Source organism: Aeromonas sp. ASNIH1 (assembly GCF_002934285.1).
GTDB classification, from domain to species: domain Bacteria; phylum Pseudomonadota; class Gammaproteobacteria; order Enterobacterales; family Aeromonadaceae; genus Aeromonas; species Aeromonas caviae.
On sequence record NZ_CP026228.1, the window covers coordinates 4,912,705 to 4,969,846 of the forward strand.

Genomic DNA, 57,142 nt, shown 5'->3' on the forward strand with positions numbered 1-57,142 from the left:
CTTGCAGTGATTTGAGCTCACTTGCTGGCAGGAAAAAATTCAACCCGCTGGAGTCAGGTTGGCTGTGAAAACCTAACTGGTTGTTGATGGCGTTGTCCGTGTCGCCAATAAAGGATCGCAAGAATTCGACTAAGCGCATTTAGTGGCCTTTATGATGCTCTTCATAAGCGGTTAATTCCGCGGCTGCTACGGATGTGAGGTGCCAGCCATATTGGCTGTTTTGCCAGCAGAGCGTACCAAGGGGCCCATAAAGCTGTTGATTGATCTCTTGAACTGTCATGCCCAAGACGTTGGCGCCATGACGAGCTCTGTCACCGGCATTGCTGGCAAAATATTGCAGTACCTTAAGCTCTAGCGGTTTGAGCTGGCTAACCCGGGGGCAGAGTTCGGAGAGCGAAGGCTCCGCAACAGTGTTAGCGCTGGTTATTTCATCCGAATGGGGTGTTGCTGGAGTGGGTTTGTTCTTGTATTTGAACCTGCCATTCAGCTTTGAAAGCTGCTCAGCTGATAACTTGTTCACTGCACGTGACGCATTCGCTGGGAGCTGCTGGGGTTCTTCATAAAGCTTGGCCTGATGGGATGCCTCCCTGACTTGATCTACTGGTGATGGACTGAGACTAGTTAGAGCTGACTGGTGAGTTATCGTGTCGACAAATGACTTGGCTGTCGGCTGGCTGGGAGTTGGCACCGGTGTCCGTTTGGGATTGACTGCAGGGATGCCAAAGCGGCGAAGCTGGTATTGGTAGTCCTGGCGGCTCAGTAGTTGCTCCATATCCAGACCGATGCCGTTGTCTGCCAAGAAGGTGAAGACCTTGTGCTGCCAAGTGTGTGGTGTGTGGACGATGCTGGCGAGAGGAAGATTGCCATATCGTTTTTGGTAGCCAGCAGGAATGGTGGATGTCAGTGCGGCGTGGCTGAATATCCGTTTCTCATAAGTGGTCAGTATGTCACTTGGGGGCGCCAAATAGACCCAAATTTTGAAACTGTGGGAACCTTCAATCAGGTAGAAATCGCCACAGTCCAGATAGATCACCGCTTTATCGCTCATAGCCCCATCCATGGGAGCGAAGCTGGTTTTTACTTCCTTACCCAAAATCCCTTTAACGATTTGCTGGGCCCGGTTACCGAGTAGCAGACGGGTATTACGGATCAGTTTGAGTTTGAACAAGCCCTCCAGAAACAGCTTTCTGGCGGGAAACATCCGCTGTAATTCGTCGTTATGACTCTGGATCCCATATTGCTCAACGGCCTGCAAAAAGAGGCGAAGATCCTCTTTGGATAGCCAGCCTCTGACCTTTTGAATCCGTGCCTCGCCCAGTGGTTGCCACCATTGACGGTAATTTGTGGCGGCGCTGGATATGCGGGGATCGCCTGCCAGGTTGAGGATGAAGGTTTGCCAGACATCGCTGGGCTCCTGGCCTGTACGGTCGATCAGGATCTCCAGCGCGGCATGGCCGATACAGCGGTCCCCCTCAAAGGGAGCCTTGCTGACCGAGGGTTTAAGTAGCTCATCCATCACAGGTGACCATTCGTCCAGTGACAAAGTGCGCAAGGTCTCGAGATAGAAGTGAGCACGACAGATATCGCCGTAACGGCCATCATCCAGGCCTTGCAGGCCCAGTTCGCTAAATGTCACACCAAGCTCGCGTCCTGCTTGTAGCGTCTGCTCTGCAAGTTGACGAGGGCCGTCCAATCCAAGAAGTTTGTGTCCTTCTTGTTTTAGGCTGATGAGCGGGTTCGGCCGCAGGGTGGCAATACGAGGTTCTGGCAGTTGCTCCAGTTGTGACAGCAGTGCCAGCTCCAGCATGGCACGAAATCCATCATGTTGGTCTAACAGGTCGAATTGACGAAAGTAGAGCTGCACCAACTGCTGGAGTGTGATGCGGGTCAGCCTGGGTTGTTGGGCATGCAACAGCGCGGAGAGGAGTTGGGGGCTGAGCAGTCGCTCGGCATACCGGTCGCCACTAAGCCAAAACCAGCTAAGGGCTCGTGCAGTGAGTCGGCGCTTCAGTAGTCCAGGTAATGCCTCAAACCGGCCTGAGATGGCCATGTTGCGCAGTGAGGTGAGCATCTGGCTGAAGGCGTCGTTGTGCCCTGCAGCCCCCTCCATCTTGGAAGCCTTCGTCTGGAGTTCGGCCCAGGCGTTTACCGTGGGTAGGCCCCAAGAGGTTTCCATGGATTTGGCCTCGGGCAACTTCATTGCTGAAGTTCCTCCTGCAGCCGTTCCTTCACTTGTTCGTACTGTGCGCTGTCTGGTCTGCGGATGGTAAAACGAATGTCGATGCGACGATTACGCTTAAAATCTGTCTCCGTCACTTGATTAGACACCGCTGGCCGTGTTTCTCCATAGCCACTGACCGAAAAGAGGGGATGGCCATCTCTATTTTTCAGCCGGGATAGTTGTTCATCACCGATGAGTGATTTTTCCCAAAACTGCCAGAGGGAAATGGCGCGGAAGGTTGACAGCCCCCAGTTACCCTTGCCCATAAAGCCCTGCAGGGGACGGTTGTCGGTATGTCCTTCGATGAAGATGGTATCTAGGAACTCCACTCGATTGTCACGAGAGATTACCATGTTAAGCACTTCGCCTATTTCCCTGGCCCGAGATTGATAGGTCGGACTTATATCAAAGGCGCCAGTTTCAAAGCCGAGCAGTTCGTTGGGAATGCTCAAGACGGTGTGATTCTGGCTGACCTCTACCTTGATGCCGCGCTTGCGCAGGGTCTCTACTGCTTCGTCAAGAATTGTGCGGCGTACTTGCTCGGCTTGTTTTAGCGCGACAATCTCTTCTTCAAACTTGGCTTGTTTATGCTCCAGTTCTTTTTGGATCTCCATCAGCTGCAGGATCAGGATCACCGAGGCCATAATAAAGATGACGAGCAGGGCGGACATGATGTCGGAAAAGGACATCCAGTAGGGGTTTTCTTCGTCAACGTTGGTGGTTTGAGCTTTACGAAATTGCATCAGCGTTGCTCCAGCTCATCCAGCACACTGCTCATGGCTTCGGCCGTGTGATACATCTTGGTGGCATATTCCAGAGAAACCTTGTTCCACTGATCCATACGCTCATGAACCTGGGCGCTGACTTCGCTGGCGTATTTTTGCAGCCACTGTTCAGCCTGTTTTTCGATGGCTTCAACTTGGGAACGCAACGTCTCGCCTAAGGCATTGAATTCGGTTCTCACCCCTGTCAGGAATTGTTGCTGCGTTTGCTTCATCTCAACAAAGCCATGGCGAGCCTCACTGGCAGCCTGTTCGAACCGCTCCGCTCCCTGCAGCAGGCCATCTTGCAATCTGGCCAGCATTTCGGCTTGTTGCTTGAGTTGATCAGTAAGTGCAGCATTTTGGCTACCGGCTTGCTCGATTTGTTGTGTCACTTGTTCCAAGCGCTGCCCCAGTAGATCGGCGGCAGAACGGACATTGGTGGAGAGCAGGCCTAGCTGATTGGCACTGCTGTCCATATGCTTGCTGCTCTGGGCTGCGGAATCGGTCACTTGCTGCAAGCGAGTCAGCAATTGCTGGTGCTGTTCCGCCATTTGGCGGCTTTGTTGTTGACCGGCTTGCACTGAGTCGGCTAAGGCGGTCAACAACGCTTGCTGCTGTTGTGTTACGTCAGTCAGCTGCTGTTGGAATTTATCCTGACGAATCTGTTCGCGAACATCCGCCTGAGCACCTTGTTGACTTACGTTATCCAGCAGTTTGCCAACGGCATCCTGCAATGTGTTCTGTTGTTGCTGTACGGCCGAGGTCATAGCCTCGATTTGCTGTTGGCTCGCGGTGCCCAGACTGCCCAGCATTTTTTGTTGCTGCTCCAGTAACGTGGTTTGCTGTTGCTCATGTTGCTGGGCCAAGTCACCCATCATCTTACCAAATCGACTCTCCAACTGGCCTTGTCGTTCGTCTGCCGAATTGGCCAGTTGTTGCAACTGCTCCTGGAAACGTTTGGACTGCTCATCCTGAGCATCCAGGCTGCTAGTCTGTTGAGAGCTTAATTTACTAAAAAGCTGTTCAAGACGTTCGCCCATGCTGCTGACGGCGATATTGACATCCGCGGCCACTTTTTCGAGCTGTTCACCCTGTACTCTGCCTGCCGAGCTCATACCCTCCATAAAGCTGCTTACCAGGTTTTCCATCACCTGGCTTGATTGTTGATTAGTGGAATGAACTAGGGTTTGGATGGCCGGCCCCATGATATTATTAAGTGTGTCAGTGAGGGCATTTTGCATAGCTTCGCTCATGCCATTGATGCTTTCTTGCAGTCGGTCTCCGATCCGCTCGTGCAGCTCCTGCAGTGCTTCTTTACTTTCTTTGCTGTACTCGGCGATATGCACCAGAGATTGTTCCGCAGGGAGTCTTGGATAGAGGAAATCAATCCTGTTTTGCAGGTCTTGGATATCGTTCAGCGCTTTGCGTTCAAACAGCTTTTCACACAGATTGAGCAGGAGACTGAAAGCAACCCCCCAGACCGAGGTCATAAATGCAACTGCTGCGCCAGAGATGAGCTTATTGATACCACTCTTGAGGGTCTCGATTTCTGCCGTATTGCCCACTAGCCCCTCTAGACCAATGGTTAATCCAACAAAGGTTCCGAGCACCCCGATCGCCACTAAAAAGCTGGGGGTCGCTGCTAGTAAACGGCTGGCGGTTAGGCCCGTTGCCAAGGTTTTTGCATTGAAAAAATGCTCCGCGTCAATGCTGTTGAAAAGTTGTTTCTTGTCAGAAGATAAGACAAGGCTTTCATCAAATTCCTGCCAGAGATGACCAATATTGTTGGCATTCAGCTTTTGAGCCCTCTGAAGTATTTCACGGCGAGAGTAAGCCAATGTTTCTCTACTTTGCCCATCCAACAAAGATCTCAATGCTTTGTTTCTTTCAATGAAATTGAGGTAGTGCTTAATCAAAAAAAACAGGGATAGTAAAAAGATGAAGCATGTGAATGACCAGAACCACGCACTGATCCCATTGGTAGTGCCATTCAGCATCTGGCTAAAGTCAGGCCATAGGTGTTTAAGTAAATCCCACATGTCTAATCCCAAATGTTCAACTGATTCTTGAAAAAAACCGGCAGTCTTTAACCTAGTGTTTTGACCAGGTCGAGATAACGAATGAACAAAAACAAAGTAATCCGCTCAACAGATGAGCCGCGTCAATCTGGTTTTGCCGGCACCATACCACAAACTTACCTAACTACTTTTCCCTAATACCCCCACCGGTTAAATGCCAGCGGCATCTTGTTGAGCTTCTCGCGATGCTCGCGCCAGTTGGGCAGATGGGTATCCATCAGTGTGATAAATCGCTGGTTATGTTTGCGTTCTAACAGATGCACCAGTTCATGAACCACAATAAATTCCAGGCATTCAGGGGGCTTCTTGACTAGTTCGAGGTTAATCCAGATGCGGGCCGTATCCGTTTTGCAGCTCCCCCACATGGTCTTCATCCGTTTGATACCGACAAACGAAGGGGTGACGTTGAGCAAGGCCTGCCACTTGGCAATCAATATCGGCAACCGGTGGCGCAGCAATTGGCGATACCAGCCCAGTAACAAGGCTTCTCGCTTCGCGGCGTCATAATGAGCGGGAACCCGCATCCGGATCCACCCCCCTTGTAGCTTGACGCTGTGCGCTCCCTCAACCGGGATCACCTCCAATCGATAGCCCCGTCCCCAAAGGTAGTGCGTCTCGCCGCTGCACATCTGGCGCTCGCTCTGACGTGGCTGCGCCTGAAAGTGGGCCTGTTGCTGCCGGATCCACGGCAAGCGTCTGACCACGGCCATTCTGATGGCCGTCTGTGACAGCGACGCCGGGGCCGAGACGCGCACGCGACCATCAGGGGGCAGCACATTGATGTGCAGGTTCTTGATCCCCTTATGCTGCAACTCCAGCGTGAGCTCACCAATGGTGATCAGGGGCATCAGTGGTACTCCTGCTGCGCTTTCACCAGCTCCATCACCTCGGCAACGGTCACATCGTATCCCTTGGTTTCTTCGGCAATGGCAAACGCGATCTCCCGCTCCTTGAAGCGATCGCCATACCAATCGGCCTTCTTGGTATAACGCACGGCGGTATCAATCCTGGCCACCAGCAGCTCATCCTTGCCCAGATTGTCATAGAGTGCCCGTTTGGCTGCCGTGTCTATGCTCTCTGGGTAGGCGCTCTGGCTATGGCTCTGTGGATATTTCACCTGCTTGGCCAGCTCGCGGACCTTTTCCAGATACTCCTGATAGGAGATGGCCTGCTGGCGGCGCAGATCGATCAGCTCATCGAGCAGCATCGACATCCTCTCGTAGTATTTGGGGTTGACCGGGTTCTCATCGACGATGGTCCGGCGCACGTTGTTTTCAATCGCCTCGGCCATCGACTTCTGATTGTCGCGCATCTCCTTGGGCAACCCATCCAGCGCCTCGGGGCCGCGCTGGATAATGAGCTCCAGCAGCCCCAGCTCCTCAAAGTCCATCAGCGTCTCGCTGGGGTCGGCATCCACCCACAGATCCAGCATCTGGCGCATGCCCGGCTCGAACTGCTTCATATCCACCAGATCACCACTGGCCAGCTTGATCTCATCCCGGACCTTGGCGAAGTGTTCGACCTCCTGCTTGATCGAGGCGGCCTGCGAGGCGCTGTAACCCGCCTCCTCCAGCTCACCCGCCAGATTGGTAAAGGCGCGGATCAACTTGGCCACCAACTGATAGAGGGTCAGCCGCAATGCCTCTTTCTCGCTCAACGTCTCTTCATCGGCTCCCGGCTCACAACAGAAATAATGCTGATAATCGAGTTGCGACTTGGGCGCCTTCACCGGCTCACACAAGGCACGGACGGCTTCCAGAGCGTTATCCAGATCCTCTTTGGCCTGGGCCAGTCGATCCTTGAGCAGCCCGGCCACATCCTCTTTGTCATAACCCGCGAAGGCCTCGGCCGTATAGTCGTTGACCGTCTTCTCCAGCGACTTGAACAGGTCTTTGTAATCGATGATGTAGCCGTACTCCTTGTCGTCACCATCCAGCCGATTCACCCGACAGATGGCTTGGAACAGGTTGTGATCAGCCATCTTCTTGTCGATATAGAGGTAGGTGGCAGAGGGGGCATCAAAACCGGTCAGCAGCTTATCCACGACAATGAGCAGCCGCATCTGGCCCGGCTCTTTGATAAAACGCTGCTTGACCAGTTTTTCAAACTCTTCGACCCGCTTAGCCGCCTCATCCTCCGGCTGCTCGAAATAGTCGGCCAGCATCTTGCGATAGATGTTGTACTTGGCCAGCTTCTCCGTCAGCCCCTCGCCCGTCTCCTCGCCCTTGATCTCGCTGGCATTGGGTTGGTAACTGGTGACGATGGCGCACTTGCCAGCAAAACCGGCCTGGCTGAACATCTCGTAACTTTTGCACGCTTGATAGACGCTGGCGCAGACCAGCATGGCATTGCCACGACCATCGGCCAGCCGGGGCTTGCGCTCGAAGTCGAGCAGAATATCGGCCACTATCTGCTCCAGCCGCGAACGACTGGAGAGCAGCTTCTGCATTGAGGCCCACTTCTGTTTAAGCTGCTGCTTGCCCAGCCGCGAGAGATCCTTGGTCTTGGTATCGAACCACTCATCCACTTTTTTCTGAGATTTGACCCGCTGATCGATATCCCGCGCCTCGTAGCGCAGATCCAGCACCACGCCATCACTCACCGCCTCGTTGAACTTGTAGGTGTGAATGTAAGGGCCGAATATTTCGATGGATTTTTTCTTGTCCAACTTCATCAGCGGCGTGCCGGTAAAACCGATAAACAGCGCCTCCGGCAACAGGCTCTTCATAGCCCCATGCAACTTGCCAGACTGGGTGCGGTGACACTCATCGACAAACACAAACAGCTGCCCCTTGGGGCTGAAGTCCGAGGGCAAACTGCGGCGCATATCAGCAATAAAGTCATCCGAGCTGCCATCATCTTCGTCATCCGACTCGCCTTCAGGCGTGCGACCGAACTTGTGTACCAGCGAGCAGATAAGCCAAGGGTTATGGGCATGCAGACGGGTCACCAGATCGGCACCGCTTTTGGTGCGCAGGATCTCCTCTTCCACCCCACTGAATACCTTCTCGATCTGCTCATCGAGTTCAGTGCGGTCGGTGATGATAAGCACACGGCTGTCGGTCACATTTTCGCGGATCCACTTGGCCAGCCAGACCATGGTCAGGCTCTTGCCGCTGCCTTGGGTGTGCCAGATGATGCCGCCATCCCGGCGGCGGATATAAGCCTTGGCGGCACGGATGCCGAAATACTGGTTATGGCGGCAGGTTTTCTTGGTGCCCGCATCAAACACGATAAAGTCGTGGATCAGCTCCAGAAAGCGCGCCTTACTGCACAACTGCGTCAGATGCTGGTCCAGCAGATTGGCACCCGGCAGATCGACATGGTCGGAATGGATTGGATCGGCTGGCTCTTTCCACTCCAGATAGTATTTCTCGTGGGTTTCGATAGTGCCGTAGCGCACCCCTTGGGTGTCGTTGCCCGCCATCACCAACTGCATGGTGGTGAAGAAGTTACGGATAAAATCCTTCTTCTGGTTATCCAGGTTCTGGTGGATACCTTCAGAGACAGAGACAGTGGATCGCTTGAGTTCAATGACGCCAAGGGCAATGCCGTTGACATAGAGCACCAGATCCGGCCGTTTCTTATGCTCGCCTTTGACCGTCACCTCTTCGGCTATGGCAAAGTCGTTGGCCTGCGGATTGGCCCAGTCGATCAACCAGACAGTCTGGTTCTGCTCGCCTGCCCCGACTTTTTCTTTCACGCCATAACGAAGCAGGCGATAGACCTCCTTGTTGGCATCATAGAGGAGGCGCCCTTCGCCCAGGCTCGCCGCCCGATCCAGTTGCCTGAGAACCTTAGGGATCAGCGCCGCGTCCACTCCACGCCCCACCAGCCAAGCGGTCAGCAGCTCCGGCTCGACATTGCGGTTGTTCTCCCGTGTATGCCAATCCCCCAGATAGCGATAGCCCAGCTCCGCTTGAAATAACTTGATGACGCGGTTCTGGGTTGCCCGCTCCCGTTGGCCGACTGAAATCATGCTCTCTATCCCTGTTATTCTCTCAAGCCGCCGCGACAACCGCGCAGCCGCTGCTATTCGTTATACCCACTTCGTTACACCAATCCCTGCTGCAAACGGGTCAAGGCGATCTGCAGACTGCGATCATCAAACAGCCGCGCCTTGCGCTCACCCCACGGGGTTCCCGCTGGCCAGCGATGCAACCCCTCTCGCAGCGCGCTCAGCGTCGGCGCACAGCCCTCTTCGGCTATCAACCAATCGACCGTGGCCAATAACTCCATGCCATAGGGCGACTCAAAACCATCGATTAACGCGGTCGTCTGCTCCAGTATCGGTAAAAATGCTTTGGCCTCGGTCTGGAGATAAACGGCAAGCTCTTGTTTTTTCGCCTCATTAAACCAGATGACATCAAACGGCTTGCTATCCGGGATGCGCTTGTCGGACTGCAGATAACTGCCGTCCATCGCATTGAGCAGATGGGTCAGATTGTTGGCATAAGGGCCATAACGATGGGCCTTAAACTGCAACTGCAACGGATCCCCCAGCGGGTTGCGGCCAATGACCCGCGCCAGAAACCAGGCTAGTTTCTGGATCTCCAGCAAGCTGCACTCCATCCCTAAAAACCAGTAGCGACGTACCAGTTCAGCAATCAGGGCCCGAGCCGGAGTCAGCTCCGCCACCCCGCCGCGCTTGGCCACATTTTGGTATTGGCGACTGGGCTCATAGAGCAGGATATCGATATCCAGATCGCCCAGTGCCGTTTCGATCGCCTGTTTGACCTCAGGCCAAGGCAGACCACCGTTGCCAGCCCCCAGCGGCGGAATGGCAATCGAAGAGACCTGCTGCGCCTGTAACCAGGCCCGCAGATCCTGCAAACCCTCCTGGATCCACGCCATCTGTGCCGGATTGCGCCAGTGCTGCTTGGTCGGAAAGTTGACGATCCAGCGCGGCCCCAGCAGCTCACCCGTCTGGGTAATAAACATCTTGCCGGTGACGACATCACCCTGTTTGCACGCCTCGGCATAGGCGCGCATATTGGCCGGGAACCGCTCCTTGAACATCAAGGCGATCCCCTTGCCCATGACACCGACGGTGTTGACGGTATTCACCAGCGCTTCCACCGGAGCATCCAGCAGATTGCCTGTTGTATATCGAATCATCTGAAATACCACCCATCACGGACATAGACGGGGCGCGCGACCCCCACACGATTCATGCATTGTTCCACGCGGTTCTTTATCTCTTCGTTGTAACACACCACACCCAGCAACGCCTCGATGGGGCAATGTTGATGGAGCAAGGCCTCGGCCTGATAGCGTTCCAGCTTGCTCAAATCGTCCGCATCACGCTTGAAATCACGGCACTGCAACAGTGGCCAGTCAATCCGCCCCAGATCGCCAAGATCGGCATAGAAATTGGCCCACTGGTAATAGGCATGGCTATCGGTAAACACAAACGGTAGCCCCAGTTCAGCCATGCGATGCAGGCTGGAAACCAGGATCAGGATTTCATCATTGTCACGCCAGGGAACACCGCGCCCTGAGTGAATATTGCTGAGCATGGGCGAATGACCCCATCCGCATACAAAAATCGGGTGGCCGCTGTGCACGCCATCAAACAACTCACAATAAAAGTATCTCTTTATTTTCAGATAGATAAACATCTATCGCGCCAATTAACAACCACCCCAGTCAAACAACGGTCAAGCAACGCTCAAGCAAATCTGCGGCCGGGTGGGCTCGGTGGCCAGACTCGCGGCAGAGGCTAACTCTTATACACAACTCCCATCCCTTTAATGAGATATCTAGGGAAGCTGAGGCTCCCTCCCCTTTTTTCAAGGGGAGGGTTGGGGTGGGGTTTGCTTTTTAGCTTGTGAAACATCAAAAGCCACCCCCTCCCAACCTCCCCCTTTGCAGGGGGAGGAGCTGTTCGAAGCTTTTCGGCATTTATCTCACCAATCGACCAGAGAGGTGTATAAGAGACAGCGGCAGAGGTGGTCATCTGGTTGGGCTGCACTCATGCCCCCGTCTATGCCCCCACCGCCAGCGGCAGGCGAATTTTGCCGGTCAGCAGTTGCTGCATCATGCCTTGCTTCAGGGCGCGGGCCTTCTCCAGCTTTTGGGTTAACGCCTGCAGCTCGTTATCCATATCGGATAAAATAGTGGCGATGGCGGTTTGTTCTTCAATCGATGGGAAAATGGATTTTGTTGACTCCATTTTCTCCTTTGTGACATGCAACATTGTGCCGCCACTCGAAGAACTATTCTTTAACCTCTCAGTCATATCACCCAGCAAATAGAACAAGAATGCTTTATTATTGCCACTCTTACATTCAATTTTCCAAATGTGATAATGATAAATAGCCTTGCTTCCTTTCCATATTACGGGTCCAAATGTTGCCGACCACATAAATAGAAGGTCTCCAAAATCGCAATACTGCCTTTCTGGAAGTTGCAAATTTGAATAATAATATTCATCTCCCCTCCCAGTCAGATTTTGCAATCTAATGACGGGTACTCCGGACGATTCCCATTCGTGTAAAGCGTAAGCTCGACCATTAATAAATTGGCTCGCATCTCCAAGTGACACAACCTCCCAATCCTCCGGGATTTCTCCCAGTTCGCTGGGTTTATAGCCTTTGGGGGTGCCATCGGGGCGCAGGGCGAAGGCGGGTAGGCGGGTGCGGCCGGTCAGCAGTTGCTGCATGGTGGCGCTCTTGATGGCCTGCTTCTTGGCGATCAGCTGCTCCAGCGCATCGATCAGCGCATCGCTATCCGACAGCACATTGGCAATGGCGGTTTGTTCTTGTAACGTTGGCAAAGCAGTCTTAATCATTCTGACAGCATCAAGGTTCATTCCTGCTTTTGCCCCTTGATCAGTTGAACCTTTGAATAATTTTTGTATTTGATGAGATGATAAATAATAGGCTATAAACTTCGAATTAATCTTGGCATGATTAAAACGAATCAATGCAATATGTTGGTTAATAAAGGCAGGCTTATCTAAAGATGAATCTATATAGGAGCAAATCCCTATATCTGCTGTGATTGAAACAAGAACATCTCCTTCTTCGAGAGATGTACGTTTTCCTTCTGATGAAGCAGCATCAATCATTACATAACAAATATCTTTCAAGTCTAAATATATAGACTCTCTAGACATGTTCGTGATCCTGACGAAAACATCACCATGCTTTGAGTAAAATTTAGCCCACCCTCTGGAACCACTTGTAATATATGGTTCAAGGTCACCAAGCCGATAAAAACTCCAATCCTCGGGAATAACCCCCACCTCGGTCTGCTTATAGCCCGCCGGGATCGCCTTGCCTGCTGTCTCCTGCATCATCTGCTCTGCCATTATGCCCACTCCAACCCCATGCTCTTCAAATGGGCGGCCACCTTGGCCTCCAGAGCGGCGACCTGCTGGGTCAGTTGTGGCAGGGTGGCGCTGTAGCGCTCCTCCAACTCTTTGACGCGGTTGGCCAGTTGCTGGGTGATGCGCTCAATCTCCGCCTCGATGGCCGCTTGCAAGCTGGCGCGCCACTTATCCTCCACCAGCAGTTGCTTGATCTCACTCTCTGTCAGCTTGGGGTAACGGGCAACCACCGTCCGATCCAGCGCCTCTTGTGCTTCTTTTACCGCCTTTTTAGCACTGCTTTCGGCTTCGAACAGCTTGATGGCGGTTTTTAGCGCCGATTTTTCATCGGCATCGCTGGCCTGCTTGAGCCGCGCCTTCAGGCTGGCGGCGTTGATCTTGCCTGCGTCGTTGGCGGCGTCACTCAGCAGCCCCTCCTCGCCGCCCTGCTCTTCCAGATAGCTTTCCAAGGCTTGGCTTGCCTCATCCGCGGCGGCCTGCAGGGCGTCGATGTCAGCCTGCTCATCGCTAAAGAAGCGGGCCACCAGCAAGGCTGGCGGCAGCAGCTCGGCCTTGTATTTGCTCTTGCCCAGCACCAGATCCGGCGTCTCTTTAAGCTTTTCGCCCTTGTCGACTTTAAGCTCGCGCAGCACCTTGCCCGCCGCCCAGCCATCCTGGCAGAGCACATAGACATCGTCCTGCATCACGGCGTGCCAGTAGTCCAGCAGCAGCTGGTAGATATCGTAGTTATCCAGCAGCGGCAGCGGCGCATAGGCGGCGAGCAGCGATTCGCTGATCTCCTCAATCAATGCCTTGGGCGATTCGCCCGGCTTTATCTCCGGCAGGTGGCACTCGGTAAACCAGCGCGAGAAGGGTTCGAGTGAAGCAGATGCAAAACGGACAAACTCGGGGTGCGCCAGTATGGTGCCCTTGACCTTGGCGGCATCCACCAACCCATGGCTATAACCGGCATGGGCCGGAGCAAACAGATCGGCCCGCAGGGTCGGGAACACCTGCCAGTAAGCGCCCAGGGCGTCGATATCCCGATTGGGAATGCCGCCTTTAAGGTGGGCGGCCAGATCGTGCAGATCTTCGGCCTCGCTGGCATCGATATAGCGCGGAATATTCAGGTTGTAGTCGTTGGCGGCGATCTCGGAGAGCGGCACGGCGCGGCTGTAACGGGGAATTACCTGCTCACGGGTAAAGGTATCGACGATCTTGTGGATGTCCTGCTCGCGCAGCCGGTTCTTGTTGCCATCTTTGATAAAGCCTTTACTGGCATCGATCATAAACAGGCTCTGACTGGTATAGCCGTTGGCCTGGATGGCGCGCTGGTGCGCCGTCTCCTTGTCGATGACGATGATGCAGGCCGGAATGCCGGTGCCGTAGAAGAGGTTGGCAGGCAGGCCGATAATGCCCTTGATAAAGCCTTGTTTGAGCAGATTCTCGCGGATGCGCGCCTCGGCATTGCCGCGAAACAGCACGCCGTGGGGCAGGATCACCGCCCCCTTGCCACGGCTGTTGAGGCTCTTGATGATGTGCAGCAAGAAGGCGTAATCGCCATTTTTCTCCGGCGGTATGCCCCAGACAAAGCGGCCAAACTCATCGTGCTCGGCATCCAGACCGCTGGTCCAGTTCTTGTTGGAAAACGGCGGGTTGGCCACGGCAAAGTCGAAGCTCTTGAGCTGGTTGTTGCCCTCCTTCCACTGGGGCGCGGCCAGGGTATTGCCCTTCCAGATCTTGGCGGTCGGATTGTCGTGCAGGATCATGTTCATGCGCGCCAGGGCGCTGGTGGCGTTATCCATCTCCTGACCGTAGATGGTGAGCCCCTTGGGGCCAGCCTCGTCACTGGCCTTGAGCAGCAAAGAGCCGGAGCCACAGGTGGGGTCGTAGACGGTGGCATTTTGCGGTGTCTGGCGGCTGATGCCGATCACCTTGGCTAGAATGCGCGACACCTCGGCCGGGGTATAGAACTGCCCCTTGGACTTACCCGACTCGGTGGCAAAGTGGCGCATCAGGTATTCGTAGGCATCACCTAGCAGATCATCACCCTCGGTGCGGTTGGCGGAGAGATCCAGCCCCTCAAAGATGCCGATCAGCTTGGTCAGGCGGTCGATCATCTCCTTGCCCTTGCCCAGCTTGTCTTCATCATTGAAATCGGCGATGTCGATCACGCCCTTGAGATCATTGGCTTCGGCCAGCGCCGAGATGGTGAGGTTGATCGCCTCGCCGATATTCTTGTCGCCCTTGCGCGCCACCATGTCGTCAAAGCTGGCCCCTTGCGGCACCTCAATCATGGCGTAGGGGTTGCCCTTGGCCTTGTCGGAAACGTACTTCACAAACAGCAGGGTCAGCACATAGTCCTTGTACTGGGAGGCGTCCATGCCACCGCGCAGTTCATCGCAACTGGCCCACAGGGAGGAGTAGAGTTCGTTTTTCTTGATAGCCATGGAAAGGGTTCCAATAAGAGTCAGTTTGCGCCAAGGGCGCATGGAAAACGAAAAGAGGCGATTGTTTGCACCCATACGGGTGAGCACGCCAGAGATTGCCAACGAGTTTACCCACTTGACCCCGTGGCAACCATGGTGGATATCACATCAGTGACGGATAGGCAGATCGTTTGCTGCAAAAGCCATCATTTGCCTTCCAGCAAGGCCGGCGGTGTGCTCTCGCCACGGCATTTGAGTTGCCCCAGCGCGTTGGTTCGACAGACGGTGCCATCAGATGCACGCAACTGACCAAGTGCATCTTCACGCCATGTCACCCGTTCACCGGTTTTGGCATTGCTGCCGCGAATATTGCCCAGCGCGTCTTGCCGATAGGTAGTGCCATCGCTCCTCTTAAGATTGCCGAGCGCGTCCTTACGCCAGGTCGTTCCGGTTCCCGAGTCTTTGATGTTGCCAAGCGCATCCTCACGTAAGGTGCCCTGCTTGCCATCGTCACATTGATAGCGGGTATGGCCCAATGCATCTTTTCGATAGGTGCAGTCGGCTGCAAACACGACTTGCGGCGTTAGGCTCAGCAGCAGTGCGGCCAGCGACCACTGGCGTGTCGCTAACCAAAAGCCGGGTTGGTGACTCATTGCATCTCTCCTCTGACGTGAACTCGATTGACTATACCGGGCCAGCCGCTCAGCCTCGATACTGAGGTTTTTAACATGTCGTGTTTTCAGGCGGATGCGTGATGGCAAGACGTCCACTGAGGCGCGTTCAGTCCAGCTTGAGAGAATTAACCTCGTTGGTATTTACCCACTTGCTCAAGAAAGTAGCTGCCCAGCTCACCCTTATGCTGGCTTGCTTCGCTTTCTGCGCTGGCCAAGTGACCGTTGCGCTCTTTCCATACGGCATATGCGGCAGCCTTCTCGACCTCGACCCGTTCTTGCTGCTCTTTCGGTAGGGCACACAGATTGTGACTCATACTGACCTCTTTGTTATTTGTTGGCGCCATGGTACGCCATCAGTGGCATGCGGGACTTGCGCTGGTTCAAAGGTGGCGCGCTATAATGCCTGTATATAAACACAGGCGTTATTACCATGAAGCTGTTAACCCCAGACCCATCACCCGCCGAGGTGACCATCCCGCTGTTCTTGCACCGCGCCTCTTGCGGCTTTCCCAGCCCAGCCAGCGACTATCTGGAAGGGAAGTTGGACCTCAACACCCACTGCGTGTCGCACCCTGCAGCAACCTTCTATCTGCGTGCCGAGGGGGAGAGCATGACCGGGGTCGGCATCTTTCCCGGTGACTTGCTGGTGGTCGATAAGAGCCTCACCCCTCGCCATGGTGATGTGGTGATTGCACTACTCGATGGCGGCTTCACGGTAAAGACCTTGCAGCTCAAGCCGAGGTTGCGGCTGCTGCCAGCCAATCCGGCGTTCGCGCCTATCGACCCTTGTATGAGCCTCTCCCTGGAGTTGTTCGGAGTGGTCACCCATGTGATTGGCAATCTGAGACAGCGTGATGGCTATAGCGCTCGTTGATGTAAACAACTTCTACGCCAGCTGTGAGCGGCTGTTTCGCCCTGAGCTGCGTGGCCGCCCGATCGTTGTGCTCTCCAACAACGATGGATGCGTGGTGTCGCGCAGCCCCGAAGCCAAGGCGATGGGTATCAAGATGGCCGGGCCCTACTTCAAGATCCGCGAGCAGTTCGAGGCGCATGGCGGTGTGGCATTCAGCTCCAACTACGCGCTCTATGGCGATATGTCTGGCCGGGTCATGAGCACGTTGGAGACCATGGCCCCCGAGCTGGAGGTCTACTCCATCGATGAAGCATTCCTGTCACTGTCGGAGTCGTTTGCCGGTGACCTGACAGCCTATGGGCAACAGATCCGGCAGCGAGTGTGGCAGTGGACCGGCCTAACGGTAGGGGTAGGGATCGGCCCCACCAAGACCCTCGCCAAGCTGGCCAACTATGCAGCCAAGAAATGGCCTGCCACTGGCGGCGTCGTGGACTTGCGTGACGAGCTGCGCCGTGCCCGGCTGATGGCCATCACTCCTGTGGATGAGGTGTGGGGCATAGGGCGGCGCTTGGGGGCTAAGTTGGTGGCACAAGGCATCAACACCGTGGCTGACCTGGTGGCTAGCGATGCCAAAGGGTTACGCGCCCAATACGGCGTGGTGGTCGAGCGGATCGTACAGGAGCTGCGTGGCTTGCCTTGCGCAGAGCTGACCGTTGAACCGGTGGCGAAGCAGCAGATCCTCTCGAGCCGTTCTTTTGGTGAGCGCGTGACTGACCGTGGAGAAATGGCCCAAGCGTTGTCAGGCTTTATGGCTCGCGCAGCCGAGAAGCTGCGGGCCGAGGGGATGTGTTGCCAGCGGGTGCACCTGTTCGTGCGAACCAGCCCCTTTGACGAACGAGCCCCTTACTACAGTGAGCAGGCTGGCGTCCGGCTGGTCTGCCCTAGCGATGATACCCGGTTGCTGCTGCAGCAAGTGAACGTGCTGCTACCGCAGATTTGGCGCGACGGTTACCGCTATCAGAAGGGGGGCGTCATGCTGAGTGAGTTCACCCCCAAGGGGCAGCAACAGGCCGATCTGTTTGCCCCGTCCTCCGCTCAATCGGATGCGCTGATGGCCGTGATGGACCAGATCAAAGCCAAGGGATTGGGGCGCGTAGGCTTTGCCAGCCAGGGCACTGGGTCGCCTGAGTGGATGATGCGACAAGCGCACCTGAGCCCCTGTTACACCACCCGCTGGGAGGACCTGCCGGTGGCGAGGTAGTCCTGAGTCTGTTAGTTGCGGGGCTAGATGGTTGACGCGTCAGGATCCAATACCTCCCAATGTCCGCTCTTACGCGGCCCAACAAAGCGCAATCGCCCGTCTTTGACAAGCAAGGCCACAGCTCTCTCCACTGTACTGGTCGACTTGCCAATCCGCTCTGCAACTTGCTTGAGAGTTATGGTCGGCTCAGCCGCCAGTTCCGCCAAGATGGCCTGGGGTGTTTTGACCCGCTTTTCTACCTGCGTTTCCACCCTCATTTCTACCCGCATTTTCTTCTGATGAGGTGATACTGCTGCTGGTTGAACCGCAATCGCCTGGGCCAGCGCATCGCGCAGCGCTTCCAATAAAAAGAGGATGAACTCGGTACAATCACTGCGACTGTCAGCCTGACTTAGCTGCTGATAGTAGTGATCTTGCCGAGCGTTGATCACCGTCTCCACTGGTAAGAAGGCCATGACAGGCTGCCAGCGACTCAATATCACCATCTGCCATAAACGTCCATCCGACCATTTCCATCCGCAAAAGGATGAATAAACTCCAACTCATAATGCAAGGCACAGGAAGCGATCAGCGGATGAGCCTCGGTCTCAGCCAGCCAGGTCAAAAGGTGTTCCATCAGACGAGGGCCCTGGTTCGCAGGGGGGGCATATGCACTAACTGCTCGCCTCGATAGATACCTACACCACCGCTACGCCAGTGACCTGCATCATCACAGAGTCCACGCATCAGGAGTCAATGAGCACCAAGTAAATCTTCCACTGAAGCCGGATCCCAATCAGAAATTGCCTCATAGGCAGCAAGCACAATGAGATTCATTTGATGAACTATTGCCGTTTACCAAAGTTACCTTGAATCACGTTACCCACGACTTCGGTTTGAACGACCGACTCTGGCCGCACGATATGTTGGTGAACATACTCCCCCCAACGCAAAAACAGCGCTCGTAACTTCTCTGGATTACGCAGCGCCCCAGCCTGATAGGTACGTAACAGCTTGTCGCTGATTTGATGGTTGAGCATGTGCTCGATCTCTAGCGGCCCAGCACCCAGCTCGATACCACAGCAGTTAGCAACGCTGCGGCGAAGGTCATGCACACTGAAGGATTCAAATTCACCCATCTTGCGCTTTTGTAACCGATCAAGCGCACGCATCAACGCATCGCCAGTGATGGAGTGACCGAGCTTTGTGTTCGATTCGAAGACATAGGGGCTGACTAGCGAACAAACCATTCTTTGCTCTTCAATGATGGTCTGAGCCAATGGTGACAACGTGACAACATGGGGACGCCCGCTCTTGGTTTCGGGGATCGTCCAGCGATCGCCATCCAGATGCGCCCATTGCATCGATATCACTTCACCGCGCCTAACAGCAGTCAGGATAATCATCTTGATAGCATTGGCAACACTACCAGAAAGCACCGTACTGGCGGCAATACCGCGCCCTCCGCTCGCCAGAGCACCACCGCCTGTCACGCCCTCCTCCAGGGCCAACCACAAGGCTCGTAACTCTCCAACTGGCAGCCAGCGCTCTCTCGGTGGATTAGGGGTTGCATTATAAATTTTAGGCTTAAGCGCCAGCGTTGGGCTTATCTCCACCAACTGCCGCCGCATGGCCTCCTCCATCACTTGGTTCATGATCCCCATCGCTTTACGCAAACCTTCGAGACTCACTCTCTGGAGTTTCTGGTAATGACGATGTAAGACCGCCATGGAGATATCGCAGACACGCTGCTTACCAAGATCTTTTTCCAAATGAGCTTGGTAGATACGACGATAATCGGATGCCGTTCTTGGACTGATCTCGGTCTGGACGCCATTGCGGCGTTTGACCGTGGATTTGTGGGTTAGCCATTGTTTGAACAACTCATCCAACGTGAGCATTTGCTCGTTCTTCTTTTTGGCGTCTGCCACTACTTGGCGAGGGTCGATGCCCTGTTTGACCAGAAGTGAAGCTTGAGCGTGTGCCTCTCTGGCTTGCGCTAATCCCATTGACGGGTAACTGCCGAGCGTCATCTTGTGCTGTTTCTGTGCAATGTAGAAGCGATACAACCAGCTTTTTGACGCAGCTCCGGCTCTCGCCTCCAAACTGAGCCCCTTATTGCCACCACTGGAGACCGTCATCACCACCCTGAGCTTTCCTTCGGGAGGGGTCAGGGCACTACACTCTCTATCAGTCTTGATCATGCCATTCTCGCGTACTTGCTCGCGTACTTAAAAAGCATTGTATAGAGGTAGACACCATTGGACAACGCTGGATACAGCAAACCAATAAAAACACATAATATCAAACGCTTAATAAACAACTCTGGACTTAATTCGACAGTGTTGGACGCCAAATTATGGGCTTCGTAATGCGAAGGTCGTAGGTTCGACTCCTATTACCGGCACCAGACAGACGAAGGGTTGGCCTCAGTGCGAGGCCAACCCTTCGTGCCTTTTGTCCCGGGTCTCGGGCCAAGACGCCGGTGTAACTGCGCCAGAACACCCTCCCCTTCCAGGACACCACCATCCGCGACGGTCCTGTTCATCTTTCAGAGCCTGACGCACCAACCTGGCCCCACCATCAGAGAGGGCAGCCAGGCAGCCACGCCCCGGCTGCACCTGGGTGAGCATCGTTATCCCGGGGCCCCTCAGCGCTGGGCATAGATCTGGTCGAACACCCCGCCCTCCTTGAAGTGAGTGCGCTGGATCACAGGCCACTCGCCGAAGGTCTTCACCACGTCGAGGAAGGTGGCGTTCGGGAAACGGTCTGCAAACTCGGCGAGGATCGCCGGGTTGCGCGGGCGTAGATAGTTGCTGGCAGCAATGCGTTGGCCTTCGTCGGACCAGAGATAGGCCAGATAGGCTTCGGCCTCCTTGCGGGTACCCTGCTTGTCGACCACCTTGTCCACCACTGACACCGGCAGTTCGGCCACGGCAGTGACGCTCGGATAGACCACCTCGAAGCTGCCACGACCGAACTCCCGGGCAATCATCTCGGCTTCGTTCTCGAAGGTGACCAGCACGTCGCCTATCCGGTTCTGGATGAAGGTGGTGGTGGCGGCGCGGCCGCCGGTGTCGAGCACGGGAACCTGCTTGAACAGCTTCCCGACAAATGCCCTGGCCGCATCTTCATCGCCCCCCTGCTCCAGCACATACCCCCAGGCAGACAGGTAGGTGTAGCGGCCGTTCCCCGAGGTCTTGGGGTTGGGCACGATGACCTGTACCCCCTCCTTGAGCAGATCAGGCCAATCCTTCAACCCCTTGGGGTTGCCCTTTCGCACGATGAACACGGTGGCCGAGGTGAAGGGGGCGCTGTGATCCGGCAGGCGATCCGCCCACCCCTTGGGCACCAGGCCCCCATGCTCGGCGAGGGCGTTGATGTCGGTGGCCATGTTCATGGTGATGACATCGGCGGGCAGGCCGTCGATGACGGCGCGCGCCTGCTTGCTCGATCCGCCGTGGGACATGTTGATCTGCAGTGGCTCCCCGCCTTCTGCCTGCCAGTGCTTCAGGAAGGCTCCGTTGTACTCCTTGTAAAAATCGCGCATCACGTCATAGGAGGCGTTGAGCAGGGTGGCCGCCTGGGCCAGCGGGGCGAGAGCCAGTCCTGCAACAAGCAGGGTGGCGGGCACGAGTCGTTTCATTTCACATCCTTGGAATGAGGGGCGAGTGACTGACTATAAGAGTCGACCATTTATTCTTTGAAAGAATAATTACGGCACAGCTTATGCGATAAATGGCATCGCCTGGGTCCGTCGCAACGGATGACGGCGATGAGGTGGTCACCTCCAGGCGGGTCATGATGGTTGCCGAGGGCGGCGCCCATGAACGTGGGGCTCCTTCTGCCCGCTCCCTGCCCCGGACAGGGAGCGCCGTTGTCACCTGCCTCAATTTGGCTTCTCGACATGACAGATAAAAAACGGGGCGAACCTAATGGTTCGCCCCTGATGCTTTTTACGTCAACCCCGAGGGGTCAACCCTGTTTGTCTGATGCCGGCTCTGCGTCCTTCGGCGCCTGCCAGCCGCCACCGACGGCCTTGTAGAGGGCGACCTGGTTACTCAGCTGGGCGAGCCGGGTGCTGATGAGCCCCTGCTTGGCGCTGAACAGGGAGCGCTGGGCATCGAGGCGGGTCAGGTAGCTGTCCACCCCTTGCTCGTAACGCACCTCCGCCAGCCTGAAGTAGGTCTGATTGGCATCCACCAGCGCCTGTTGCGCCTGCAGTTGCTGCGCGTAGTCCGCCTGGGCACCGAGGGTGTCCGCGACCTCCTTGAAGGCGGTCTGGATGCTCTTCTCGTAGCTGGCCACCGCCTGCCTGGTCCCCACCTCGGCCACGTCCAGATCCGCAACGCGCTTGCCGCCATCGAAGATGGGCAGATTGATCTGGGGCATGAAGGTCCAGGTGCCGGTGCCGCCGTCAAACAGACCGCTCAACTGGTTGCTGGCGGTGCCCGCCGTCGCGGTGAGCGAGATGGTCGGGAAGAAGGCTGCGCGGGCCGCTCCGATATTGGCGTTGGCCGCCTTCAGGTTGTGCTCCGCCGCCAGGATGTCCGGGCGTTGCTGCAACAGGCTGGAGGGAGCCCCCACCGGGATCGGCGCCAGTTTCACCTCGGCCAGGGTGGCCGGTTGTGCCGCCAGCACCGGAATATCGGTGCCAAGCAGCAGGGCCAGACCATTTCTGTCCTGCTTCACCAGACGCTGGTATTGCGCCTGGCTGACCTTGGCGTTTTCCAGTGCCGTGCGCCCCTGGGCCAGCTCCATCTCGGAGGCGGCGCCCAGGCGGTATTTGTGCTCGGTCAGGGCATAGCTCTCCTGCTCGGTGGCGAGGGTCGCCTGGCTCAGGGCCAGCAACTCCTGATCCGCCAGCAGGGTGAAGTAGGCATTGGCCACCGAGGCCACCAGCGCAATCTGGGTGCTGCGCTGGGTGTCGATTTGCGCCAGATAGGTCTCAAGGGCCTGATCTTTCAGGCTCTGGATCCGGCCAAACAGATCCAGCTCATAGGCGGTGATGCCGATGTTGGCGCCGTACTGGCTGCTGATGGTGCCCTGCCCCGTACTACTGAGATCATCGGATCCCTGCTGGCGGGTACCGCTGCCACTGGCGGCCAGGGTCGGCAACTGGGCCGCCCGCTGGATACGGTATTTCGCCTCGTAGGCCTCGACGTTGAGGGCTGCCAGGCGCAGATCCCGGTTGCTCTCAAGAGCGGTGCCGATCAGCGTCTGAAGGGCCGGGTCCTGGAACTGCTGGCGCCAGGGGGCAAGTTCCCCCTTGGCGGCCAGGTCAGCTTGCCAGGAGGCGCCTTGGGGCAGCTCGGGGCGCTGGTAGTCGGGGGCCATGGAGCAGCCCCCCATCATCAGGGTCACGCCCAGGGCGATCAGGGTCTTAGTCATGGTTGATCTCCTTGGTGTGGACACTCTCTTCCCCGGCATGCTTGCGTTCGGTGAAATAGCGCATCACCAGCACAAAGAACAGCGGCACGAAGAAGATGGCGAGCACGGTGGCACTGATCATCCCCCCCATAACGCCGGTCCCGATGGCGTTTCGGCTGCTGGCGCCCGCCCCGGTGCTGATCACCAGGGGCAGTACCCCCAGGATGAAGGCGAGCGAGGTCATCAGGATGGGGCGCAGGCGCTGACGCGAGGCCTCCACCACCGCATCCCCGAGCCTCATCCCCTTGTCGTGCAGCTCCTTGGCGAACTCGACGATGAGGATGGCGTTCTTGGCCGACAGCCCGATCGTGGTGAGCAGGCCTACCTGGAAGTAGACGTCATTCTCAAGCCCGCGCAGGGTCGCGGCCAAAATGGCCCCCAGCACCCCGAGCGGCACCACCAGCATGACCGAGAACGGAATGCTCCAGCTCTCGTAGAGGGCCGCCAGACAGAGGAAGACCACCAGGAGCGAGATGGCGTACAGGGCCGGCGCCTGGGAGCCTGCCTGACGCTCCTGGAAGGAGAGGCCGGTCCACTCGATGCCGATCCCTTCCGGCAACTGTTTCACCATCTCCTCGATGGCCGCCATGGCATCACCCGTACTCTTGCCCGGGGCCGCCTCACCGACGATCTCCATGGCGGAGACACCGTTGTAGCGCTCAAGACGGGGCGAGCCGAAGCTCCACTCCGTGCTGGCAAAGGCGGAGAAGGGCACCATCTGGCCCGCGCTATTGCGCACGTACCACAGCTTCAGATCTTCCGGGTTCATCCGGAAAGGGGCATCTGCCTGCAGATAGACCTTCTTGACCCGGCCTCTGTCGACGAAGTCGTTCACATAGGAGGAGCCCCAGGCAGCCGACAGGGTGTTGTTGATGTCGGTGATGGAGAGCCCCTGGGCCAGCGCCTTCTCGTAATCGATCTTGATGTCGAGCTGGGGCGTGTCTTCCATCCCGTTCGGGCGTACCCGCACCAGGTTGGGATCCTGCGCCGCCATGCCGAGCAACTGGTTGCGCGCCTGCATCAGCTTCTCGTGACCCAGACCGCCGCGGTCTTGCAGGAAGAAGTCGAAGCCGGTGGCCGTGCCGAGTTCCGGAATGGGGGGCAGGTTGAAGGCGAAGACCTGGGCTTCCTTGATGCTGAACAGGAACCCCATGGCGCGGCCGATGATGGCATTGGCGCTGCGATCTTCTCCCTTGCGCTCGCTCCAGTCCTTGAGCTTGATGAAGGCCATGCCGCTGTTCTGACCGCTACCGGCGAAGCTGAAGCCCGCCACCGTCAGCACGGAGTCCACGTTCTCCTTCTCGTTCTCGAGGAAGTAGTCGCGCATCTCCCCGAGCACCACCTCGGTCCGCTCCTTGGTCGCCCCCACCGGGAGCTGCACCATGGACATGATGACCCCCTGATCCTCTTCCGGCAGGAAGGAGGTGGGCATGCGCATGAAGAGCACCGCCAGCACCGCCAGCATGGCCAGATAGATGATGCCGTAGCGGGTGCCCTGCTTGATCACCTTGCGCACGCCGTTCTGGTAACGGTTGGCGTTGGTGTCGAAGAAGCGGTTGAACCAGCCGAAGAAACCGCGCTGGGCGCCGAATTCACCGTGCTTCATGGGTTTGAGCAGGGTGGCGCACAGGGCCGGGGTCAGGATCAGGGCCACCAGCACCGAGAGCACCATGGCCGAGACGATGGTGAGGGAGAACTGGCGATAGATGGCACCGGTAGAGCCACCGAAGAAAGCCATGGGCACGAACACCGCCGACAGCACCAGAGCGATGCCCACCAGGGCGCCGGTGATCTGGGTCATGGACTTGCGGGTCGCCTCGAGGGGGGAGAGATCCTCCTCGCTCATCAGACGCTCCACGTTCTCCACCACCACGATGGCGTCATCCACCAAGAGGCCAATGGCGAGCACCAGACCGAACATGGTCAGGGTGTTGATGGAGAAGCCGAAGGCCGCCATCACCCCGAAGGTGCCGAGCAGGACCACGGGCACCGCGATGGTCGGAATCAGGGTTGCCCGGAAGTTCTGCAAGAACAGATACATGACGCAGAAGACCAGGAAGATCGCCTCGATCAGGGTCTGCACCACCTCCTCGATGGAGATCTTCACGAACGGCGTGGTGTCGTAGGGATAGACGATCTCCATGTTGGCCGGGAAGTACTCGGAGAGTTCACCCAGCTTGGTCCGCACGTGCTCGGCGGTGTCCAGGGCGTTGGCACCGGTCGCCAGCTTGATGGCGACGGCGGCGGTGGCCTGGCCGTTGTAGAGCGCGGTCGCGTCGTAGTTTTCACCGGCAAGTTCGACCCGGGCCACGTCCTTGAGCTGGACCTTGGATCCGTCCTGGTTCACCCGCAGCAGGATGTTGTTGAACTCCTCCACGGTGGAGAGCCGGGTCTGGCCCATGATGGTGGCGGTAAATTGCTGATCGCTCACCGCAGGGGTCCCCCCCAGCTTGCCGAAGGCAACCTGGGCGTTCTGGGCCTTGATGGCGGCCTGAATGTCGGCCGGGGTCATCTGCACCCGGTTGAGCTTGTGGGGATCGAGCCAGACGCGCATGGAGTACTGGCTGCCGAACAAGGTGATGTCACCGACCCCATCCAGACGGCTCAGGGGCTCCTTGATGTTGGCTACCACATAGTCCGCCAGGTCATCGTTGGTCATGGCGCCATCGGTGGAGATGAAGGCGGCCACCATCAGGAAGCTGCTGGAGGTCTTCTGGACCCGCACGCCCTGTTGCTGCACCTCTTGGGGCAGGAGCGACATGGCCTGTTGCAGCTTGTTTTGCACCTGCACCTGGGCGATGTCGGGATCCGTGCCCGGCTTGAAGGTGAGGGTCACGCTGACGTTCCCTGACGAGTCGGATTGCGCCGACATGTAGAGCAGGTGATCCAGCCCGGTCATGTTCTGCTCGATGATCTGGGTCACCGAGTCTTCCACCGTCTTGGCGGAGGCCCCCGGGTAGCTGGCGGAGATGCCAACCGCCGGCGGGGCGATGGTCGGGTACTGGGCCACCGGCAGGCCGATGATGGCCATGGCCCCGGCCAGCATGATCACCAAGGCGATCACCCAGGCGAAAATGGGTCTATCTATGAAAAAACGTGCCATGAGGCGACTACTCCATCCTACTGCTTGGTTGCCGGGGTCTGTTGTGCGCTGTTACCGGCACGTTCAGTGGGCGCCACCACGACCCCGGGTTTGACTTTCTGCAGACCGGCGACGATCACCTTCTCGCCAGCCTTGAGACCGGACTCCACCACCCAGCTGTCGCCGGACATGCGGCCGACCTGCACTTCACGCAGTTCCACCTTGTTGTCCGCCGTCACCACCATGACGGTGGCACCGCCCTTGGGGGTACGGGTCACGGCAGTCTGGGGCACCAGCAGGCCTTGCGGGCGCTCGCCCTCCTGCAAGGTGGCGCGCATGAACATGCCGGGCAGCAGCAGTTGATCCGGGTTGGGCACGATCACCCGCAGGGTCACCATGCCGGTCGCCTCGTCCACGGTCACGTCGGAGAACTGGAGGGCTCCTTTCTCGCCATACTGGCTGCCATCTTCCAGCTGGAAGCTGACACCGGCCCCGTCCTTCTCCCCCTGGGTCAGCTTGCCCTCGGCCACCAGGCGCTTGAGGCGCAGCAGGTCGGCGGTGGACTGGCGCACGTCCACGTACATGGGATCGAGCTGGGAGATGGAGGTGAGGCTGTCCGCCTGCTGGGCGGTGACCAGGGCACCCTCGGTCACCGCCGACTTGCCGATGCGGCCGCTGATGGGGGCCGTGATGCGGGTGTAGGCCAGGTTGATGTTGGCGGTCTGCAATGCGGCCTTGGCGGCCCCGATCTCGGCCAGCTGCTGTTTCCAGGCCGCGTCGGCGTCGTCATACTCCTGGCTGCTGATGGCTTTCACCTTCACCAGCTCGGCGTAGCGCTGGGCCTTGAGGCGGGCGCTGCGCTCGTTGGCCTCGGCCTTGGCGAGGTTGGCCTTGGCGGAAGCCACTTCGGCCTGATAGACGGCGGGATCAATCTGATAGAGCAGCTGACCGGCCTTGACGTCGCTCCCCTCGGTGAACAGGCGCTTGAGGATGATGCCGTTCACCTGGGGACGCACCTCGGCCACCCGCAGGGGGGCGGTGCGGCCGGTGAGCTCGGACAACAGTTGCAGGGGGGCCGTATGGAGGGTGACCACGTCCACGGCGGCGGGAGGCATCTCCCCCATGGCCTGCTGGGCCCCGTCCTTGTCACCACAGCCAGCCAGCAGGCTGCTTGCCAGCAAGGCAAGGCCGACCGAACGTGCGAGAATATGTTTATGCATCAAGTCTCTGAACCTCAGTTTCAATCAAAAAGAAGTGACAAAACCACAGGGTTTATAAGGCCCCTGTTGGTAAAACGGCGAAGATGAGGCAATATACATACATTCATGAATGTATGTAAGAAACTTTTTTCACTTTTAAACAGGACCGGAGTCAATGGCCAGACGCACCAAAGAAGAGGCGCAGCAAACCCGCTGCAACATCATGAGCACGGCCCTGGATCTCTTCTGCCAACAGGGGCTGGCACGCACCAGCCTGACCGATATCGCCAAGGCGACGGACCTCACCCGGGGCGCCATCTACTGGCACTTCAAGAATAAAGAAGAGCTGTTCGTCACCCTGTGGGAGGAGCTGTGTGCCCCCCTCTCCCACCAGCTCGATGCCTGCGTCGACGAGGCGGAGCCGGATCCCCTGGGCAAGCTGCGCAGCTTTCTCAAAGAGGTGATGCTCAAGATCAGCACCGAGCCCGCCCACCAGCAGATGTTCACCATCATGTTCAATCTGGAATCCATGGAGGGAGAGGCCGCCGTCATGCGCGAGCACATGCACCTGCAATCCATGAATTTCTTCCGGGATCTGGAGATCACCCTGGCCAATGCCGTGCGTCGCGGCCAACTGCCCGAGGGGCTGGATCTGCGCCGCGCCGCCACCCTGCTCCACTGCACCCTGGACGGCTACATCATCAACTGGCTGCACTTCCCGGATCGCATCGATCTGATTGAGGAGTCGGACTTTCTCCTCGATACCCTGTTCACCCTCATCGCGAGCCCCACCCTTCGCCGCCACCCCTGAGTCTGCAAGACGCGCCGCCCCCGCCCATGCTCAACAGCCGGGGGCAAACCTGCTAGAGTAACGCCCCCCCACCACGATGAGCCCGACACCCTTGCCACACGCCCCCGCGCCGGCGCACGACGCCGCCCCTCGCCCCGCCCTCGTGGCAGGCGCCCATGCCCTCTTCCTGGCCCTGCTGGGCAGCGGCCGTCATCTGCTGGAGGCCGGTTGCGGGGCAGGAGAGGATCTGCGCCTCTTTCGCCAGCAAGGCCTCACCGTGACCGCCTTCGATGCGAGCCGGGCGCAGGCCGCCGCCGCCTCGCGCCTGTGCGGCCAGCCGGTGCGAGTCTGCCGCTTTGAGCAGATGCAAAGCGTCGTTCCCTATGACGGCATCTGGGCCAGCGGCTCCCTCCCCTGTCAGCCCGAACACGAGATAGTCCCGGCGCTCGGTCATCTGGCCACCCTGCTCAAGGCCGGGGGCCCCCTCTACGCCTCCTTCCCCCACGGGAAAGGCGAACCGCTGCCACGGTCGGGGGAATATCCCCTGCAGACCCGGCTCGACGAGGCGGGGCTGCGACGCCTGATCGCTCCCCTCCCCTTCACCCTGCACCATGGCTGGGTGGGGGAAGATGAGGTGAACGGCCCCTGGCTGCACGCCTTGCTGGTGCGGCGCTGATCCGCGACCCCCCCGAGGGCAGTGACACCTCACGGCATTCAGCCCATTAACAATATTTAACCCTGAGTTAACCACCATAAAGCAGACAAGATGCGGTGTTTGTGTTAAAAAGCGGCATTAAAATCAAAATTAAATAACAAATCAGACACCAACACCTGGATTCCCCCATGAAACTCGTTCTCAATCTGGTTGCCGGTATCCTCGCCGGCCTGCTGCTCGGTCTCTATGCCCCCGAATGGGTCGCCCGCGTGCTGTTCACCGCCAAGACGGTGATCGGCCAGCTCATCACCTTCACCATCCCGCTCATCATCCTCTTCTTCATCATGAGCGGCATCGCCAGCCTGCCGAAGAACTCCGGCAAGCTGCTGGGCAAGACGGTGGGGCTCTCCTACTGCTCCACCATACTGGCGGGCCTGTTCGCCTTCACCGTGGCGAGCCACCTGATCCCGCACCTGACCACGGCCGCCGAGCCCACCGCCGAGGCAGCCACCAAGCTCGCTTCCTATATCAACCTCGAGATCCCGCCCCTGTTCGGGGTGATGTCGGCCCTGGCCGCCGCCTTCGTGTTCGGCATCGGCATCAGCGCCACCCAGGCCACCGACCTGCGCCGGGTCGCCGATCAGGGCCGTGACATCATCGACCGCCTGCTGGCACGCGTGATCATTCCCCTGCTGCCCTTCTACATCGCCGGCGTCTTCGTCGAGATGACGGTGGAAGGCACCGTCTTCGCCACCCTCAAGACCTTCGGGGTAGTGCTGGTGATGGCCATCGTCATGCACTGGATCTGGCTCTGCGTCCTGTTCGTCGGCACCGGCCTCGCCCAGGGGCGCTCCCCCGTCATGCTCATCAAGAACATGCTGCCCGCCTACTTCACCGCCCTTGGCACCATGTCCAGCGCCGCCACCATTCCGGTGGCCCTGCAAGCCAGCAAGCGCAACGGCGTGAGCGACGGCATCGCCAACTTCACCGTGCCCCTGTGCGCCACCATCCACCTGTGCGGCTCCACCATCACCCTGGTGACCTGCGCCACGGCGGTGATGTTCCTCTCCGAGCACCTGGCCATTCCGGGCTACGGCACCATGGTGCCCTTCATCATGATGCTGGGCGTCATCATGATTGCCGCGCCGGGCGCACCGGGTGGCGGTGTCATGTCCGCGCTCGGCCTGCTCACTTCCATGCTCGGCTTCGGTGAGGCCTCCATCGCCCTGATGATCGCCCTCTACCTGGCCCAGGACAGCTTCGGCACCGCCTGCAACGTCACCGGTGACGGCGTCATCGCCCTGTGGGCCGATCGTTTCGCCCAAAGTGGCGAGCCAGCACTCAGCACCGAGCAGGACGCAGCCTGATAGCGCAGACAATAAAAAACGGGAGCCATCGGCTCCCGTTTTTCGTTGGCGCAAGGGGGCGTCTCAGCCCCGGCGACGGATCACCCCTTCCTGCATGGTGCTCGCCACCAATACCCCATCCCGGGTGAAGAACTGGCCGCGCACCAGACCCCGACCGCCGCTGGCGCTCGGGCTGTCCACCACGTAGAGCAGCCAGTCGTCCAGCCGGAACTCCCGGTGGAACCACATGGAGTGATCGATGGTGGCCACCTGCATGTCCGGCTCCCAGTAGGAGACCCCGTGGGGCTGCAGGGCGGCGAACAGGAAGTGGAAGTCGGAGGCATAGGCCAGCAGGTAGTTGTGGACCCGCTGATCGTCCGGCACCGGGCCATTGGCCTTGAACCAGGTGTAGCGAAGGGGCTCGTGGACATCCGGGCGAATGGGGTCCACCAGGGTCACGGGGCGAATTTCGATGGGCTTCTCGCACAGGATCTTGTCCCGCAGGGCCGCCGGGATCATCTGCTCGTAGGGACGCACCAGCTCCAGCTCGCTCTTGAGCTGCTCCGGGGGCGTGATGCTGGCCGGCATCTTCGCCTGGTGCTCGAAGCCCTCGGCTTCCACCTGGAAGGAGGCGTTGAGGTAGAAGATGGGCTTGCCATTCTGGATGGCCTTGACCCGGCGGGTGGAGACGGTCTGGCCGTCGCGGATGTTCTCCACGTCGTAGACGATGGGCTTGTTGGCATCCCCGGGGCGCAGGAAGTAGGAGTGGAAACTGTGGACCTGGCGGTCGCTTGCCACCGTCTGCTTGGCGGCTGACAAGGCCTGCCCCATCACCTGTCCGCCAAACACGGATCGCAACCCGAGATCCTGGCTCTGGCCCCGAAACAGGCCCTCCTCGATCTTTTCGAGCGCCAGCAACGCCAGCAGCTCATCCAGTACCTTGCTCATTGGTTTCTCCTGTCTTTGTGCGCGAAAGGCTAACAAGCCCGTCCCGACAGGGCAACCATCCTGATGCACATCCCCGTCTGCAACCACCTCCCCTTCAAAAAAGGGAAGTGTATGACGCTTTCCAGCCCGTACAGAGGGCACTCTGGCCCCCTCCCCTGGCAAGGGGAGGGCTGGGGTGGGGTCAGACGCGATCAAGCCATGCCCGAATAGAGACAACCACCCCGGGTAGATTTTCCATCACCTCCCTGTTGCTAAATCTCAGTACCGTCAGCGACAGGGCCGCCATGTAGGCATCCCGTCGCTTGTCATGACGCAGACCCCGCATGTCGAAATGGCTGTTGCCATCAACCTCAATGACCAACAACCGCCCGGGGCAGTAAAAATCCGCAATGTATGGGCCTATACCTTGCTGACGGCGAAACTTGACTCCGAGTTGCCCAGCCCGAAGCGCCTGCCACAATCGCCGTTCAGGCTCTGTTGGATTGTTTCGTTGTTCACGCCGTTTATCCAGCGTGGCCTCGCGGTTGAAAACACGAACTGGCTTCTCGTTCATGACAGTATTCCTCCGACTATGACCCTTGTCAGCATAACAACTACTCACCCCCTCCCAGCCTCCCCCTTCAAAAGGGGGAGGAGCTTGTCTGGCCCTTTCTCTCCCCTGTGCGATTCAGTCTCAAGGAGCCCGGCAGGAGCAGAAAACAAAAAAGCCCGCACCTTGGGGTGCGGGCTTGTGGCGTGTCCGGGGCGAGCGGCCCGTGGTGGCGGCTTACTTGCTGCCGGTGCCGGAATTGCGGGTGGAGGAGGTCGGCTTGCGACGGGCGGTGGTGGCACGGGCGCGCGGCTCCTTGCCCTGCATCTCCTTGTGGCGCTTCACGGCGCGACGGATCTGGGCGGCCTGCTTGTGGCGGGTGCTCTTGCCATCCTGCTGCAGATCGACCTTGGATTCGGTCTCGTTGGGCAGGTTGACCAGGCCGCGCAGGTAGTTCACTTCGGGCAACTTCAGCTCCTGCCAGCCGCCGCGGGGGATGCCGCGATCCAGGGTGACGTCGCCGTAGCGGATACGCATCAGGCGGCTCACCTGCACTTCCTGGGATTCCCACAGGCGGCGCACTTCCCGGTTGCGGCCCTCGGTCAGGGTGACGTTGAACCACTGGTTCAGCCCTTCACCGCCGGCCGGCTTGATCTTGTTGAACTTGGCCATGCCGTCTTCCAGCTGCACGCCCTTGCGCAGGCGCTGCAGCATGGCTTCGGTGATCTCGCCAAAGACGCGCACCGCGTATTCCCGCTCCACTTCGTGGCTCGGGTGCATCAGCCGGTTCGCCAGCTCGCCGTCGGTGGTGAACAGCAAGAGACCGGAGGTGTTGACGTCCAGACGACCCACCGCAATCCAGCGGGCGCCATCCATCTTGGGCAGACGATCAAACACGGTGGGACGTCCTTCCGGATCGTGGCGGGTGCACATCTCCCCTTCGGGCTTGTGGTAGGCCAGCACGCGGCAGATCACTTCCTCTGCGGCGCGGGTCTTGACCTGGTGGCCATCCACCCGGATCACGGCGTTCACTTCGACGCGATCCCCCAGCGTGGCGACCTTGCCATCCACGCTGACCCGACCTGCGGTGATCAGGGCCTCCATCTCACGACGGGAGCCTTGACCCGCGCGGGCCAATACTTTTTGCAGTTTTTCACTCATCGGGGTTACCTGATTGTTGATCGCTGCCCGCCGACATCGCGGACAGCATGGATGTCTGTGAGGCCGCCTCGCGGGCATCCTCACCATGTTCATGCGCAAGACGGCCCGCGGCGGGCCGCCCATCGCCTCCCTCGTCCGGCATGAGCGACAAGGGATGGGGCAGTTCGGGATCCAGCTCGGGGAGCTGCTCCAGACTCTGCAGATTGAAATAGTCCAGAAATTCGCGGGTGGTGGCGAGCAGCTCGGGACGACCCGCCACCTCCTTGTGTCCTATGCTGCGCACCCAGCCGCGCTCTTTCAAGGTGTTGACGATCTGGCTCGAGACCGCCACCCCGCGGATGGCTTCTATCTCTGCCCGGGTGATGGGCTGACGATAGGCAATCAGGGTCAGGGTTTCCAACACGGCGCGGGAATAACGGGGCGCCCGCTCGCTCCACAGGCGAGAGAGCTCCTCGGCATACTCCTGGCGGGCCTGGAAACGCCAGCCGGAGGCGACCTCCTTGAGCTCGACCCCCCGCGTCTCATAGTCTTTCTTGAGCTCCGCCAGCAGCAGCTGGACGTAGCGGCCGGTGACCGGGTAATCCGCCAGCACGCTGCCCTTGAGCTCGCTGACGTTGAGCGGGCGCCCGGCGACGAACAGGGCCGCCTCGATCAGGGTCTTCAGCCGTTCAGCGGGCAGCGCCACGACAGGCCTCCTGGGCTATGCCCATGGCCGTGAGCGGCCGCTCAGTGTACATGCTCATGCGCCGTCTCCTGACTTGCCAGGGCAAAGTGGATGGGCCCCAGGGGCTCTGCCTGCAGGATCCAGATAAGCTGCTCCTTGCACAGCTCCAGCAGGGCCAGGAAGGTCACCAGTACCCCCATGCGCCCCTCCTCGGCCCGCAGCACCTGCTCCAGGCGCAGGGTCTGGCCCAGGGAGAGCATGGCGAGGATCTCCGCCATCCGCACCCGGGTCGGGATCTGCTCCCGGCGGATCTGGTGATGCTCAAAATGAGTCGCGCGTTTTACCACACTTTGCATGTAAAGGGCGAGCTCAACCAGTGAAACATCGGGGGCCAGCGGCTTCAGGGCACCAAAATCCGGCGGCAGGGCCGCGGCGACGAAGATCTCCCGTTCCACCCTCGGCAGGGCATTGACCCGCTCCGCCCCCAGCTTGTAGCGCTCGTACTCCTGCAGGCGGCGAATGAGGGTGACGCGAGGGTCTTCCCCCTCCTCCTCGTCCTCCAGCTCCGGGGCCTTGGGCAGCAGCAGGCGGGATTTGATCTCCGCCAGCCAGGCCGCCATCAGCAGGTACTCCGCCGCGAGCTCGAGGTTGAGCCCCTGCATCAGCTCCACGTACTCCATGTACTGGGCGGTGATCTGCAGGATCGGCAGGTTCAGGATGTCGAGCTGCTGGCGCCGGATGAGGTAGAGCAGCAGATCCAGCGGCCCCTCGAAGGTGTCGAGAAACACCTCCAGCGCATCGGGGGGGATGAACAAATCCTGGGGCAGCTCGTGGTAGGGCTGCCCCAGCACAGTCGCGATGGGCGGGGGAAGGGAGCTTTCCCCAGCCGTGCCCGGTGCGCTCAGCGCCTCGGGCACGGGGTCGGCAAGATCACTCAAACGGCGTCGGATCCCCGGCACCGCGACGGCGCAGCACGGGCTCGTCGTCGGAGAAGTCCACCACAGTGGTGGGCTGCTCGCCGAGATACCCGCCGTTGACCACCAGATCCAGCTGCTTGCCGAGCTTGTCGGCGATCTCCTCGGGGTCGAACTCCGCCATCTCGGAACCCGGCAGGATCAGCGTGGTAGAGAGCAGCGGCTCGCCGAGCGCCTCGAGCAATGCGAGCGCTATGTTGTTGGCAGGCACCCGGATACCGATGGTCTTCTTCTTCTCGTTCATGAGGCGACGCGGCACCTCCTTGGTGGCCTTGAAGATGAAGGTGTAGGGGCCGGGGGTGTTGTTCTTGATCAGACGAAACGCGCTGTTGTCCACCTTGGCGTAGGTGGAGATCTCAGAGAGATCACGGCACACCAGGGTGAAGTCATGGTTCGGTTCGATGCGGCGGATGCGGCAGATGCGCTCCAGCGCGTCCTTGTTGCCCATCTGGCAACCCAGGGCGTAACCGGAGTCGGTGGGATAGACGATAACGCCGCCACTTTGCAGGATCTGCACCGCCTGGCTGATGAGGCGAGCCTGGGGATTGTCCGGGTGTACGTAAAAATGCTGGCTCATATGTTCTTCTCGCGATTGGGGCACGCTCGTTGCCCGCTTCATGGTCAAGGGCCACCTGGCCCATGACACTACCTTAACCTGTTTGACGCAGACTCGCCCGCATCAAAGACGCTCTCCCGCCGGTGGCAACCCTCAGCGGCTGGCCAGCAGGCCCGCATGCTCCTCCGGGGTCAGCCCGAAATGGCCGGGGTGGCCGAGCCAGAGCGGCATGCCCTCCTTGGGCAGCCAGAGGTGGCGGCCAAGCTCGGTCCAGTTGGAGGGGAAGTGAAAATCGGACCCCACCGAAATATAGAGATCGTGCTCCCTGGCCCACTGGCCGAGATTCGCCCGCTCCTGGGGGCTCTGCTGGGGCAGGGAAACCTCCATGGCATCCCCCCCGACGGCCTTGAAGGCCACCAGCAGCCGCTTGATCCACTTGGCGGTGAGATTGTAGCGGCTCGGGTGAGCCAGCACCGCCAGCCCGCCTGCGGCGTGGATGGCCTCGATAGCCTCTCCCATCCCGGGCCACTCGGCGGGCACATAGCCCTTGTTGCCCCGGCTCAGGTACTTCTTGAACACCTTCTGCATATTGTCGGCCACCCCGCGCGCCACCAGCACCCGGGCAAAGTGGGCCCGGGTCACGGCGGCGTCACCGGCAAGCTGCTTGGCCTCTTCATAGGTGCCCGGGATGAGGCACTTCTCCAGACGACGCCCGATCTCCTCGGCGCGCGCCTCCCGGCGAGCCCGCTGCCCTGCCAGAAAGGCGAGCAACTGGGGATTTTTCTCGTCCACCCCGAGGGCCACGATGTGGATCTCGTGATGCTCCCACCCGGTGGAGATCTCCACCCCGCTCACCAGGCGCAGTGGCAGCTGGTCAGCCGAGATGGTCTGGCGCACTTCTTCAAGCCCGTCGAGGGTATCGTGGTCAGTGACCGCTAACACCTCCACCCCTTTTTCGGCGGCGCGGCGCACCAGGTCGGCGGGGCTCAGCACCCCGTCCGAGGCGGTGGTGTGGCAATGAAGATCGAATATCATCGGCGTGTTTCGCTCTTGTTTGGGACCTGCCTGGAAAAGGCCGGCAAAAAAGCGACTTGACTTGGCCGCGGCTTTATCGTTTTCTGTAGGCACTTCATTGCAAACATCTTTTTACAGGACTCAATCTCATGCAAGCGACTTCCATTCTGACCATCTGGTGGTGGCACACTCCCTGACATGCGGGCGTGTGGTCGTTGCTGTACCTGTAATCTGACAGCAAGTTAAGAACCCAAAGAAAAAGCCCGCTGACCCCAGCGGGCTTTTTTATTATCCGGCAAATGGACCTGTGATGAAACCGACAATTCAGAGAAGCACACTGACATGGCGATGGCGATGGCGAACTCGCTGACGTGACCCGAACCCGACCCATTTTCAAGAGAGACAGCGCCATGACCATCGGTGACACACAACACATGCAAGGGAAGGCATTATGACAGGCAACAAGACCCGTTTGCCCCTGGGCGAATTCGATACCATCCGGCTCAATGCCCCCTATGTGACAGACCCCCTGGCACTCTATACCCGACTCTGCCAGGACAGACCCAACAACCTGCTGCTCGAATCGGTGGAGATCGACTCCAAGGCCGGTACCCAGAGCCTGCTGCTGGTGGATGCCTGCCTGCGCATCGAGTGCCGCGGCCGCGCCGTGCAGGTGCGCCCCCTCGGCGACAACGGCGCCGCCCTGCTGCGCCTGCTGGAGCAGCGCCTGCCCACCGTCATCACCCAGACCCGGGTGGCGGACGAGCTGCACCTCGACTTCCCGGCGTCCGATCGGGAGCTTGACGAAGACAGCCGCCTCAAGGGCAGCAGCGTGCTGGACGTGCTGCGTACCCTGCAGCGGGAGCTGCAATGCCAGCAGGGCAAAGAGGCCCTCTTCATGGCGGGCAGCTTCGCCTACGACCTCATCGCCTCCTTTGAAGACTTGCCCGAGGTGCCAGAGGGGAGCAACGACTGCCCTGACTACTGCTTCTATGTGGCCGAGACCCTGATCACCATCGACCACATCAAGCAGAGCACCCAGTTGGTGGCCTGCCTGTTCGGCGGCGAAGAGGATGAGCAGCTGGACGCGCGCTACGCCCGCCTGACCGCTCGCCTCGAGTCCTTCAAACAGGCCTGTCAGCAGCCGCTGCCTGCGCCACAGGGCACGGCGCCGCTGACCGGCGCCCTGGCCGTCGACAAGGGGGACAAGCAGTTCTGCGCCGAGGTCGAGAAGCTCAAGGGCTTCATCCGCCGTGGTGACATCTTCCAGGTGGTGCCGTCCCGCAGCTTCTCCCTCCCCTGCCCGGATCCCGTCGCCGCCTATCGCCGCCTCAAGCAGACCAACCCCAGCCCCTACATGTTTTACGTGCAGGACGAGGGCTTCACCCTGTTTGGCGCCTCCCCCGAGAGCGCGGTCAAGTTCTGCGCCAACAGCCGCCAGGTGGAGATGTACCCCATCGCCGGCACCCGCCGCCGCGGCCTCAACCCGGACGGCAGCATCAACCTGGATCTGGACGGCCGCATCGAGCTGGAGCTGCGCCAGGACGAGAAAGAGGTGGCCGAGCACCTGATGCTGGTGGATCTGGGCCGCAACGACATTGCCCGCATCTCCGCCCCCGGCACCCGCTACGTCAAGGATCTGCTCAAAGTGGATCGCTACAGCCACGTCATGCACCTGGTCTCCCGGGTGGTGGGCACCCTTCGCGCCGACCTTGACGCCCTGCACGCCTACCAGGCCTGCATGAACATGGGCACCCTGACCGGTGCCCCCAAGCTGCGCGCCAGCGAGCTCATCCGCATGGTGGAAGGCAAGCGTCGTGGCAGCTACGGCGGCGCCGTGGGTTACCTGAACGGCGCAGGGGAAATGGACACCTGCATCGTCATCCGCTCCGCCTTCGTGAAAGAGGGGGTCGCCCATGTCCAGGCCGGCGCCGGGGTGGTCTATGACTCCAAACCCCAGGCCGAGGCAGACGAGACCCGCGCCAAGGCGGCGGCCGTGCTGGCCGCCATCGCTGCCAGCCATGGCACCTCCCTGCAGGCCCTCAGCGCCCAGCAGGAACAACACAAGGACGTGATCCATGACTAACATCTTCCTGCTCGACAACTTCGACTCGTTTACCTACAACCTCGTCGACCAGTTCCGCACCCTGGGCTACCCGGTGCGCATCTACCGCAACAGCCTGCCTGCGAGCCGCATCATGCAGGAGATCGACGCCTGCGAAGGGGACGCCGTGCTGGTGCTCTCCCCGGGGCCGGGCGCCCCCCATGAGGCGGGCTGCCTCATCGACCTCATCAAGCTGGCCCGGGGCCGGGTGCCCATCCTCGGCATCTGTCTCGGTCATCAGGCCCTGTGCGAAGCCTACGGCGGCACCGTCGGGGCGGCGGGGGAAATCGTCCACGGCAAGCGCTCCCTCATCGAGCACAACGGCCATGGCGCCTTCGCGGGGCTGCCGAGCCCCTTGCCGGTGGCCCGCTACCACTCCCTGGTGGCCACCTATGTGCCACAAGAGTTGCAGGTGATTGCCCACTATCAGGGCATGCCCATGGCCATCGAGCAGCGTGACGAGCGGGTGCTGGGCTTCCAGTTCCACCCGGAATCCATCATGACCAGCGAAGGGGCCCGCCTGCTCACCCAGGCCCTCGCCCATGTCACCCGTCCAGAAAGCCACGTGCGGTAAGGAAGAGACCATGCATCAACATCTCAACACCCTCTATCAGGGTCAGTCTCTCACCCGCGACGCCGCCCGCGACGCCTTCGGCCAGGTGGTTCGTGGTGAAGTGGATCCCATCGTGCTCGCGAGCCTTCTGACCGCCCTCAAGATCAAGGGGGAGACCCCGGAGGAGATCGCCGGCGCCGCCGAGGCGCTCTTGGCCGAAGCCCGCGACTTCCCGCGCCCGGACTATGCCTTCTGCGACATCGTCGGCACCGGAGGGGACGGCCTCAACACCATCAACGTCTCCACCACCTCGGCCCTGGTGGCCGCCGCCTGCGGCCTGAAAGTGGCCAAGCACGGCAACCGCTCGGTCTCGAGCAAGTCGGGGTCGAGCGACCTGCTCGATAAGATGGGCATCAAGCTCGACATGAGCCCGGCCCAGGCCCGCCGCTGCCTGGACGAGCTCGGGGTCTGCTTCCTGTTCGCCCCCCAGTACCACGCCGGGGTGCGCCACGCCATGCCGGTGCGCCAGGCCCTCAAGACCCGCACCCTGTTCAACGTGCTGGGGCCGCTCATCAACCCCGCTCGCCCCAGCTTCCAGCTGATGGGGGTCTATGCCCCCGAGCTGGTGCGCCCCATCGCCGAAACCCTGCTGGCACTCGGCCTGAAAACCGGTATGGTGGTGCACGGCGCCGGCCTCGACGAGATTGCCATCCACGGCCCGACCCAGGTGGCGGAGATCCGCGACGGCGAAATTCGCGAGTACTTGCTCACCCCGGCGGACTTTGGCCTCGACACCTACCCGGTCAGCGCCATCCAGGGCGGTGAGCCCGAGGAGAACCGCGCCATCACCGCCGCCATCCTGGAAGGGCGCGGCAGCCCGGCCCACAACGCCGCCATCGCCGCCAACGTGGCGCCGCTCCTGGTGATGGCGGGCGAGGCCCCGGACTTTAGGCAGGCCGCCGCCCGGGTGCTGGCGGTGCTGGCAAGCGGCCAGGCCGCTCTCCTCGCCCGGGATCTCGCCACCCTGAGCCATCAGGAGGCATGATGTCAGCCACCACCACAGCGTGCCCCAGGGGCACTCACCCAGAACGCCCGACGGGCAACAGCCAGCTTCGCAAGGATAACGAGATGTCAGATGTCATTGCTCCCCACGCCTTTCTGAACATGGCCTCCATCAGCCAGACCATTCTCGGCAAGATCGTGGCGGCCAAGCAGGAGTGGGTCGCCGCCCGCAAGGAGAGCCAGCCCCTGGCGAGCTTCCAGGACGCGCTGACCCCAAGCGATCGGGACTTCGAGGGGGACCTGCGCAAAGGCTCCACCCGCTTCATTCTGGAGTGCAAGAAGGCCTCCCCCTCCAAGGGCTTGATCCGCAACGACTTCAGCCCGGAGGCCATCGCCGACATCTATGGCCACTACGCCACCGCCATCTCGGTGCTGACGGACGAGAAGTTCTTCCAGGGGGATTTCGCCTTCCTGCCCCGGGTACGGGGCCGCGTCCAGCAGCCGGTGCTCTGCAAGGACTTCATGATTGACCCCTATCAGGTCTATCTGGCCCGCCACTATCAAGCGGACGCCATCCTCCTGATGCTCTCCGTGCTCACCGACGAGGGGTATCGCGCCCTGTTCAACGTGGCGAAAGAGTTGGGCCTGGGGGTGCTCACCGAGGTGAGCAACGAGGAGGAGCTGACCCGCGCCATCGACCTCGGCGCCCCGGTGATTGGCATCAACAACCGGGATCTGCGGGATTTGAGCGTCGATCTTGCCCGCACCCGGCAACTGGCGGCCAGGATCCCGGGGGATCGGGTGGTGATCAGCGAATCCGGCATCAACCACCGCGCCCAGGTGGCGGCCCTGCGCCACCACGCCAAGGGCTTCCTGGTGGGATCTTCCCTCATGGCGGAGCCGGATCTGGAGGCCGCGGTGCGCAAGCTCGTGCTCGGCCAGAACAAGGTGTGCGGCCTGACCCGTCCCGAGGACGCCGCCGCCGCCCATCAGGCGGGCGCCGTGTTCGGCGGCCTCATCTTTGTGGCGAAAAGCCCGCGCTACGTGGACATTCCCGCCGCCCGCGCCGTGATGGCGGGCGCGCCGCTCTCTTACGTCGGGGTGTTTCGCAATGCCCAGCCCGCCACCATCGCCAAGACGGTGGATGCGCTGGGGCTCGCCGCCGTGCAACTGCACGGGGACGAAGACGCCGCCTATATCGAGACCCTGCGCCCCCTGCTGCCGGCGGGCTGCCAGATCTGGAAGGCCGTCGGAGTCACAAGTGGCGAGCCCCTGCCCACCCTCGACTACCCGGCGGATCGCCTGCTGCTTGATACCAAAGTCGGCAGCCAGAGCGGCGGCACCGGCCAGGCGTTCGACTGGACCCTGCTGGCCGGGCTCGACAAGAGCAAACTGATGCTGGCGGGGGGCCTCAACCCCGACAACGCCCTCGAGGCCGCGCAAGTGGGCTGCCTCGGCCTTGATTTCAACTCCGGGGTGGAGAGTGCCCCGGGCAGGAAGGATGCTCACAAGCTGGCGGCTGCCTTTGGGGCCCTGCGCCAACTGTGAGCGCCTCCGTGACTCATTCAACGAATTAATGAACTGCGTTTGCCCATAAGCACAAGGAATAATGTATGACCCTGCTCAATCCGTTTTTCGGTGAATTTCGTCGATGACATGTATGTGCCCCAGCCATACGCCTCAGCCCGCCAAGGCTCATACCTGATCTCAATTGCAGAATGTAAAGGAAGATAACCATGACCCTGCTCAATCCGTTTTTTGGTGAATTTGGCGGTATGTATGTGCCCCAGATCCTCATCCCCGCCCTGCTCCAGCTGGAGAAGGCTTTTGTCGATGCCAAGGATGATCCGGCTTTCGTCGCCGAGTTTCAGGCGCTCCTGACCGAGTACGCCGGTCGCCCGACACCGCTCACCCTCACCCGCAATTTGACCAAGGGCACCAAGACCCGCCTCTACCTCAAGCGTGAAGATCTGCTGCACGGCGGCGCCCACAAGACCAACCAGGTACTGGGCCAGGCCCTGCTTGCCAAGCGCATGGGCAAGCACGAGATCATCGCCGAGACCGGCGCCGGTCAGCACGGTGTGGCGACGGCGCTGGCCTGCGCCCTGCTCGGCCTCAAGTGCCGTGTCTACATGGGGGCCAAGGATTGCGAGCGCCAGAAGCCGAATGTGTTTCGTATGAAGCTGATGGGTGCCACCGTGATCCCGGTGCACTCCGGCTCCAGCACCCTGAAAGATGCCTGCAACGAGGCGCTGCGGGACTGGGCTGCCAACTATGAAACCGCCCACTACCTGCTCGGCACCGCCGCTGGCCCCCACCCCTTCCCCACTATCGTGCGGGAGTTCCAGAAGATGATCGGGGAAGAGGCCAAGGCCCAGTGCTTCGAAAAAGAAGAGCGCCTGCCGGATGCGGTGATCGCCTGCGTCGGCGGCGGCTCGAATGCCATCGGCATGTTCGCGGACTTTATCGATGAGCCTTCCGTTCGCCTTATCGGGGTCGAGCCGGGTGGTCACGGCATCGAGAGTGGCGAGCACGGTGCGCCGCTGGGTCACGGCAGCAAGGGGGTCTTCTTTGGCATGCACTCCTTCCTGATGCAGGACAACCAGGGCCAGATCCAGGAGTCCTACTCCGTCTCGGCGGGGCTGGACTTCCCCTCCGTCGGCCCCCAGCACGCCCACCTGGCCGCCATCGGCCGCGCCGAGTACCCCTCGGTGACCGACAAGGAGGCGCTGGACGCCTTTCAGGAGCTGGCCAAATCCGAAGGCATCATACCGGCGCTGGAGTCCTCCCACGCCCTGGCTCATGCCCTCAAGATGGCCCGCAGTGAACCGGAAAAAGAGCAGGTGCTCATCGTCAACCTCTCCGGCCGTGGCGACAAAGACATCTTCACCGTTGCCGACATCTTTGAAAAAGAAGGAACCTTGTCATGAACCGTTACGCACAACTCTTCTCCCGTCTGGACGAAGCCAATCAGGGCGCCTTTGTGCCGTTCGTGATGCTGGGTGACCCCACCCCCGAATTGTCCCTGGCCATCGTCGATGCCCTGGTCGAAGGGGGCGCCGACGCCCTCGAACTCGGCATTCCCTTCTCCGATCCGGTGGCAGACGGCCCCACCATTCAGGGCGCAGCCCTGCGTGCCTTTGCCAGCCACACCACCCCGGACGACTGCTTCGGCCTGCTCGCCCGCATCCGCGCCAAGTACCCGGAACTGCCCATTGGCCTCCTGGTCTACGCGAACCTGGTCTATGTGCGCCACATCGACGGCTTCTACGAGAAGTGCCAGCAGGCAGGGGTGGACTCGGTGCTGGTGGCGGACGTGCCGGTGCAGATGTGCGAACCCTACAAGGCGGCCGCCGACAAGTTCGGCATCGACAGCATCTTTATCGCCCCGCCCAACGGCGATGCCGAGACGCTCAAGGCTGTTGCCGAGCTCGGCTCCGGTTACACCTATCTGGTGAGCCGCGCCGGCGTGACCGGTGCCGAGACCAAGGCCGGTATGCCGGTGGAGGGTCTCATCAACACCCTGCGCGAGTTCAATGCCCCCCCCGCCCTGCTCGGCTTTGGCATCAGCGAACCGGCTCAGGTGCGTGAGGCCATCGCCGCTGGCGCCGCCGGTGCCATTTCAGGCTCCGCCGTGGTGAAGATCATCGAGACCCACCACCAGAACCCGGAACATATGCTCACTCGTCTGAAAGAGTTTGTGGAAGGGATGAAGGCCGCGACCAATCGATAAGGGGCGGCATTGGTCAAATGCCATTGACCATGTCTGAGAAAAGGGAGCCTGATAGGCTCCCTTTTGTTATCCGGCGTCAGCGATTCGCTTCTCTGTAGGTCTGATTAGCGAAGCGTAATCAGACGTTCGCGACGTTGATGTGATGGCGCGGCTTCGCCACGCAGGACGCGAGGGCTCTGCCCTCGACGGGGTTTCGCCCGCCCTTCGGGCTGGGGCGAGTGACTTTGGAAAGACCCAAAGTCACCAAAGGTCTTCTCCCCCGCTTATTCGCCCGACTGAAGTCGGGTACCTTCGGCTCACCCTATTGTCCAACGGCACGCGCCGATGGGCCGTCCATGGCCCAGCGCCGCTCGCTCGGCATCCTGCCTCGCGGCCTGGACAAGAGGGCTTGCCTCAGCGAATAAGAGGGGGATCAAAACCGCGCCAGCCCTAAGCTCCCGCCTAACCGCAAGCAAGCCCCCTCTCCCTCCGGGAGAGGGTTGGGGTGAGGGGATTTCCCACTATTCTGCTCACCCAACAGCCAACTAGAACGACAGTTGCTCACTAATTGGTTGAACCAGCTCAGATTTCTATCAACCACCCCTTCCCATGCCTCGATCAGAGCCATTAAGATAGCCAAACGGCAATCCATCTCTCGGGAAACGCCATGGAAGCGATTGTTGACATAGCGCAGGTGACGAACAGCGAATTGGGAGCTGAAACTCAGGGGCGGTAGCGTATCCGTCGCTTTCAATATCCAACTCTCTATCTGTGTTTTTTACAATTGAAACAGAGGAAGATAAGCGAATACTTTCAGGCATCAGAGGCAGACTGGTAATACCATGATTATATTTTAATTTTTTCATGGTGACGATCAGCGCAGAACAGCATTATATGAAAAGCCTTAATCATCATTTAGTTCCGCCTTCCATCTAATCACCGTTACCCCTGAAAACTCACTACAGGCCCAATAAAGGAAACTTGAAATGGCAGATGAAAAAGAAATAGCAGGAAAGGCTAAAGGAAAACCACGAAATGTGAAAAATATCATTCCGGTTGGGGATCAAGAAATTGCTGTCTATGCAACCCCGAAGGTTTCTAAAGCTCTAGGGAAGGTGCGAACAAGTCCCTGATATGAGATCATGTTTGTCATCTGGAGCCATGGAACAGGGTTCATCATGAGTCATCAACTTACCTTCGCCGACAGTGAATTCAGCAGTAAGCGCCGTCAGACCAGAAAAGAGATTTTCTTGTCCCGCATGGAGCAGATTCTGCCATGGCAAAACATGGTGGAAGTCATCGAGCCGTTTTACCCCAAGGCTGGTAATGGCCGGCGACCTTATCCGCTGGAAACCATGCTACGCATTCACTGCATGCAGCATTGGTACAACCTGAGCGATGGCGCGATGGAAGATGCTCTGTACGAAATCGCCTCCATGCGTCTGTTTGCCCGGTTATCCCTGGATAGCGCCTTGCCGGACCGCACCACCATCATGAACTTCCGCCACCTGCTGGAGCAGCATCAACTGGCCCGCCAATTGTTCAAGACCATCAATCGCTGGCTGGCCGAAGCAGGCGTCATGATGACTCAAGGCACCTTGGTCGATGCCACCATCATTGAGGCACCCAGCTCGACCAAGAACAAAGAGCAGCAACGCGATCCGCAGATGCATCAGACCAAGAAAGGCAATCAGTGGCACTTTGGCATGAAGGCCCACATTGGTGTCGATGCCAAGAGTGGCCTGACCCACAGCCTAGTCACCACCGCGGCCAACGAGCATGACCTCAATCAGCTGGGTAATCTGCTGCATGGAGAGGAGCAATTTGTCTCAGCCGATGCCGGCTACCAAGGGGCGCCACAGCGCGAGGAGCTGGCCGAGGTGGATGTGGACTGGCTGATCGCCGAGCGCCCCGGCAAGGTAAGAACCTTGAAACAGCATCCACGCAAGAACAAAACGGCCATCAACATCGAATACATGAAAGCCAGCATCCGGGCCAAGGTGGAGCACCCATTTCGCATCATCAAGCGACAGTTCGGCTTCGTGAAAGCCAGATACAAGGGGTTGCTGAAAAACGATAACCAACTGGCGATGTTATTCACGCTGGCCAACCTGTTTCGGGCGGACCAAATGATACGTCAGTGGGAGAGATCTCACTAAAAACTGGGAATAACGCCTTAAATGGCGAAGAAACGGTCTAAATAGGCTGATTCAAGGCATTTACGGGAGAAAAGATCGGCTCAAACTGAAAAAATGAAATGACTGAGTCAGCCGAGAAGAATTTCCCCGCTTATTCGCACCTTCCTTAGGCTCTCACGAGTTATTTGTACCGTTCCGAGATAATAAAAACCTTGTCGGCGGGCTTGCTTCAACCGTTTACTCCAATGTCCAAAGAATAGAGCTCAATCTATTAAAAGCGGCTAGAGATGTAGAGGCGGCAGTTAAATTAGGCATAGGAAATAAAGCTTCAATATTTATATTAATGCCCGGTGACGAAGTCGAGAGCTTAAATAATGAGCAAGTGATCTCAATTGAGAATGCACTTGATAAATTTAATTGGCATATGAATAAACAGGGTATTTCAGTTGGTGGACATACATCTATTAGTGGCTTAGCGGACGAAATATGCTCATGGGCTAATGTGGCATAGACATAACACAACATTTAAGAGTGACTCCCAATACTTTGCATTTTTCATTCAATTGTTGAGCTTCATACTGATCAATAGAAAAATAGGCCCGCCACCTTATTGAACAAGCCTCTGCCCAAGGCAGAGGAGTACGGCGGCGTGAGTGACTATGGTGGGCATATCGTAAAGCTCCAACTGAAAACGTTGGCCTACCTTATCCCCGCTCGGTGAAGTGAAGGTGAAGTTGCGGGTCGCCAGCCTTGAGCCCACGGCAGGCATTGCCTACAATGACCCACTTTTTATCACTCTCAGGTCTATAAAATGAGCGACAACAAACCTGCACTGCCCGACCGTCTGGCGGCCAACCCGCGCAGCCCGCACCATGTGGCGGAGTGCTTCGAGCACGAGATCGGCATTCGCGTGAACGGCAAGGAGCGCACCAATGTCGAGGAGTACTGCATCAGCGAAGGTTGGGTGAAGATCCCCTCCCCCAAGGCCAAGGATCGCTACGGCAACCCCATGCTGATCACCGTCAAGGGCACCGTCGAGGCTTTCTACGCCTAAGCGGCCCTGACCGCGCGCCCCGCCGGGCCCGCCGCCATGCTGTTCAGAACACCGGCCTTGCGCCGGTGTTCTGCTGTTAAGGGCGGCCCAGGGTGACAGGCACCTCTCTTTCTTTGCTCTCTGTTGCCTTCCTGTTTCTTCCTTTCCCTCCCTTGCTTTCGCCTTTTCCTTTTCATCTGGGCCCTGATCCGGCAGGCGAGCCGCCTTTGGCATCCAGGCAGGGCGACGCTCTTGTCATCCCTGCCGGTTTACCCAGGCCATCACCGCCCCACTCACCCTCGGGAGCGCGACTTACCGCCCTGCCAGCGTTGCAGCGCAGCCCCCGCCAGCACCAGCAGGATGCCGAGCAGATCGCTCGCGGCCAGCCGTCCGGCCAGGGCATCGAGCAGGGCGCCCCCCGCCAGCTGGCCCGTGACGATGAGCAGGGCGCAGGCCAGGGCACCGATCCGGCCGATGGCCCAACTGCTGATGGCGACAAACAGCGCCCCCAGCACCCCGCCGAGCAGCAGCCAGGGATCGAGCCCGGCGAGCCGCTCCCAGGGTGCCCCTTTGAGGATGAGCAGGGCGCCGAGCAGCCCGAAGCCGAGCAGGTGGTTGGCAAGGGACGCCGTCATGGCGCCCCGGGCGCTGGCGAGGCGGCCGTTGAGGGTGCGCGACAGGCTCACCGCCACGCCGTTCAGCAGTCCCAACAGGATCAGAAGGGTCATGGTGTTTCTCCTAGCCGAGCACGATAAACAGGGCGCTGGCCATCACCAGCAAGGCGGTGAGCAGTCCCATCAGGATCAATAAGGTCATGGTGTCTCTCCTAATGCAGCACGATAAGCAGGGCGCCGGCCATCACCAGCAGGGTGGCGAGCGCGTCCTTTCCCGAGGGGCGGCGGCGAGCCAGTCCGAGCCAGCCGAGGCCATCGCACAGGGCACCAAACAGCAGCTGGCCGAGCAGCAGCAGGGCCAGGGTGCCCGCCATGCCCAGGGGCGAGTTGAGGCACAGGGCTGCCAGCACCACGGTGAGCGCCCCCGGCAGACCGCCGAGCCAGGCCCAGGGCGGGGCAGCCTCCGGCGTCGGGGGCCTTGGGGAGAGCCACCACAGGAGCCCGGCCACCAGGGTGCCGACCCCGTGGGCCAGCCAGCTCGCGAGCCAGGGGTCGGTGGCGCGGGACAGGGCGCCGTTCTGGGCGATCATCAGCGCCAGCAGCAGGCCGGCGGCGAAGGCGGCCAGGGCACCCAGGGTCTGGCCAAGTGTCTGGCCGAGGGCGGGGCGGCCGGGGCCGCCGTCAACAAGCGGGGGGATCATGGGGTTGCTCCTTGGTTGAACTGACGAGCAGGGTAAATTGTTTTTGATTTGGGGATAATCTACCCTCCTGGAACAACATTGTTTCCATATCGAGAACAACATGAACCAGGACGCCTTCGCCCTGCTCCCGGCCTTCGTCGCCGTGGTGGAGTCGGGCACCTTCTCCGGCGCCGCCCGTCAGCTCGGCCTCAGCAAGTCGGTGCTGAGCAAGAAGGTGAGCCAGCTCGAGCAGGCCCTCGGCTGCCAGCTCCTCTATCGCACCACCCGCTCCCTCACCCTCACCGAGGCGGGGGAGCGCGACTTCGAGACGGTGCGCCATGCAGTGCGCCTGGCCAGCGACGGGGAAGATGCCATCGGCGCCCTGCAATCGGCCCCCCGCGGCCTGCTGCGGGTGACGGTGCCCATGGTCTATGGCCGGCGCCACATCGCCCCCCTTGTCCCCGAGTTTCTCGCCCTTCACCCCGAGGTGCAGTTGCAGCTGGAGATGAGCGACGCCCGGCAGGATCTGGTGGCCGAGGGGTTCGACGTGGCGGTGCGCATCGGCGAGCTGGAGGATTCGAGCCTGGTCGCCCGCCGCCTCGCCCCCTGTCTCAGCACCCTGTGCGCCGCCCCCGCCTACCTGGCGCAGGCCGGCACGCCCCGCACCCCGGCGGATCTCGAGCGCCACAACTGCCTCTTCTACTCCCTGTTTCGCGGCGGCACCCAGTGGCGGCTGCACGGGCCCGAAGGAGAGGTGGCCATCACCCCCAGGGGCAATTTCGAGGTCAACAACAGCGATGCCATCCACACCGCGCTGCTGGCGGGGCTTGGCATCGGCAACATGCCGGACTTCATCGTGGCGCGGGATCTCGCCATCGGGCGGCTGGTGCCCGTCCTGCCAGACCATGCCCTGCCCGAGCACGGCATCTGGTGCGTCTATCCCAAGCGCCGCCACCTGCCCGCCAAGGTGGAGGCCTGGCTGGCCTTCCTGCAGGAGCGTCTGGGGCTGCGCTGAGGGGGGCATCGGGATAACCGGAACGGTTCACGTTTTTTTCATCGGGAAGGGAGTAGAGTAAGCAGCAAACCAAGCATCTGTTTTTATTGGAAAAGCATTCAGGGGACGAGCCACGGCATCGCGCCCCGCACCCCAGAGGGAGCCCCATGATGAAGAAAACCGCGATTGCCCTGACCCTCACCAGCCTGCTGACGCTGCCGCTCTTTGTCTCATCCGATGCCTGGGCCGCCCCGGTGCGCTCCCTGCAAAAGGAGCAGAATTACGAGCAGTTCATCAGCAAGCGCCAGGTGGTGGATCAGCTGCTGGCAGACGCCGCCCGCATCTTCCACTCCCCCGCCCGGGTCTCCGATGCGGGCTTCACCGCCAAGATGCCGAGCAACATGGAGCAGGTGACCACCCTGCTGCTGGAGGCCCACCAGCTCGAGCCCTATCGCACCGATCTGCTCATCTCGGCGGCCAACGCCCAGATCTACAACGGCAACGTGGACAGGGCCATCGCCCTGTTCGAGCAGGCCCTCACCGCCGCCCCGGACGATCTGGACATCAACACCTATCTGGCCACCTGGCAGCGCTTCAAGGGCAACCAGGCCAAATCCGATGGCTACCTCAAGCGGGTCGGCGAGCTCAATGCCGGTCGCGCCGCCGACTTGCAGCGGCTGTTCGCCACCGTGGACAGAGTGGTCGCCACCCCCCTCAAGGAGCGTCAGGGACGGGGCGAGAAGAAGGGGCGCCGCGCCATCGTCACCCTAGGCTATGCCCTCAATCCCGATGGCTCCATGCACGACATCCTGCTGGGACGCCTCGAGACCACCCGCGCCCTGGCCCAGGCCGATCCGGCGGCCCTCGTCATCCTCACCGGCGGAGTGCCCCAGAACCGCCAGACCGAGGGCAAGCTGATGGCGGACTGGCTGGCGAAAAAGGGCATCGACCGCTCCCGTATCATCGAGGAGAACTACGCCACCAGCACGGTGGAGAACGCCCTCTACAGCGGCTATGCCCTCGCCCGCCACGAGATTGAGTTCGCCACCCTGGTGAGCTCGGCGAGCCATGTGCGCCGGGGCCAGACCCTGCTGGAAATCGCCTGTTGGCAGAGCGGCCCGGCGAACATCCGCATCGACAGCGTCGCCTACCCGGACAAGCCCCTCTCGGCCCTGGCCAAGGCAAGCCCGGAGGAGCTGCTTGGCATCTACCGGGACGCCCTGCGCACCTATGGCCTGTGGAGCTACCGCTCGGCCCCGCTGGTGGAGCGCTGATCCCCCGGCCCCGCCACCCTGGCGGGGCCTTTTCCTCTCTTCCCCCTGCCAGTCACTGCCCTCCCTGTTGGCCAGCCCCTGCACGCACCTGCCGGCCCCTGGGGGCTGGCCCTTGGCCCCTTGCGCCAGCCACCCGATAGACGGCGGGTGAGCAAGCTATCCACTTTCTGGCATATCTCAATCAGATCATTGATTTACCGTTCTTTTTCTAAGAACCAAACGGCATGAGAGCACCCTTCTCGTTCCTTCGCCCCCGGGGATGTTCAGATAAAGATGTGGCTTCCAACACCCCCAACAAGGAAGTGCATCATGACAGCAAAAGGCATCTCTCTGTGGCTCGCAGCCTCCATGCTGCTCGGCCAGTCCGCCCAGGCTCTCGACGTCACCGTGGCCTACCAGACCTCCGCCGAACCCGCCAAGGTGGCCCAGGCCGACAACAGCTTCGCTAGGGAGAGCGGCGCCACCGTGGATTGGCGCAAGTTTGACAGCGGCGCCAGCGTGGTACGGGCGCTCGCCTCCGGCGACGTGCAGATAGGCAACATCGGCTCCAGCCCCCTGGCGGTGGCGGCGAGCCAGAATCTGCCCATCGAGGTGTTCCTGCTCGCCTCCAAGCTCGGGGAGTCCGAGGCCCTGGTGGTGAAGCAGGGGCTCGCAAAACCCGAGGATCTCGCGGGCAAGCGCATCGCCGTGCCCTATACCTCCACCACTCACTACAGCCTGCTGGCGGCCCTCAAGCACTGGAACGTCGACCCCGCGACGCTGCAGATCGTCAACCTGCAACCACCGGCCATCATCGCCGCCTGGCAGCGGGGCGACATCGACGGCGCCTATGTCTGGGCCCCCGCCCTCAACCAGCTCACCAAGGAGGGCAAGGTGCTGACCGACTCCGCCCAGGTGGGTGACTGGGGAGCCCCAACCCTGGACGTCTGGGTAGTGCGCAAGGACTTTGCCAAGGCCCACCCCGAAGTGGTGCAGGCCTTCGTGAACAGCACCCTGGCCGCCCAGCGCGACTACCTGGCCAACCCTGACGGCTGGCTCACCAAGCCGGACAACCTCGCCAAGCTGGCCAAGCTGAGCGGCGTTCCCGAGGCGGACGTTCCCGCTCTGGTGAAGGGCAACACCTACCTCGATGCGAAGGCCCAGAGCGCCGAGCTCGGGCGCCTCGTCAACCAGACCATCATCGACACCGCCCGCTTCCTCGAGAGCCAGGGCAAGGTCGCGAACGCCGCCTCGGACTACCGCCAGTTCGTGACCGATCGCTTCGTGAAAGCCGTGGCCCAGTAAATCCAAGGAGACGACCATGCTGCAGCTCTCTCATGTGTCCGCCGAGTACGCCGGCAGGCGGGTGCTCGACAACATCAACCTCTCCCTGTCCGAGGGGGAGCTGATGGTGGTGCTGGGGCCCTCGGGCTCGGGCAAGACGACCCTCCTCAACCTGGTGGCGGGCTTCGAGCCTTGCCACCACGGCCAGATAAGCCTTGAGGGCAAGCCGGTCACCGGCCCCGGCGCCGAGCGCGGCGTGGTGTTCCAGAGCGAGGGGCTGCTGCCCTGGCGCAACGTGCGAGACAACGTGGCCCTCGGCCTGCAGCTGGCGGGCGTGCCCAGTGCCGAGCGCACCGAACAGGCCCAGGCACTGCTGCGTCAGGTGGGGCTGGAGGGGGCCGGCGATCGCGCCATCTGGCAGCTCTCCGGCGGCCAACGCCTGCGGGTCGGCATCGCCCGGGCCCTCGCCACCCAGCCCCGCCTGCTCCTGCTGGACGAGCCCTTCGGCGCCCTGGACGCCTTCACCCGGGAGCAGATGCAGACTCTGCTGCTGCGCCTGTGGCACGAGCACCGGCGTCAGGTGCTGCTCATCACCCACGATATCGAGGAGGCCATCTTCATGGCCACCGATCTGGTGCTGCTCTCCCCCTCCCCCGGGCGGGTGACGGAGCGGCTGACCCTGGATTTCGGTCGCCGCTTCGCCGCCGGGGAGCCCTGCCGCAGTATCAAGTCCGATCCGGCCTTCATCGAGCGCCGTGAATACGTGCTGGAACGGGTGTTCGCAGAGCGGGAGGCCTTCGCATGACCCTCGCCCTCGCCCGGCAACGGGATCTCACCCACGCACGGGCAGCGGGCTGGCCCCTGTCCCGCCGTCTGACCCTGAGCCTCGCCACCCTGCTCGTGCTGCTGGCCCTGTGGTGGCTGGTGGCCCACTTCGGCTGGGTCGATCCCCTGTTCCTGCCGCCCCCACAGCGGGTGCTGGCACAGCTCATCACCATCGCAGGCCCAACGGGCTTTATGGATGCCACCCTGTGGCAACACCTGGGGGCCAGCCTGGGGCGCATCCTGGTGGCGCTCGCTGCCGCGGCGTTCTTTGGCATCACGGTGGGCATCGCCATGGGGCTCTCCCCCACGGTGCGCGGCGTGCTGGATCCCCTCATCGAGCTCTACCGCCCGGTGCCGCCGCTCGCCTACCTGCCACTCATGGTGATCTGGTTTGGCATCGGTGAAACATCGAAGGTGCTGCTCATCTATCTGGCCATCTTCGCGCCCGTGGCCCTGGCGACCCTGGCGGGGGTGCAGAGCGCCAATGCGGTGCGAGTGCGGGCAGCCCAGGCGCTGGGCGCATCCCGGTCCCAGGTGCTCTGGCACGTGATCCTGCCAGGGGCCCTGCCGGACATCCTGACCGGGCTGCGCATCGGGCTCGGGGTGGGCTGGTCCACCCTGGTGGCGGCCGAGCTTATCGCCGCCACCCGGGGGGTGGGCTTCATGGTGCAATCCGCCGGCGAGTTTCTCGCCACCGACGTGGTGCTGGCGGGCATCCTGGTGATCGCCCTGATCGCCTTCGTACTGGAACTGGGCCTGCGCGCCTTGCAGCGCAGGCTCACCCCCTGGCATGGAGAAGGACAATGAGCCACAGGCTGACCTCTTTCCTTCGCCCCCCTTTCCTATTGGTATCGGGCCTTCACGCCCCCAGACATGGAGCAAAACCATGACCGACAAGTTGACCATTACCCCCCTCGGCCCCCACATCGGCGCCGTCATCGCCGGCGTCAATCTGGCCGAGCCCCTGAGCCAGGAGCAGTTCGAGCAGCTCCATCGCGCCCTGCTCAAATACCAGGTGCTGTTCTTTCGCAACCAGCCCATCACCCCGCGAGCCCAGCGGGCGCTGGCGAACCGCTTCGGGGATCTGCACATCCACCCCGTCTACCCCCACACGGAGGAGGCCGAGGAGATCATCGTGCTCGATACCCACGACGACAATCCGCCGGACAACGACAACTGGCACACCGACGTGACCTTTATCGAGACGCCCCCGGCACTGGCCATTCTGGCCGCCAAGCAGTTGCCCCCCACCGGGGGGGACACCCTCTGGGCCAGCGGCATCGCGGCGCTGGCGGCCCTCTCCCCGCCCCTGCAAACCCTGCTGGCAGGGCTGGAAGCCGAGCACGACTTCACCAAGTCCTTCCCGGCCCATCGCCATGATGACAGCGAAGAGGCGCGCCAGCGCTGGCAGGCGGCCGTGGCCCGTCACCCGCCCCTGCGCCACCCGGTGATCCGCACCCATCCGGTGAGCGGCCGTCAGGCCCTGTTCGTCAACGAGGGGTTCACCACCCGGCTGCCCGGGCTGCCCCCCAAAGAGAGCGAGGCCCTGCTCGGCTTTCTGTTCGAGCACATCACCCGCCCCGAGTTCCAGGTGCGCTGGCGCTGGCAGGAGAACGACATCGCCATCTGGGACAACAGGGTGACCCAGCACTATGCCAATGCCGACTACCTGCCGGCCCGCCGAGTGATGCACAGGGCCACCATTCTCGGGGACAAGCCCTTCTGGCGCCCGGGCTGAACGTCCCCCATGGAGAGCGACCATGAGATAACGCCCAGCAAAAAGCCCGCCGGCTGGCGCAATGCTGTTCACTTAAGCGGAGCCGCATTGCGATTTACCGGAAAACGGGTCTTTGATATCTTCACCGCCCTGGGTCTCGATGGCCTGGGGCGTTTTTCTATGAACATGACGCCTATGCAGCCCCGCAACTCCGCCAACCTCCGTGGCGTATGGGCTGGCGATAACGCGCCCGCCATCACTGCCATCTGGTTCGCGATGAGCTGACAGGCAAACTTAAAGCTCACCTCATTGGGCGCTCGCTGATGGGCTACGGCGGCCTGGCTGGCCTCCCGCCTGACCAGATTGTATCCAAGCAGCAATCCCCACAGCTCCTGATAGACCAAGTCCACTTTCTTGCTTCTCAGCGTGATGGCGTTGTGCTGCATCGCGCTTTTGATATCCCGGTATCCCAGCTCGATTTCCCAGCGCTCGTGGTACAGGGTCGCCACCTGAGCTGCACTGAATCGCGCCACGGGCAGGGAGGTAAAGACCGTTTTCTCCTTGCCTGCCACCTCATAGGTCACTGCGCGAACTTGCCAGTGTGTCGGCAACGCCGGGTTTTTCTTGCGAGCCTGAGGCGAGACCGTCATTTGCAACAGACGGTCACCGTCGCCATAGCGCTCAAGTTCCGTGTATACCAGCCCCTTGCGTTCCGGGATGAGCCAGTGACGGTCGGTGTCTTCGGCCTGAATACGCAGCAACAGGTCGGCACCGAAGAAGCCTTTATCCAGCAGGGTCACTGACTTGTCCGGCAATGAGTGAATGAACTCGCTGGCCAGGGGGATTTCCCCTTTGCGGTACGGGCTGATGGCCGCGTTGGCAATGACATGCGAGCGGACATTCATGAGCGTGACCAACCGCAGCATCGGGTAGGGTGTCTGCCGGTTGGTTGAGGTGTTACCCGAGCCGAAATGTGCTCTGAGTTCAGGCATATCCTGGGTTCGGAACAGGGCCCCATCGATGGCAAAGACCTGTAAACCGTGCCAATGGTCTTCAGGATAACGTTCCCGCCCCCACACATCGGCGCACTGTTTGAACAGCCACTCGAGCGGCTGTTTGCCGAGTCGCTGACGGGCCTGAGACAGGGCACTGTCCGCGAGCAAGGCATCATTGGCCAACCCTTCTGCACAGATGTTGAGGCGCCGAGCGACCTCGGAGATGGGCTCATTGCGGAAAAAGGCCATCCCCACGACGAGCCACAAGACCATATCAGAAGGTAAGCGGCGTCGGCGGATAGTGGCCTTTTCAGACAAGGCGGCAGCGGCAGTAATCCATTCGTCGGGAATATGGTCGGCAAAAATGGCCAGCCGAGCCAGCATGTCGCCAGATGCCTCAACAACATCGTTCAGATCGTTTGCAATAGACATAAAAAAATCCGGAACCAGTGATTGGTTCCGGATTGTCCTACAGCAGAAGGATCGGTCAATGGATCCTTAACTGATCAGCATTGCGCCGGCTGGCGGGCTTTTTCATCATCTGACGGGCCTGGGTGTTGCTATCGGCCCTTGCGCTCCGGCCACCTGGGTGACCCGATGGCAGGTCTCAGCCCTTGAGCTCCAGCATCGTGGTGAAGCCTCCGAAGATCATGCGGGCGCCGTCAAACGGCATGGTCTGGTGCAGGGGATTGGCGGGGTCCATCCTGGGGTCCTGCATCATCTTGCCCATGGCGTCGTCCCGCACCGCCTTGCTCGGCCACTCCACCCAGGAGAAGACCACGGTTTCATCCTCCCTGGCCGCCACCGCCCGGTAAAAGTCGGTCTGCTTGCCGTGGGGCACGTCGTCCCCCCAGCACTCCAGCACCCGGGTGGCGCCGTATTCGAGGAAGATGGGGTCAAACTGCTCCGCATGATCGATCAGGGCCTGCTTGTTGGCCGTCGGCACGGCGAGCACGAATCCGTCCACGTATGACATCAGAGGTTCCTCCTGTGAGTGAGGATCTCAGCATAGCAGCCGCCCATCAGCCCGCGCTCTGCGCCGCCCCGCGCCGCCAGCCATCACAAAGAGACCAGCCGCTCCAGATCGCTGCGGGTCAGGCGCTTGCTGTCCACCTTCACGTAGAGGGAGTGCTCCTCGCGCACCAGCAGCACGTCGCTTACCCCCTCGCAGGCGCGGATCCGCTGCTCCAGGGCCGGGGTGGCATCGACCCCTTCCGGCAGCACGATGCGCAGGCTGCTCACATAGGGGGGCTCGGCCATGGTGAGGCTCACCCCGAGCCAGGCAAGGGCCAGCGCGGCACAACCGCCAAACACCAGGGGGCCGCCCCCCAGGCTGTAGAGCAGGCCGCCGAGACTGCCGCCGATGGCGACCCCGAGGAACTGACTGGTGGAGTAGACCCCCATGGCGGTGCCCTTGTAGCCCGGCGGGGACTCCTTGCTGATGAGAGACGGCAGCAGCGCCTCCATCACGTTGAAGCCGATGAAGAAGAGCTGCAACCCGGCGAGCAGACCCCACAGCTGCTGGCCGCTCTGCCAGAACACCAGCTCGGCGGCCAGCATCACCACCACGCACCCGATGAAGACCCGCTTCATCCGGCGGTGCTTCTCGGCATAGATGATGAAGGGCACCACGCTCACGAAGGCGATCAGCATGGTGACCAGATAGGCCTGCCACTGGCTGTCACGGGGCAGGCCGGCACGCTCCAGCAGGGGCGGCAGGGCCACGAAGCTCGACATCAGCAGGGTGTGGACGCAGAGGATGCCGAGGTTGAGCTTGAGCAGGCGAGGGTTGGTGAGCACGGTACGAAAGCTGCCTCGCACCATGGCGGACTCGCGATTTTGCAGGTGGGCCGCCGGGGTCGGCACCACCCAGAGCACCATGGCGATGGCGGCCAGGGCCAGCAGGGCGATGAGCCAGAAGAGGCCGGACAAGCCCAGGGCATGGGTGATGAGGGGGCCGGTCACCATGGCGATGGCGAAGGTGATGCCAAAGCTCACCCCGATGAAGGCCATGGCCTTGGTGCGATTCTGCTCCCGGGTGAGATCCGACAGGAGCGCCATGACGGCGGCGGAGATGGCGCCGCTCCCTTGCAGGGCGCGCCCGACGATGACCCCCCAGATGGCGTCGCTCAGGGCGGCGATGACGCTGCCAAGAGCAAACATCAGCAGGCCGCCGACGATGAGGGGCTTGCGCCCCACCTTGTCGGAGAGCAGGCCGAAGGGGATCTGGAACAGGGCCTGGGTCATGCCGTAGATGCCGATGGCAAGCCCGATGAGCGCCTCGGAGGCGCCCGCCAGGGACATGCCGTAGGTGGTCAG

51 protein-coding genes (2 of these 51 running past the window's edge) are annotated in these 57,142 nt (G+C 60.5%); 20 read left to right on the forward strand and 31 right to left on the reverse strand.

Translation table 11 applies throughout. The annotated features are described in order from the left end of the window. From C2U37_RS23610 to C2U37_RS23665, 12 genes are all read right to left on the reverse strand, one after another. Window positions 1–139, reverse strand: partial view of a DEAD/DEAH box helicase gene (locus C2U37_RS23610; protein ID WP_024941045.1) — the start only. Its footprint begins 2,921 nt before the window's first position; 139 of the gene's 3,060 nt are visible here — the first part of the coding sequence; it begins with the start codon at window positions 137–139; its stop codon lies beyond the left edge, outside the window. Continuing rightward, window positions 140–2,200, reverse strand: coding sequence for an EH signature domain-containing protein (locus C2U37_RS23615; RefSeq protein ID WP_024941046.1), 2,061 nt, complete (start codon window positions 2,198–2,200; stop codon window positions 140–142). Then, window positions 2,197–2,964 carry an OmpA/MotB family protein gene (locus tag C2U37_RS23620; protein ID WP_024941047.1) on the reverse strand — a complete coding sequence of 256 codons (768 nt, stop codon included), beginning with the start codon at window positions 2,962–2,964 and terminating at the stop codon, window positions 2,197–2,199. Before C2U37_RS23620 ends, C2U37_RS23615 begins: the two co-directional genes overlap by 4 nt. Beyond that, window positions 2,964–5,024: an anti-phage ZorAB system protein ZorA gene (zorA, locus tag C2U37_RS23625; protein ID WP_024941048.1), complete on the reverse strand. Its 2,061-nt coding sequence runs from the start codon at window positions 5,022–5,024 to the stop codon at window positions 2,964–2,966. Before zorA ends, C2U37_RS23620 begins: the two co-directional genes overlap by 1 nt. A gap of 173 nt (window positions 5,025–5,197) precedes the next feature. Continuing rightward, complete coding sequence (locus C2U37_RS23630; RefSeq protein ID WP_024941049.1) at window positions 5,198–5,911, reverse strand: M48 family metallopeptidase; 714 nt, start codon at window positions 5,909–5,911, stop codon at window positions 5,198–5,200. Further along, a complete protein-coding gene (locus C2U37_RS23635; protein WP_104453162.1) occupies window positions 5,911–9,042 on the reverse strand; it encodes a type I restriction endonuclease subunit R in 3,132 nt (1,043 codons plus the stop codon). Before C2U37_RS23635 ends, C2U37_RS23630 begins: the two co-directional genes overlap by 1 nt. Window positions 9,043–9,116: 74 nt before the next feature. Further along, on the reverse strand, window positions 9,117–10,181 hold the full coding sequence (darG, locus tag C2U37_RS23640) for a type II toxin-antitoxin system antitoxin DNA ADP-ribosyl glycohydrolase DarG (protein ID WP_024941051.1): 1,065 nt from the start codon (window positions 10,179–10,181) through the stop codon (window positions 9,117–9,119). Further along, complete coding sequence (gene darT / locus C2U37_RS23645) at window positions 10,178–10,684, reverse strand: type II toxin-antitoxin system toxin DNA ADP-ribosyl transferase DarT (RefSeq protein ID WP_232489832.1); 507 nt, start codon at window positions 10,682–10,684, stop codon at window positions 10,178–10,180. The genes darG and darT overlap by 4 nt, the downstream gene beginning before the upstream one ends. Window positions 10,685–11,049: 365 nt before the next feature. After that, window positions 11,050–12,378, reverse strand: a complete 1,329-nt coding sequence (locus C2U37_RS23650) for a restriction endonuclease subunit S (protein ID WP_024941052.1) — start codon at window positions 12,376–12,378, stop codon at window positions 11,050–11,052. Next, entirely contained in the window at window positions 12,378–14,825 is a 2,448-nt protein-coding gene (locus C2U37_RS23655; RefSeq protein WP_024941053.1) for a type I restriction-modification system subunit M, read from the reverse strand. Before C2U37_RS23655 ends, C2U37_RS23650 begins: the two co-directional genes overlap by 1 nt. Before the next feature lie 185 nt (window positions 14,826–15,010). After that, a complete protein-coding gene (locus C2U37_RS23660; RefSeq protein WP_043852095.1) occupies window positions 15,011–15,457 on the reverse strand; it encodes a hypothetical protein in 447 nt (148 codons plus the stop codon). Between the two features lie 146 nt (window positions 15,458–15,603). After that, complete coding sequence (locus C2U37_RS23665) at window positions 15,604–15,792, reverse strand: DUF3283 family protein (protein WP_024941055.1); 189 nt, start codon at window positions 15,790–15,792, stop codon at window positions 15,604–15,606. A gap of 116 nt (window positions 15,793–15,908) precedes the next feature. Here C2U37_RS23665 and umuD point away from each other — a divergent pair, with 116 nt between their 5' ends. Next, window positions 15,909–16,352, forward strand: a complete 444-nt coding sequence (umuD, locus tag C2U37_RS23670; protein WP_024941056.1) for a translesion error-prone DNA polymerase V autoproteolytic subunit — start codon at window positions 15,909–15,911, stop codon at window positions 16,350–16,352. Beyond that, the gene (gene umuC / locus C2U37_RS23675) at window positions 16,333–17,592 is read left to right on the forward strand and encodes a translesion error-prone DNA polymerase V subunit UmuC (RefSeq protein ID WP_024941057.1); all 1,260 of its coding nucleotides are present in this window, start codon (window positions 16,333–16,335) and stop codon (window positions 17,590–17,592) included. Before umuD ends, umuC begins: the two co-directional genes overlap by 20 nt. A gap of 23 nt (window positions 17,593–17,615) precedes the next feature. Here umuC and C2U37_RS25190 read toward each other — a convergent pair whose 3' ends face one another. The 7 genes from C2U37_RS25190 to C2U37_RS23705 all read right to left on the reverse strand — a co-directional run bounded on the left by C2U37_RS25190 (window position 17,616) and on the right by C2U37_RS23705 (window position 27,303). Further along, window positions 17,616–18,077, reverse strand: coding sequence for a winged helix-turn-helix transcriptional regulator (locus C2U37_RS25190; protein WP_232489833.1), 462 nt, complete (start codon window positions 18,075–18,077; stop codon window positions 17,616–17,618). After that, window positions 18,071–18,208: a Fic family protein gene (locus C2U37_RS25195; RefSeq protein ID WP_232489834.1), complete on the reverse strand. Its 138-nt coding sequence runs from the start codon at window positions 18,206–18,208 to the stop codon at window positions 18,071–18,073. Before C2U37_RS25195 ends, C2U37_RS25190 begins: the two co-directional genes overlap by 7 nt. A 208-nt stretch (window positions 18,209–18,416) precedes the next feature. After that, entirely contained in the window at window positions 18,417–19,775 is a 1,359-nt protein-coding gene (locus C2U37_RS23685; protein WP_041204583.1) for a tyrosine-type recombinase/integrase, read from the reverse strand. 446 nt (window positions 19,776–20,221) lie between these two features. Continuing rightward, complete coding sequence (locus tag C2U37_RS23690; RefSeq protein ID WP_104453163.1) at window positions 20,222–21,217, reverse strand: sulfate ABC transporter substrate-binding protein; 996 nt, start codon at window positions 21,215–21,217, stop codon at window positions 20,222–20,224. Window positions 21,218–21,546: 329 nt separating this feature from the next. Beyond that, window positions 21,547–22,962 (reverse strand): efflux transporter outer membrane subunit, encoded by a 1,416-nt coding sequence (locus C2U37_RS23695; protein ID WP_104453164.1) that lies wholly within the window; start codon window positions 22,960–22,962, stop codon window positions 21,547–21,549. Continuing rightward, window positions 22,955–26,104 (reverse strand): efflux RND transporter permease subunit, encoded by a 3,150-nt coding sequence (locus tag C2U37_RS23700; RefSeq protein ID WP_104453165.1) that lies wholly within the window; start codon window positions 26,102–26,104, stop codon window positions 22,955–22,957. The genes C2U37_RS23695 and C2U37_RS23700 overlap by 8 nt, the downstream gene beginning before the upstream one ends. A gap of 17 nt (window positions 26,105–26,121) precedes the next feature. Then, window positions 26,122–27,303: an efflux RND transporter periplasmic adaptor subunit gene (locus tag C2U37_RS23705; RefSeq protein ID WP_104453166.1), complete on the reverse strand. Its 1,182-nt coding sequence runs from the start codon at window positions 27,301–27,303 to the stop codon at window positions 26,122–26,124. A gap of 154 nt (window positions 27,304–27,457) precedes the next feature. Here C2U37_RS23705 and C2U37_RS23710 point away from each other — a divergent pair, with 154 nt between their 5' ends. The 3 genes from C2U37_RS23710 (at window position 27,458) to C2U37_RS23720 (ending at window position 30,094) form a co-directional block, all read left to right on the forward strand. Then, the gene (locus tag C2U37_RS23710) at window positions 27,458–28,093 is read left to right on the forward strand and encodes a TetR family transcriptional regulator (protein WP_010673709.1); all 636 of its coding nucleotides are present in this window, start codon (window positions 27,458–27,460) and stop codon (window positions 28,091–28,093) included. A gap of 172 nt (window positions 28,094–28,265) precedes the next feature. Then, on the forward strand, window positions 28,266–28,748 hold the full coding sequence (locus C2U37_RS23715; protein WP_104453312.1) for a class I SAM-dependent methyltransferase: 483 nt from the start codon (window positions 28,266–28,268) through the stop codon (window positions 28,746–28,748). 167 nt (window positions 28,749–28,915) lie between these two features. Further along, window positions 28,916–30,094 carry a dicarboxylate/amino acid:cation symporter gene (locus C2U37_RS23720; protein WP_104453167.1) on the forward strand — a complete coding sequence of 393 codons (1,179 nt, stop codon included), beginning with the start codon at window positions 28,916–28,918 and terminating at the stop codon, window positions 30,092–30,094. Between the two features lie 63 nt (window positions 30,095–30,157). Here the strand turns inward: C2U37_RS23720 and tesB are convergent, their stop codons facing one another. The 7 genes from tesB to rnm all read right to left on the reverse strand — a co-directional run bounded on the left by tesB (window position 30,158) and on the right by rnm (window position 35,940). Then, the gene (gene tesB / locus C2U37_RS23725) at window positions 30,158–31,021 is read right to left on the reverse strand and encodes an acyl-CoA thioesterase II (protein ID WP_043155558.1); all 864 of its coding nucleotides are present in this window, start codon (window positions 31,019–31,021) and stop codon (window positions 30,158–30,160) included. Between the two features lie 181 nt (window positions 31,022–31,202). Beyond that, entirely contained in the window at window positions 31,203–31,574 is a 372-nt protein-coding gene (locus C2U37_RS23730; protein ID WP_104453168.1) for an endonuclease domain-containing protein, read from the reverse strand. Window positions 31,575–31,787: 213 nt separating this feature from the next. Next, complete coding sequence (rluB, locus tag C2U37_RS23735) at window positions 31,788–32,711, reverse strand: 23S rRNA pseudouridine(2605) synthase RluB (RefSeq protein ID WP_010673705.1); 924 nt, start codon at window positions 32,709–32,711, stop codon at window positions 31,788–31,790. Next, window positions 32,704–33,396, reverse strand: a complete 693-nt coding sequence (gene scpB / locus C2U37_RS23740) for an SMC-Scp complex subunit ScpB (protein WP_104453169.1) — start codon at window positions 33,394–33,396, stop codon at window positions 32,704–32,706. The genes rluB and scpB overlap by 8 nt, the downstream gene beginning before the upstream one ends. Before the next feature lie 41 nt (window positions 33,397–33,437). Next, window positions 33,438–34,313, reverse strand: a complete 876-nt coding sequence (locus C2U37_RS23745; protein ID WP_199770494.1) for a segregation and condensation protein A — start codon at window positions 34,311–34,313, stop codon at window positions 33,438–33,440. Beyond that, window positions 34,306–34,926, reverse strand: a complete 621-nt coding sequence (locus tag C2U37_RS23750) for an L-threonylcarbamoyladenylate synthase (RefSeq protein ID WP_104453171.1) — start codon at window positions 34,924–34,926, stop codon at window positions 34,306–34,308. The genes C2U37_RS23745 and C2U37_RS23750 overlap by 8 nt, the downstream gene beginning before the upstream one ends. Before the next feature lie 132 nt (window positions 34,927–35,058). Next, on the reverse strand, window positions 35,059–35,940 hold the full coding sequence (gene rnm, locus C2U37_RS23755; RefSeq protein ID WP_104453172.1) for an RNase RNM: 882 nt from the start codon (window positions 35,938–35,940) through the stop codon (window positions 35,059–35,061). Between the two features lie 430 nt (window positions 35,941–36,370). Between rnm and C2U37_RS23760 the strand changes: the two genes are divergently transcribed. The 9 genes from C2U37_RS23760 to C2U37_RS23800 all read left to right on the forward strand — a co-directional run bounded on the left by C2U37_RS23760 (window position 36,371) and on the right by C2U37_RS23800 (window position 46,482). Continuing rightward, complete coding sequence (locus C2U37_RS23760) at window positions 36,371–38,005, forward strand: anthranilate synthase component 1 (protein ID WP_104453173.1); 1,635 nt, start codon at window positions 36,371–36,373, stop codon at window positions 38,003–38,005. Continuing rightward, a complete protein-coding gene (locus tag C2U37_RS23765; RefSeq protein WP_039039194.1) occupies window positions 37,998–38,597 on the forward strand; it encodes an aminodeoxychorismate/anthranilate synthase component II in 600 nt (199 codons plus the stop codon). Before C2U37_RS23760 ends, C2U37_RS23765 begins: the two co-directional genes overlap by 8 nt. Window positions 38,598–38,607: 10 nt before the next feature. Further along, window positions 38,608–39,621 carry an anthranilate phosphoribosyltransferase gene (gene trpD / locus C2U37_RS23770; protein ID WP_010673697.1) on the forward strand — a complete coding sequence of 338 codons (1,014 nt, stop codon included), beginning with the start codon at window positions 38,608–38,610 and terminating at the stop codon, window positions 39,619–39,621. Continuing rightward, on the forward strand, window positions 39,621–41,126 hold the full coding sequence (gene trpCF / locus C2U37_RS23775; protein ID WP_102948673.1) for a bifunctional indole-3-glycerol-phosphate synthase TrpC/phosphoribosylanthranilate isomerase TrpF: 1,506 nt from the start codon (window positions 39,621–39,623) through the stop codon (window positions 41,124–41,126). The genes trpD and trpCF overlap by 1 nt, the downstream gene beginning before the upstream one ends. Window positions 41,127–41,314: 188 nt before the next feature. After that, window positions 41,315–42,508 carry a tryptophan synthase subunit beta gene (gene trpB, locus C2U37_RS23780; RefSeq protein ID WP_041214833.1) on the forward strand — a complete coding sequence of 398 codons (1,194 nt, stop codon included), beginning with the start codon at window positions 41,315–41,317 and terminating at the stop codon, window positions 42,506–42,508. Then, window positions 42,505–43,311 carry a tryptophan synthase subunit alpha gene (trpA, locus tag C2U37_RS23785; protein WP_102948674.1) on the forward strand — a complete coding sequence of 269 codons (807 nt, stop codon included), beginning with the start codon at window positions 42,505–42,507 and terminating at the stop codon, window positions 43,309–43,311. The genes trpB and trpA overlap by 4 nt, the downstream gene beginning before the upstream one ends. 965 nt (window positions 43,312–44,276) lie before the next feature. Then, complete coding sequence (locus C2U37_RS24805; RefSeq protein ID WP_158656315.1) at window positions 44,277–44,423, forward strand: hypothetical protein; 147 nt, start codon at window positions 44,277–44,279, stop codon at window positions 44,421–44,423. A gap of 45 nt (window positions 44,424–44,468) precedes the next feature. Further along, window positions 44,469–45,449 carry an IS5-like element IS5 family transposase gene (locus tag C2U37_RS23795; protein WP_026141915.1) on the forward strand — a complete coding sequence of 327 codons (981 nt, stop codon included), beginning with the start codon at window positions 44,469–44,471 and terminating at the stop codon, window positions 45,447–45,449. A 790-nt stretch (window positions 45,450–46,239) separates the two neighbouring features. After that, on the forward strand, window positions 46,240–46,482 hold the full coding sequence (locus C2U37_RS23800) for a DUF3297 family protein (protein ID WP_010673692.1): 243 nt from the start codon (window positions 46,240–46,242) through the stop codon (window positions 46,480–46,482). Between the two features lie 272 nt (window positions 46,483–46,754). On the opposite strand, the gene C2U37_RS23810 is transcribed toward C2U37_RS23800, so the two are convergent. Continuing rightward, a complete protein-coding gene (locus C2U37_RS23810) occupies window positions 46,755–47,189 on the reverse strand; it encodes a DMT family transporter (protein WP_045524056.1) in 435 nt (144 codons plus the stop codon). Between the two features lie 98 nt (window positions 47,190–47,287). Continuing rightward, on the reverse strand, window positions 47,288–47,776 hold the full coding sequence (locus C2U37_RS23815) for a DMT family transporter (protein WP_102948677.1): 489 nt from the start codon (window positions 47,774–47,776) through the stop codon (window positions 47,288–47,290). Window positions 47,777–47,876: 100 nt separating this feature from the next. On the opposite strand from C2U37_RS23815, the gene C2U37_RS23820 reads away from it, so the two are divergent. The 6 genes from C2U37_RS23820 (at window position 47,877) to tauD (ending at window position 53,849) form a co-directional block, all read left to right on the forward strand. Next, on the forward strand, window positions 47,877–48,770 hold the full coding sequence (locus tag C2U37_RS23820) for a LysR family transcriptional regulator (protein ID WP_102948678.1): 894 nt from the start codon (window positions 47,877–47,879) through the stop codon (window positions 48,768–48,770). Between the two features lie 149 nt (window positions 48,771–48,919). Then, complete coding sequence (locus C2U37_RS23825) at window positions 48,920–50,023, forward strand: ElyC/SanA/YdcF family protein (protein WP_069785308.1); 1,104 nt, start codon at window positions 48,920–48,922, stop codon at window positions 50,021–50,023. 309 nt (window positions 50,024–50,332) lie between these two features. Beyond that, entirely contained in the window at window positions 50,333–51,307 is a 975-nt protein-coding gene (tauA, locus tag C2U37_RS23830; protein ID WP_042014206.1) for a taurine ABC transporter substrate-binding protein, read from the forward strand. Between the two features lie 16 nt (window positions 51,308–51,323). Beyond that, window positions 51,324–52,091, forward strand: a complete 768-nt coding sequence (gene tauB, locus C2U37_RS23835) for a taurine ABC transporter ATP-binding subunit (protein ID WP_104453174.1) — start codon at window positions 51,324–51,326, stop codon at window positions 52,089–52,091. Next, window positions 52,088–52,918: a taurine ABC transporter permease TauC gene (tauC, locus tag C2U37_RS23840; RefSeq protein ID WP_102948679.1), complete on the forward strand. Its 831-nt coding sequence runs from the start codon at window positions 52,088–52,090 to the stop codon at window positions 52,916–52,918. Before tauB ends, tauC begins: the two co-directional genes overlap by 4 nt. Window positions 52,919–52,997: 79 nt before the next feature. Next, window positions 52,998–53,849, forward strand: a complete 852-nt coding sequence (tauD, locus tag C2U37_RS23845; RefSeq protein ID WP_052815882.1) for a taurine dioxygenase — start codon at window positions 52,998–53,000, stop codon at window positions 53,847–53,849. 68 nt (window positions 53,850–53,917) lie between these two features. On the opposite strand, the gene C2U37_RS23850 is transcribed toward tauD, so the two are convergent. The 3 genes from C2U37_RS23850 to C2U37_RS23860 all read right to left on the reverse strand — a co-directional run. Next, complete coding sequence (locus C2U37_RS23850) at window positions 53,918–55,255, reverse strand: IS4-like element ISAeme15 family transposase (protein ID WP_104452794.1); 1,338 nt, start codon at window positions 55,253–55,255, stop codon at window positions 53,918–53,920. 175 nt (window positions 55,256–55,430) lie between these two features. Then, window positions 55,431–55,799, reverse strand: a complete 369-nt coding sequence (locus C2U37_RS23855) for a DUF1428 domain-containing protein (protein ID WP_102948680.1) — start codon at window positions 55,797–55,799, stop codon at window positions 55,431–55,433. An 83-nt stretch (window positions 55,800–55,882) separates the two neighbouring features. Next, on the reverse strand, window positions 55,883–57,142 hold the 3' portion of the coding sequence (locus C2U37_RS23860; RefSeq protein WP_102948681.1) for an MFS transporter. 102 nt of this gene lie beyond the right edge of the window; only the last 1,260 of its 1,362 coding nucleotides appear in the window; the start codon falls outside the window, past its right edge; it ends in the stop codon at window positions 55,883–55,885.

What these genes read in the sequence shown, in the direction of transcription:
- C2U37_RS23615 (WP_024941046.1), bottom strand. Translation starts at nt 2,200, where the DNA reads ATGAAGTTGCCCGAGGCCAAATCCATGGAAACCTCTTGGGGCCTACCC.
- C2U37_RS23620 (WP_024941047.1), bottom strand. Translation starts at nt 2,964, where the DNA reads ATGCAATTTCGTAAAGCTCAAACCACCAACGTTGACGAAGAAAACCCC.
- zorA (WP_024941048.1), bottom strand. Translation starts at nt 5,024, where the DNA reads ATGTGGGATTTACTTAAACACCTATGGCCTGACTTTAGCCAGATGCTG.
- C2U37_RS23630 (WP_024941049.1), bottom strand. Translation starts at nt 5,911, where the DNA reads ATGCCCCTGATCACCATTGGTGAGCTCACGCTGGAGTTGCAGCATAAG.
- C2U37_RS23635 (WP_104453162.1), bottom strand. Translation starts at nt 9,042, where the DNA reads ATGATTTCAGTCGGCCAACGGGAGCGGGCAACCCAGAACCGCGTCATC.
- darG (WP_024941051.1), bottom strand. Translation starts at nt 10,181, where the DNA reads ATGATTCGATATACAACAGGCAATCTGCTGGATGCTCCGGTGGAAGCG.
- darT (WP_232489832.1), bottom strand. Translation starts at nt 10,684, where the DNA reads ATGTTTATCTATCTGAAAATAAAGAGATACTTTTATTGTGAGTTGTTT.
- C2U37_RS23650 (WP_024941052.1), bottom strand. Translation starts at nt 12,378, where the DNA reads ATGGCAGAGCAGATGATGCAGGAGACAGCAGGCAAGGCGATCCCGGCG.
- C2U37_RS23655 (WP_024941053.1), bottom strand. Translation starts at nt 14,825, where the DNA reads ATGGCTATCAAGAAAAACGAACTCTACTCCTCCCTGTGGGCCAGTTGC.
- C2U37_RS23660 (WP_043852095.1), bottom strand. Translation starts at nt 15,457, where the DNA reads ATGAGTCACCAACCCGGCTTTTGGTTAGCGACACGCCAGTGGTCGCTG.
- C2U37_RS23665 (WP_024941055.1), bottom strand. Translation starts at nt 15,792, where the DNA reads ATGAGTCACAATCTGTGTGCCCTACCGAAAGAGCAGCAAGAACGGGTC.
- umuD (WP_024941056.1), top strand. Translation starts at nt 15,909, where the DNA reads ATGAAGCTGTTAACCCCAGACCCATCACCCGCCGAGGTGACCATCCCG.
- umuC (WP_024941057.1), top strand. Translation starts at nt 16,333, where the DNA reads ATGGCTATAGCGCTCGTTGATGTAAACAACTTCTACGCCAGCTGTGAG.
- C2U37_RS25190 (WP_232489833.1), bottom strand. Translation starts at nt 18,077, where the DNA reads ATGGTGATATTGAGTCGCTGGCAGCCTGTCATGGCCTTCTTACCAGTG.
- C2U37_RS25195 (WP_232489834.1), bottom strand. Translation starts at nt 18,208, where the DNA reads ATGGAACACCTTTTGACCTGGCTGGCTGAGACCGAGGCTCATCCGCTG.
- C2U37_RS23685 (WP_041204583.1), bottom strand. Translation starts at nt 19,775, where the DNA reads ATGATCAAGACTGATAGAGAGTGTAGTGCCCTGACCCCTCCCGAAGGA.
- C2U37_RS23690 (WP_104453163.1), bottom strand. Translation starts at nt 21,217, where the DNA reads ATGAAACGACTCGTGCCCGCCACCCTGCTTGTTGCAGGACTGGCTCTC.
- C2U37_RS23695 (WP_104453164.1), bottom strand. Translation starts at nt 22,962, where the DNA reads ATGACTAAGACCCTGATCGCCCTGGGCGTGACCCTGATGATGGGGGGC.
- C2U37_RS23700 (WP_104453165.1), bottom strand. Translation starts at nt 26,104, where the DNA reads ATGGCACGTTTTTTCATAGATAGACCCATTTTCGCCTGGGTGATCGCC.
- C2U37_RS23705 (WP_104453166.1), bottom strand. Translation starts at nt 27,303, where the DNA reads ATGCATAAACATATTCTCGCACGTTCGGTCGGCCTTGCCTTGCTGGCA.
- C2U37_RS23710 (WP_010673709.1), top strand. Translation starts at nt 27,458, where the DNA reads ATGGCCAGACGCACCAAAGAAGAGGCGCAGCAAACCCGCTGCAACATC.
- C2U37_RS23720 (WP_104453167.1), top strand. Translation starts at nt 28,916, where the DNA reads ATGAAACTCGTTCTCAATCTGGTTGCCGGTATCCTCGCCGGCCTGCTG.
- tesB (WP_043155558.1), bottom strand. Translation starts at nt 31,021, where the DNA reads ATGAGCAAGGTACTGGATGAGCTGCTGGCGTTGCTGGCGCTCGAAAAG.
- C2U37_RS23730 (WP_104453168.1), bottom strand. Translation starts at nt 31,574, where the DNA reads ATGAACGAGAAGCCAGTTCGTGTTTTCAACCGCGAGGCCACGCTGGAT.
- rluB (WP_010673705.1), bottom strand. Translation starts at nt 32,711, where the DNA reads ATGAGTGAAAAACTGCAAAAAGTATTGGCCCGCGCGGGTCAAGGCTCC.
- C2U37_RS23750 (WP_104453171.1), bottom strand. Translation starts at nt 34,926, where the DNA reads ATGAGCCAGCATTTTTACGTACACCCGGACAATCCCCAGGCTCGCCTC.
- rnm (WP_104453172.1), bottom strand. Translation starts at nt 35,940, where the DNA reads ATGATATTCGATCTTCATTGCCACACCACCGCCTCGGACGGGGTGCTG.
- C2U37_RS23760 (WP_104453173.1), top strand. Translation starts at nt 36,371, where the DNA reads ATGACAGGCAACAAGACCCGTTTGCCCCTGGGCGAATTCGATACCATC.
- C2U37_RS23765 (WP_039039194.1), top strand. Translation starts at nt 37,998, where the DNA reads ATGACTAACATCTTCCTGCTCGACAACTTCGACTCGTTTACCTACAAC.
- trpD (WP_010673697.1), top strand. Translation starts at nt 38,608, where the DNA reads ATGCATCAACATCTCAACACCCTCTATCAGGGTCAGTCTCTCACCCGC.
- trpCF (WP_102948673.1), top strand. Translation starts at nt 39,621, where the DNA reads ATGTCAGCCACCACCACAGCGTGCCCCAGGGGCACTCACCCAGAACGC.
- trpB (WP_041214833.1), top strand. Translation starts at nt 41,315, where the DNA reads ATGACCCTGCTCAATCCGTTTTTTGGTGAATTTGGCGGTATGTATGTG.
- trpA (WP_102948674.1), top strand. Translation starts at nt 42,505, where the DNA reads ATGAACCGTTACGCACAACTCTTCTCCCGTCTGGACGAAGCCAATCAG.
- C2U37_RS24805 (WP_158656315.1), top strand. Translation starts at nt 44,277, where the DNA reads ATGGCAGATGAAAAAGAAATAGCAGGAAAGGCTAAAGGAAAACCACGA.
- C2U37_RS23795 (WP_026141915.1), top strand. Translation starts at nt 44,469, where the DNA reads ATGAGTCATCAACTTACCTTCGCCGACAGTGAATTCAGCAGTAAGCGC.
- C2U37_RS23800 (WP_010673692.1), top strand. Translation starts at nt 46,240, where the DNA reads ATGAGCGACAACAAACCTGCACTGCCCGACCGTCTGGCGGCCAACCCG.
- C2U37_RS23810 (WP_045524056.1), bottom strand. Translation starts at nt 47,189, where the DNA reads ATGACCCTTCTGATCCTGTTGGGACTGCTGAACGGCGTGGCGGTGAGC.
- C2U37_RS23815 (WP_102948677.1), bottom strand. Translation starts at nt 47,776, where the DNA reads ATGATCCCCCCGCTTGTTGACGGCGGCCCCGGCCGCCCCGCCCTCGGC.
- C2U37_RS23820 (WP_102948678.1), top strand. Translation starts at nt 47,877, where the DNA reads ATGAACCAGGACGCCTTCGCCCTGCTCCCGGCCTTCGTCGCCGTGGTG.
- C2U37_RS23825 (WP_069785308.1), top strand. Translation starts at nt 48,920, where the DNA reads ATGAAGAAAACCGCGATTGCCCTGACCCTCACCAGCCTGCTGACGCTG.
- tauA (WP_042014206.1), top strand. Translation starts at nt 50,333, where the DNA reads ATGACAGCAAAAGGCATCTCTCTGTGGCTCGCAGCCTCCATGCTGCTC.
- tauB (WP_104453174.1), top strand. Translation starts at nt 51,324, where the DNA reads ATGCTGCAGCTCTCTCATGTGTCCGCCGAGTACGCCGGCAGGCGGGTG.
- tauC (WP_102948679.1), top strand. Translation starts at nt 52,088, where the DNA reads ATGACCCTCGCCCTCGCCCGGCAACGGGATCTCACCCACGCACGGGCA.
- tauD (WP_052815882.1), top strand. Translation starts at nt 52,998, where the DNA reads ATGACCGACAAGTTGACCATTACCCCCCTCGGCCCCCACATCGGCGCC.
- C2U37_RS23850 (WP_104452794.1), bottom strand. Translation starts at nt 55,255, where the DNA reads ATGTCTATTGCAAACGATCTGAACGATGTTGTTGAGGCATCTGGCGAC.
- C2U37_RS23855 (WP_102948680.1), bottom strand. Translation starts at nt 55,799, where the DNA reads ATGTCATACGTGGACGGATTCGTGCTCGCCGTGCCGACGGCCAACAAG.